The organism is Pseudoalteromonas sp. SR44-5 (genome assembly GCF_014163675.1).
In the GTDB taxonomy this organism is placed as follows: domain Bacteria; phylum Pseudomonadota; class Gammaproteobacteria; order Enterobacterales; family Alteromonadaceae; genus Pseudoalteromonas; species Pseudoalteromonas rhizosphaerae.
Map to the genome: position 1 here is coordinate 115,344 of NZ_JACJDT010000007.1, position 56,966 is coordinate 172,309.

Here is a 56,966-nt window from a genome sequence, read left to right on the forward strand (position 1 = left end):
ACAAAATTTGCTCGCTACTAGCGTAGTTAAAAATCAGCAAAGTAGCCTCAAGCTGCAATCAATAATTAAAAGGTCAGGCCGCTATAAAGCGATTATTTCAGGACAGATTTATACCGTAGGCGATCAAATAAATGACTATAAAGTGCTAACCATAAGCTCTAAGCAAGTTGTGTTAGCGAATGACAATAAGCAAATAAAATTAGATTTATATGATTATGAAATTAAAAATTAAATTACCTAGTCAGCTGACTATTTTATTGCTGTTACCTATCTACCTTGGTGGTTGCCATAGTTTTGCTCCAGGTAAAGAAATAAAGCCCCATATTGAGCAAGAGCTCACAGCTCAGCCTGAGCAGCAAACTACAGTAGCTCCGTTGACAGTGCCCGATGAAGTTACGCAAAGCTTATTATCGTCATTTGATAGCGAGCAAAGCCTTAATACAGAGTTGGCAGTTAAGCGTTTTGAAGTGGCTGCAAATGAAGTAGAAGTGCGCGCTTTCTTTGCTGGTTTAACTGACGATACGCCATATAGCGTTGCTATACACCCAGAGGTAGCTGGCACCATTAGTCTCACATTAAAAAATGTTACCTTTGATGAGGTAATAAATGTAATTAAACGTATGTACCCGCTTGATATTGTTCACGAAGGACGAGTTGTACAGGTGCTACCTGCAAAAATGCGCACTGAAACAATACCTGTTAACTATTTAATGATGAAACGTAGTGGTCAGTCTACGGTAAGTGTTGTTGCTGGTGGTGTGAGCCAAATGGCTGATAATAATAATTCTAATCAAAGCAATAGTTCGAATAACTATAACAATAATAATCAACAAGATAGTGAGTTTGGTAATAATCAAAATATTGAACTTAACGGTTCGCGTATTCAAACCACTAACAGTAATGACTTTTGGAAAGATCTAGAGCTGGCTTTAAAATCCTTGATTGGCACCGGTGATGGGCGCTATGTTATCGCCAGCCCACAAGCCAGCTTAGTAACGGTTAATGCATTACCGAGTGAAATAATGCAGCTAAAGGACTTTTTGCGGCAAACCCAAGAAAACTTACAGCGACAAGTGATTTTAGAAGCCAAAATAGTCGAAGTCACGCTTAAAGATGAATACCAGCAAGGTGTTAATTGGAACGAAATTGCGGGTTCAATTGGCAGTACAAGTCTGTCGTTCGCGACCACTGCAGCAGGGCAAATTAGTAATAGTATTACGGCCGCTCTAGGTGGTGTATCAAACTTAGTTATTAATAACGCAGACTTTACTGGGGTGATTAGCTTATTAGAAACTCAGGGCGATGTACAGATGCTTTCAAACCCCCGAGTGACTGCGACTAATAACCAAAAAGCGGTCATTAAAGTAGGTCAAGATGAGTATTTTGTTACGAATGTTTCAAGTACCACTGTAACAGGGAATGCCACCACAACAACCCCAGAAATTGACCTAACTCCTTTCTTTTCAGGGATTGCCCTCGATGTAACCCCACAAATAGACAAATACGGCTCAGTGATCTTACATGTTCACCCCTCCGTCACTCAAACTGAAGAGCAACAAAAGGTCATTACCCTTAATAATGATGAGTTTATTTTACCGTTAGCACAAAGCAACATTAGGGAATCAGACACGGTAATTCGTGCGCAAAGCGGTGAAATTGTTGTGATTGGTGGCTTAATGCAAACGATAACCACCGATGAAGAGTCTAAAACACCGGTATTAGGTGATATCCCCTTATTTGGTAATTTATTTAAAAGTATTAGTAAACGCCAAGAAAAGAAAGAGCTCGTTATATTGCTAAAGCCAACAGTTGTAATGCCAGATACGTGGAAAAAACAGCAAACACGCAGCCGCCAACTACTTAATACTTGGTATGAGAACTAGCTATGTATTTGAGCTTTTTTAATTTAAGTGAAATGCCTTTCACCTTAACCCCTAACACCGAGTTTTTCTGTGCGCTTGCACCGCATAATGAAGCAATGCAGGTGCTTATTACTGCACTTGAAATGGGAGAGGGGTTTATTAAGGTAGCAGGAGAGGTCGGCACGGGTAAAACTTTATTGTGCCGTAAATTACTTAATCAAATTGAGCATGATTACACCGTTGCTTATCTACCTAACTCATATTTAAGCCCAGATGAGCTACGCTGGGCACTCGCTGTAGAGCTAGGTATGGACGTTGATAAACAATTAGATCAGCAAGCACTAAGTCAGTTGATCAATCATCATTTATTAGCGTTACAAAAAGAAGGCAAAAAAGTTGTTTTACTGATAGATGAGGCGCAAAGCCTAAGCTGGGATGCTCTTGAAGCGTTACGACTATTTACCAATATTGAAACTGAAAGCGAAAAACTGATTCAAGTGGTGCTGTTTGGGCAGCCCGAATTAGACGAAAAACTAGCGCATACACGGGTTCGCCAATTACGCCAGCGTATTAGCTTTTCTTACCAGCTAAGACCAATGACTAGCGGCGAAGTAATTTACTATATTAATCATCGATTACAGGTCGCAGGTTTTAAAGGTGCACCGCTATTTACCAAGCAATTAGGCTTAAAAATAGCGCAAGCAAGTCGTGGTATTCCTCGGTTAGTAAATATCTTATGTCATAAAACCTTGCTGCAAGCTTACGGTGAAGGGCTCACCGCAGTAAGTAGCCGGCACATAAAGCTTGCGGTAAAAGACACCGAAGATTGCACCGTGAATAATTACATCAATGGTTGGAATATTGCAGTGGTGAGTCTATCGGCTATTGCCATTATGATAATTTGGGCGTGGAGGCAATGGCTATGAGTGTCATTAATTCTATGCTTAAAAATATTGAGCAGCGACAGCCAACAACTTCGTTAAATGAGCAAGGTACAGTTGTAGTAGACCCTGTTTATGATTCGCATGGTGTTATTAAAAAGCTACTAATAATCGCCATTGCCTTGTTAGTGGTTGTATTGAGCTATATTTATTTACCTACAGCAAGTGATGATGCTGCTCAATTACCAGAACGAATGGATCTAGTTACCAAAGCTCAAAGCTCAAAAGAGGCTGAGCAAAATAACACGCCAGTGTTAATTAATGCTCCTGTGGTGAGTAACTCTGATGTAATTAAACCAGTTGCTAAAGTAGAACCCATTATTGAAGAAGTCGCAGCGGTAAAAACGGACACCAAAGAGCCGTTTGTAGCTGAAAAACCCATGGTTGCAGCTATCACGGTTGAGCCAAATACAGTGCCTAGTGCCAATAAACAAAGTAGTTTTCAGGTTAAAAAAGTGACTCAGCAACGAACAGAGCAACAGCAAATAGCTGAGCTACTGCGCCAAGCTAAGCAAGCCCTCGAATTTGGTTTATATCAGGAAGGCATAGATGATTTAAGCCAAATTCTTAATCGAGATAAAGGGAATATAGCTGCAAGAAGTTTACTCGCAGCAACTTATTTTCAGCAGCAAGATATTTTATCCGCGCAAAGTATTTTAGAACATGGCATTGCGTTTGACTCGCAAGTACTCGAGTGGCGAGTGCAGCTTAGTAAAATTTATATTACGCGCAAGCAATATTCAGTGGTACAACAATTATTAAGCGATGATTTTGATAGCCAAGGTGATGCGCAATATTGGGCGCTTAAAGGCACTGCTGCGCAGCAGTTAGGTGATCATACTCGTGCATTGGTTTGCTTTGAGCAATTAACACAGTTACAGCCTCAGCAAGGTAAATGGTGGTTAGCTATGGCGACTTCTAAAGATGCACAAGGTGATTACCTCTCGGCGAAACGTTATTACCTAGCTGCAATCGAAGTGGGTAACTTAAACCCTGCAGTGTTAAAACATGCAAAGCAACGTTTGCAGACCTTAGGAGGTGTGTCATGAGACCCAGTCTACGTCTAAGGTTAGGTGATTTATTAGTTGAAGAAAACATGATCACTGAAGCGCAATTGAGTGAAGCGTTAAACGTGCAGGCTGCAACCGGGCGTAAGCTAGGTGCAACGTTAATTGCTCTTGAGTTTATTAGTGAGCCACAATTACTAAGGTTTTTAGCTCAGCAATTAAAAGTTCCCTTTTTAGATATTTCGCAACGCAAAATCTCACCTGAAGTATCCAAGTTGCTTTCTGAAGTAATGGCGCGCCGCTATAGAGCGCTCGTTATAGAAGATAATGGTGACTCAGTACTTGTGGGGATGAGTGATCCGGCCGATTTAAGAGGGCTTGATCAACTCGCACCAATTTTAGCGCCAAAGCGAATTGATTTAGCGGTAGTGCAAGAAAGTCAGATCATGACTGCTTTTGATAACGTTTACCGGCGGACAGAAGAAATTACCAGCTTTGCCGAGCAGTTACATGAAGAGTACGAAGATGTAGAAGAGTTTGATTTAAATTCGTTAGGTGATGAATCCTCTGATGCTACCGTAGTGAAGCTATTACAATCGATTTTTGAAGATGCTGTACAAGTCAGAGCATCAGACATCCATATTGAACCAGATGAAGGTATGTTACGGATTCGTCAACGCGTCGACGGAGTGTTGCAGGAGCATGTACTCAATCAAGTTAAAATAGCCTCAGCATTAGTGCTGCGGCTTAAGTTAATGTCTGGTTTAGATATATCAGAAAAACGCTTACCGCAAGATGGCCGTTTTAATATTAAAGTGCATACACATAGCATTGATGTGCGTTTGTCTACTATGCCGGTGCAATATGGTGAGTCGGTTGTAATGCGGCTATTAGATCAATCTGCAGGGCTATTATCATTAGATGAAACGGGTATGCCAGCAGCGTTGCTAAAGCGGTTTCGCTCAATCTTAAAGCGTCCTCATGGCATGATTTTGGTAACAGGGCCTACAGGTTCAGGTAAAACAACCACTTTATATGGGGCGTTAAGTGAGCTAAATCAGCCAGAAAATAAAATAATAACTGTAGAAGATCCGGTGGAGTATCGTATTGGCCGGATAAACCAAGTGCAAATTAAAAATAAAATAGGGCTTAGTTTTGCCAGCATATTAAGAACAGCATTACGGCAAGACCCCGACATCTTAATGGTGGGGGAAATGCGTGATAAAGAAACGGTTGATATAGGCCTGCGGGGCGCGTTAACAGGGCACTTAGTGCTTTCAACTTTGCATACTAATGACGCTATAACCAGTGCTATGCGGCTAATTGATATGGGAGCACCAGCCTATTTAGTTGCCAGCTCACTAAGAGCCATCATTGCCCAGCGCTTAGTTAGGCGAGTCTGTGATAACTGCAAACAACGATACTACCCTGATGTGCAAGAAGCGAGTTGGTTAAAGTACCTAAATGTTGATGTAGACAATACCGCATTTTTTCATGGCAAAGGCTGTACTGCGTGTAACCACTCAGGTTACAAAGGGAGAGTCGGTATTTTTGAGTTACTCGAAATGGATGAAGCTATGATGGAGTGTCTTCGTCAAAATGACACTCAAGGCTTTGCTCGGGCTGCCAAGAACAACCCTTACTTTGCGCCGTTATCTACCATGGCGTTAGGGTATGCCAAGCAGGGGATAACCACTTTAGATGAAGTATTTAAAGTCGCTGAATATATCCCTGAATTGATAGGAGGTGATGATGCACCTTTATAACTATCAAGCTAAAGACCAAAAAGGCATTTTAATTAAGGGGCAACTTGAAGCTGCCAGCCAGGCAGGTGTTGCCGACAGCTTGTTAAAACGCCAATTTACGCCGATCTCGATTACCCAAATCGATAAAGAAAGCGACATTAACCTTCCGCTTGCGCAACTATTCAAAGAAAAAATAGGCCTGGCAGACATGATTATGTTTTCGCGGCAAATGTACTCGTTGCTCAAAGCTGGCATCCCGATTATTCGTGCCATGGTGGGGTTAGCTGATACCACACAAAATAAAGAGTTTAAGCTGGTTTTAACAGACATAATCAAACAACTAGAGCAAGGTCGGGATCTTTCCAGTGCCATGACCATGCACAATAAAGTTTTTAGCAGATTAACTATCGCAATGGTATTGGTTGGCGAAGGCTCAGGGCGGTTAGAAGATGCTTTTCACCAACTCGCTAGTTATTTTGAGAAAGAACAAGAAACGCGCAAACGCATAAAGGCCGCAATGCGCTATCCCACTTTTGTTATTGCTGCATTATTAGTTGCAATGGTGATTTTAAATATATTTGTGATCCCGGTGTTTGCCACCATGTTCGCGAAATTTGATGCAGAACTACCATTAATGACCCAAATTTTGGTGGCAACAAGTTACTTCTTCGTTAATTACTGGTGGCTTTTATTACTCATTCTTATTGGCAGTGTGATCGCTTGGCGGCGCTATTTGGCAACCGAGCAGGGGTTATATAACTGGGATCACTACAAATTAAAGATCCCGATTGTTGGAAATATTATTCATCGTTCATTACTTGCACGGTATAGCCAAAGTTTAGCCATGGTATTGCGCTCTGGTGTACCTATGACTACAGGATTGTCTTTAACGGCAAAAGCGGTAGATAACACCTATATGGAACGTGCAATTTTAAATATTCGTCAAGATATAGAAAAAGGTGACAGCCTGTTAAGGGCCTCAAGGAGTAGCGAGCTTTTTTCCCAGTTAGTGCTACAAATGGTGGCTGTTGGTGAAGAAACGGGCCGAGTAGATGAACTTTTGCAAGAAGCTGCCGATTATTATGAGCGAGAAGTTGATTACGATTTACGCAGTTTAACCGCCAAGATAGAGCCTATTTTGACAGTGATAGTTGCCGTTATGGTGCTAATTCTCGCGCTCGGTATTTTTATGCCGATGTGGAACATGATGTCTGCAATTAAAGGGGGTTAACAATGCCCAGTAAACCAGGCCATATAGCAGGTTTTTCTCTTTTGGAGCTTGTGCTTGTGGTTATTTTATTGGCGATTGTAATGAGTGTTGCTGTACCGCAGTTTTTAGATATTAAGGAGCGAGCCCATCGTTCAAATATTGATGCCGTTGCTGGTGGTTTTGCCAGTGCTGTTGGTTTAATTAGGGGGCAATGGGAGCTGGACGCGAGACCATCTGGAAATGGGGTTTCGCAGTTTGTTACGCATATAAATTATGGAGGTGTAGTTGTTGGTGTTGATGGCAGTTTAGGCACGCCAACAAGTGATGATACAGAGCAAGAGAACACGCAGGCATTAGCGATGAGTTGTACCAAATGCCAACAGGTGCTGAATGTAGTTTTACAAGACGCGCCAAGCAATACCCTAAGTAGTGACGCGTCAGTAGTTAAAGATTCAATGTTTTTAGTGAGGTATAACGCAGATAAGCTGCAATGTATTTACTATTTAACTCATTCTTTAGATGCGAAAAATATTCCAATAGATGGTGAACCACACGTTGGCACCAGTGGATTTTCGTATTTTCCTGTAACAGGCAAAGTACAGATTTTTAAATCTTAAGTAATAACAAAGAGGCTTACTTATGAAAACGCAATCAATGAACAGTAACATAGTGAATAAACAAGCAGGTTTTACTTTAGTAGAACTGATAATCGTAATCGTCATTTTAGGTATTTTGGCCGTTGTTGCAGCTCCTCGCTTTTTGAATCTGCAGGGAGATGCTAATGCATCAACACTTGAGGGCGTTCAAGGCTCTATTCGCAGTGGGATGAATATAGTCAATGGTAAAGCGATAATCGCAAACGTGCAAAATTATGCATATGACGACGCCAATGTAACCCCAGAAGTGGAAGGCGTAGCACTTCATTATGGCTACCCTGTTGGTACCATTGAAGCATTTGAGAAATTCTTAGATATTGATTTTGCAGATGTGACTGCTGTTGCTTCAAATGTAAATGGTGCTGATTTCAATCTGGTCGATGGTGATAGTGAAACCACAATAGTTACTATCTTCCCTAATAGTTATGTTGTAACCGATAATTGCCGTGTTGAGTACACACCAGCTACAGATAAAGACACTCCACCTGTCGTAAATATAGTGCTGACAGATTGTTAATTCACTAGCAATGAAATATACGTGTAAGCAACGATTGCGTGGCTTTACTTTGGTTGAATTGATTATCACGTTAGTTATTTTGGGCATCCTGTCGGTAACGGCAGGGCCCAAGTTTCTAGGGAGTTCAACGGAAGATGCTTATGCATATCGCGATCGGGTATTAGCAGTGCTAAGAACAGCGCAGTTGCGAGCAATGCAAGATACTGGGCTTACGAGTTGCCATAAATTGTACATAACCGCGACCTTAATTGCAGGGCCGACACCGGATACCTGCACAGGTGGTGCTGATGTAAATAACCCAGAAGATTCAGTCGTAGCGATTAAAACGCAGCGCAGTGATTTTGTTTTTACTGCATTGGACGATCAAGGTTCGCAATTTACGCAGATCAATTTTGATCCTTTAGGTCGAAGCGATCAAAGCTGTAATGGCACTTGTCGCATAGATATATCTCTTGCCGGAGTATGTATCAGTGGTGAAGGGCTTATATATGCGTGCCCATAATTATGGGTTTACCTTAATTGAATTGATTATCAGCATTGTCATTTTTGCCATTGCACTGACGATTATTACGGGGTTAATTGCACCTCAAGCACGACAAAGCGCTGACCCTATCATACAGCTGCGGGCAAATGAGCTAGGGCAATCATTAATGAACGAAATTTTGGCCAAATCATTTGATGAGCACAGCGAGCGTGCTCCGCCATTTAGGCGTTGCTCAGAAAGTTCGTTAGCCGCCGCAGATTGCACGAGTTCAGCTGATTTAGGTGCTGATACCATAGAAACACGCACCACTTATGATGATGTTGACGATTATATTGCACTGAGTAATCAGCCTATAACAAATAGTTTGGGTCAAGTGCTTACCCAATACCAAGGCTTTAATGTGGTTGTTACCGTGGTATATGACAGTGACTTTAATAGCGCGACAGCAAACGATGGTGTACTTGCAAAGCGTGTCACGGTAATTATAAGTAGCCCTAATGGCGAAGAGTATGGTTTTAGCGCATACAAAGGTAACTATTGATGAGCAAATACCTAAAACAGTCTGCATTTACTTTAATAGAGCTTCTGCTTGTTATGGTTATTTTGGGGATATTGGCTGTTACTTCTTTTGCTTTTATTAACTCTGGGTTTAATATTTATAGTCAAGGGGTGGAGCGCCAAGAGGCTGTAGCACAAGCACGCTTTATGTTGACACGTTTAGCAAAAGAGCTACGCCATGCGATGCCAAACTCTTTACGTTTAAGCTGTGAAAATAACTGTGGTTTGAGCCAATGCCTTGAGTTTACGCCTTTTCAATCAGCTACCCATTACACTGGCTACTTACCTAACACTGCTCCCTTTATTGTTACGGCAGTAGATTTTGAATTAAATGACTTAACTCAACCAAGTCTTGGCGATTGGGCCAGTATTTATCCATTAGATCCAGCAGAAGTCTACGACGTAAGTAATAATAAACGTCTGCAATTAACTAATTTCGTATCATCTTCATACAGTGAGTTAGATCAATGGCAATTTGATCAAGCATTTGCACAAGAGTCACCAGCAAAACGAATTTACTTACTGGCGACGCCTGTTAGTTTTTGTGTAGAAGGGACACAGCTTTATCGTTATCAAGATTATGGCTTCAATAGCTCCCAGCTGGATGCAGTTGAGCTACAGGCTACAACAGGCGTTAAACGTGATCTATTAGCGCTCCATATAGAAAATAACCTAGCAAATAATGCATTTTTTAGAATTGGGGATATTGCATTAACTCGTAATGCAGTGCTGAACATTCACGCGATTATGGCGTTTAATGATAATGAAGCTATGATGTTTAATCATGAGGTGCATATACCCAATGTACCTTAGCCCACGAATAAAAAGAACGGTTATAAATAAAGCTTATCAAGGTGGTAACCTACTGATTGTCACTTTGGTGATCATTGTTGTGATGCTAGTACTTGGCTTGGCTTTAGTCAGGATTTTATCGGCATCTTCGCAGCAAAATGTGATCGAGTATTATGGCTCTCGCGCTTATTTAGCTGCACAAAGTGGGTTAGAAAGCGGGCTAACTGAAATATTTCCACTTAATAGTCCAGCACTAAACTGTGCAGCAGTAACTACCTCCCCTGTTTTTCAAACTCAGTATTTAGAGAACTGCACAGTAACGATAACTTGTCAGCAATACTTGAATGTACCTGATAGCAGTAATAGCGCAGGCTCGGTGAATGTTTTTTATTTACAAAGCCGTGCCACATGCTCGCCAAGTAGTTGTGCTATCGGCGAAGCATGTCGTAAAGACTACTGGCAAACTCAGCGTACACTCTCTGTCGAAGCGAAGACTTTGCCATGATATATAAGTTATTCATCTTCATAATCATAATGATCTTTAGTGCTAACAGCATTGCTGTAGTTCCTAAAATTGAAGGGCGCTTTATTGAGTTGCAAGACACTTATGTCTCACCGATTTGGACCAAGATAAACTTTCAACAAGAGTACGAAACACCTCCCGCGGTGTTTATGCTATCAACTAATCAAGGGGGTAACCCTGCGATTGTACGAATTCGTAATGTAACAACAACCGGATTTGAAGCTCTACCTTTGGAACCTACCGGGGAAGACGGTGAGCATATTACTATGGGAGCACATTACTTAGCGGTCGAGTACGGTGTTCATGAATTTCCAGATGGCACAATAATGGAGGTTGGCAGTACAGATATCCAATTAGAGATTCAATATGGTCCTAAGTCTAACTACGTTTTGCCTAAAAGTTATCAGGCAATAAATTTTGCTCAACCTTTTGCTGTTAGGCCGAACTTTTTTCACTCTCTACAAACCATTAATAGTTTGGAAAGCAATCCACCTACAGATGCATTACGACCATTTTTAACGATTGCCGTAGAAACTAACTCGCTAACAACTTCGGGGGTTAATATTGCGCTAGAAGCCTCAGAGACACGAAGTGGCTTAATAAATAGTGAAAAAGTGGCTTATTTAGTTGTTGAGCCTGGCAACAATCGTACCTTTGTTGATGATAATCAGGTAGAAGTTTTATGGGAGAGCTTTTTTACTGGTTACAATGTCGATGGTTGGAGTGACGGTTGTAACTATTTTTATTTCTCAAATAATTTTGCTACTGCTCCATTGGTTGTTGCAAGTAAAAATAGCCGAGTGGGCGAAGATGGTGGTTGGCTACGAAGTTGCAATTTGACTCGTACGCGTTTGGGAATAGTTGTTGATGAAGACCGTGATGGAGACAATGAGCGTAGGCACCCAGACGAAGAAGCCTCTATCTTAGCTATGACCAGTACGTTTGTGTCAAATGGCGATGTTCTAAGTTGTGACACATTATTCCCCGGTGCGATTGCAACCTATAACAATGGCCAAATTCAGTTAGTCCAAGGAGTGACAGTCACCGATAACAACGCGAATATGCTTACGACCACAAACTATATTTCAACGGCATTAACTAATATCCCTCTTTGTAATGGTCAGCCTTGCGCTGCAAAAGGTGAAAATGCGTTAACTGCAGGACAAGCTTCACAAGTACCAACAGTGGCCAATGATGGCTCATCGGGTAGTGCAATTCCTACAACACTCGGTGGTGACTATTTTTTTGATGAGTTACAAATGACCATGATTGCGCCTGAGTATAGAGTAACCGCACCCACACGTATTTTTTTACAAAACTCTACTACGTTACTGTCGACGTCATTTTTAACTGTGGCGAATACTAAAATTACAATAGAAAATGGGGCGTATTTAGCGATTTATGTAGATGGTGCGGTGTCGATTGGTGCCGCAGTCGATTTTTCAGCTTTTTTAGTGGCAACAGGTGAAGTACGCATTGCACAAGAAGCTCATTATACTGGCATGATCACCTCAGGCACGGAGATAATTGCTGAAGAAAGTTCATCATTTACTGGTACTGCAGTACCAAATAACATTCCTGGTTTTTGTGGTATTAATACGCCGGTTTTATTGGATCATTACCGATTATCAATGAGTGATAATAAAGGCCTTACCTGCGAAGCCAAAGAACTAACGCTAACTGCTTGTGCTAATGATGCATGCGATATAATTTATGATGAAGTATCCACTTTAGATTTATCACCAAATAATAGTACTCAACAAAGTTGGGTGACGGGTGAGGTGATAACTTTTACTGGCATTACAGATTTACAGTTCGCTAAGCGTACTACAGGGCAAGTGCAATTTGGTTATAATGTTGCAGACCCATCAGCGCCGCTACGTTGTTATATTGGTGGTACAAATGTGGGCTTAGGTGGTTGTAAGGTTACTTTTTCAGACGCGGGGTTTATTTTTAGCGATGAGACTAATAACACCACATCAATTTTAAACCAATTATCAGGTAAACCGTCAAACACCGGGTTCAATGCATCACAATTAGCAATCCAAGCTGTGAAAACGAATACCACAACCGGAGTGTGCGAAGCTGCTTTTCCTGCTGGTGGAGAGGTGGCTATAGATTTAGCCTATAGCTGCAGTGCAGGCTCTACGTGCATCGATAATCTTGCTCTAACAAATAACAGCACAACCCATAGCATTGGTCAAAGTTATCAAACAGTGCCTTTAAAGTTTGATAGTGATTCAAAAGCACCGATTGTGATTAATTATCCCGATGCTGGCAAACTGAGTTTGAATGCAAAATTAAACTTAGTGCTCGATCCCGTGACTAATTTATCGGTGAATTTAACGGGTAGCTCAAATGAATTTGTGGTTAAGCCCTTTGGTTTAGCAATGAACTTTGCTGATACCAGTGCGCAAGCTAATGATGCCAGCGGCAGTTTATTTAAACTAACCGGCGAGTCATTTTCGCTAAAAATGAATGCGGTGCAATGGCTTGATAACCAAGACACCAATAATGATGGCTACCCAGATAATTACAGTGCTATTTCAAGTAATCCAGTCGCTAAGCACTTTATTGGTGAGCAACCGGATGTGCAACCCAGCGTTTATTTGCCAACAGCGGGTGTGCTGGGTACGTTACAAGAAGAAAATTTAGTTGCGTTTGCAGATAGCGGTAACTTAAGTGAATCAATATCAAGTTATAGCTACGACCAAGTTGGTATTATTGATTTAGTTGCGGGGCTCAAAGATGCCGACTATTTGGGGGCCGGTGATGTGCGCGGAGCGATTACTCGTGTTGGTCGTTTTGCGCCTTCGCAATATGCGGTAAAAAATATTCAAGCCAATGCACAGTGCACCCGTTATGGCAGCAATAGCACTTATTTGAGTGAACCGTTTACGTTAGGGTTTACTGTTCAGGCGCTTAATCAAAATAACCAAGTAATGAAAAACTATATAGGCGGGTTTGTTAATTCAACGGTAAGCATTAATGCAGAGAACAGTGAAGTAGGAAATTATGTCTCGGGTAGTAGTTTAACTCCTAGATTGCAAAACTTAGAGGCTAGCCAGTGGGGCAGTACCGCAGCCCTAGCAGGACTTTTTACTATAAGTGATAGCGATACTATTTTAGCTCGACGCGGCTTTAATGATCCCGATGGCCCATTTGAAAGTGTAAATTTGATGGCAACTGTGACGGGAATTGAAGGGGCTGTATTAACAGCTGCCGACGATAATCCTAATTTAGCAACCGACTGCGCAGCAAACAGCAGCTGTAATAGTGTTGTGCTTAACGATACGCCTATTAGTTTTCGCTTTGGCCGCTTAGTGCTGGGTGATAATGCAGGGTCTGATTTAGATAATTTACTTGTGCCTATGCAGGCGCAGTATTTTAATGGCAGCGAGTTTGTACTTGATACTAATAATAATTGCACTGTCTTTGCACACCCACAAATAACACAAATCACTCCTAGCACGCCTGAGCTCAGTTATATTTATGGCAGTGGAAGAAGTGGTCAACTCGAACAAGGCATTTACCCAGCGAGTAATGGTATCTATGCTGAGCCTAAAGGCGCAGGTATTTTTACACTTGAGTACGATACAGAAAATTGGCTTGAGTGGGATTGGCAAGGAGACGCAAGTCAGTTAAATCCGCAAGGAATTTTACAATTTGGCCGTTTTAGAGGAAATGATCGTGTTATTTACTGGCGTGAAGTACGGTAATAACTGTATGTCAAACCAGCTTAAAATTCAGAGCTTAATGTTTCACAAAGTTGGTTCCTATAAAGCGCTTTATGGGCTGGTTAAAAGCTAATTTATATTAGGTTACTTTTACAGGGGGCTGATCTTAACAAGGGAACAGCCATCATTTGCAACTAATGCCTAGCTTAAATCACTTTTAATTCCAACTGAAGCTCGCATCTTGAGGCTAATTAGGTATAAACTCAGATAATTTTTGAACAAAGCTTGTGTTTTGCCTTGCAAGTACATAGCATAAGAGTTTAATTATAAAAAATAAATAATGACCAAATAATTGCCGCTTTTTGGGAATGGAATATATGCGAATTGCTCCTTTATCTCTGTTAATTTCAGCTAGCTTGTTTGCATCAAGTGCATTTGCACAAGATACAGCCACAGTTACTGGAATTGAATCTGAGATCAGTATTAAACAAGCTGAATACGATAACGCTACACAGATACTTGAAAAACATTTAAAAGAAGAAAGTCAGTTACAAAGTCAACTTGATTTATTACGCACTCGTTCGACTGAGCTGGACAAAGAAAAAAATCAAGCACTTGATGCCATGAATGAAATGTATCGTCGTTTAATTGATGATCCCACTATTGATATAAGTGCTGCACAGGCGCGATATCAGCAAGCTGTGGTTGATCATAAGCAAAATAAAGACGATATCGCGATGCAGTTGGCGGCAATTGCATCCCACCGCAAAGACATTGAACAAATTCGCGTAGCAAAACATACCCAGTTAAATACACTCGAAAGCTTAAAAGAACAATTAACAACAGCCCGAGTTGAGCGCTTACGTAATGAGTTTACCCGTGAAGGGACGCTAGAAGTTAATCACACTATCAACTGTAAACGTACAGAAACATTGGCAGCCTGTGAGCAACGAGGCCAGCAAATGGGCTTACAAAAAGCAACCAAGCGTTTTGTAGATCAAATATTTGCTAACTTAACTGAAGAGCGCCTAGTTGAACCAAAGCGCAATATGGCTGGTGCGCAAGTACAGGTTTTAAGTAGCCATGTAGTTAATAGTGCTTTTAGCGGCCAAGGCAATTATAACGTTAACTTAAGCGTCACTATGCGCGGTGATGTGAATAGCAGTCGCTTATGTAATTTATTGAGTGTTGATAATCGCTATTGTTCAGAGTACGGCACGCCGCTAACGGCAACTTATCAAACTCGGTATGACACTACTTTTACTGATAGTCAGTTAACATTCAGTGATGGTCAGGATAATGCCAACGTTTCGGTGTCACGCTTGAGCGAGCAACCGATACGCGATTATTCAGTCAAACCAATGTCAACGGTTGATACACAGGTCGTTGATAGTAATAAAATGATTGAATTCACACTGCGTTCAAACGTATACGATGACGAAGTGTTTATTGATGGCGTAAGTTTTGGTTCAACACGTTTAGCAACGACTTTACCAAGTGGTATTCATGATGTTGAAGTTCGCAAGCAGGGTTATAAACCTTATCGCGTGCGTGTTGATTTACGAAAGCCGCAGACGATTCATGCTAAGTTGGTAAAAAAGCCTGAGTCGATTGCTGCACCGACATACACCAGTGAGCAACGTAATACGACATCAGTAACCAGTACAGCTATAGGCAATGCCGCAGCTGCTGACGTGGTAGTCATTCCCGCAGGTAAGTTTGAAATGGGTGATATCAATGGTAATGGACTTGCAAATGAGCGTCCAGTTGTTGAAAAAACCATTGCAAACTCATTTGCGATGCAAAATAAAGAAGTGACAGTCGGTGCTTATCAAAAGTTCGTCAGCAACACTAATTATAAAACTGAAGCTGAGCGTAATCGTGGTTGCGCCTATTATTTAAATGGCGAACCAGTCTGGGAAGCAAATTTAAACTGGCGTAATCCAGGTTTTGAGCAAGGCAGTGATTTTCCAGCCGTGTGCTTAACCTACAACGATGCGAAAGCATACGCTGATTGGTTGTCTGGTCAAACAGGTCAACAATACCGGTTACCTAATGAGGTTGAGTGGGAGTATGCAGCACGCGCTGGTACTAAAACTGAATACCCGTGGGGTAATGAAATAGGTAAAAATTTAGCCAATTGTGGATGGTGTGGTAGTGAGTGGTCAAATAAAAGTGCATCGCCAACTGGCTCCTTTGCACCTAATGCGTTTGGTCTCTACGACACGGTAGGAAATGTATGGGAATGGACTCATAAGTCAGCTGAACAAGCGGATGTTACTGTCCGAGGTGGTGCGTGGAATTTTGCACCTAGTTTAGCTCGTGCTTCAACTCGTTTGATTTTAGCGCCAGACTTTCGTGCAAACTATATTGGTTTTCGTCTAGTACGCGAACGATAAAATTAATTTAAAAAGGAAGCGTTGCTTCCTTTTTTACCCAATTAACAAAGGTAGCTGCACTTTTTATTGCCGAACTGATTCAGCATGGTAAAGTTGCATAAGCTAATATAAGAACGTTTTTCAAAGGTCATCCAGCCTCATGTTTAAAAAGCTCCGTGGTATTTTTTCAAACGATCTATCGATCGACTTGGGTACAGCCAACACCCTCATTTATGTTAAAGACGAAGGCATTGTCCTTAATGAACCATCTGTAGTTGCGATCCGCCAAGAACGCGCTGGTGGTCCTAAAAGTGTTGCCTCAGTAGGGACTGAAGCAAAGCAAATGCTAGGTCGAACGCCTGGTAATATCAAAGCCATTCGACCAATGAAAGACGGTGTAATTGCTGATTTTTATGTAACTGAAAAGATGTTGCAACACTTTATCAAGCAAGTGCATAACAATAACTTTTTACGTCCAAGTCCGCGTGTGCTTATTTGCGTACCGTGCGGTGCTACGCAAGTAGAAAAACGCGCAATTCGTGAATCGGCTATGGGCGCAGGTGCGCGTGAAGTTTATTTAATTGAAGAGCCAATGGCTGCGGCAATCGGTGCAGGTTTACCGGTATCAGAAGCAACAGGTTCAATGGTTGTAGATATCGGTGGTGGTACCACTGAAGTTGCAATTATTTCACTAAACGGCGTGGTGTACTCATCATCTGTACGTATTGGTGGGGATAAGTTTGATGAAGCAATTATCAACTATGTACGTCGTAATTTTGGTAGTTTAATTGGTGAAGCAACGGCTGAAAACATTAAACATCAAATTGGTTCAGCGTTTAAAACAGATGAGCCAATTGAGATTGAAGTACGTGGTCGTAACCTTGCCGAAGGTGTTCCGCGTTCATTTACGCTTAATTCGCATGAAATATTAGAAGCCTTGCAAGAGCCATTAATGGGGATTGTTAGTGCGGTAATGGTTGCCCTTGAGCAATCACCACCAGAGCTGGCGTCAGATATATCAGCCAAAGGCATGGTATTAACAGGTGGTGGTGCATTACTTAAAGATTTAGACCGTTTATTAATGGAAGAGACCGGCATTCCTGTTGTGGTTGCTGATGATCCATTAACGTGCGTTGCGCGTGGCGGCGGTAAGGCACTTGAGATGATTGATATGCATGGTGGTGATGTATTTAGTTACGACTAATGAAGTTAATGTTCGGGCGTGCCATTTCTTTGCAGCTGCGACTTTTTGTCGCAGTGCTTTTGAGTATCGTGTTGATCGTAGGCGATCGTTATACGCAAGGTGGCACCACAGTACGCACTAGTTTAAACACCTTAGTTAGTCCGTTATTGTATTTAGCCAATTTACCTTATGAAGTATTTAGCCTCGGGGCTAAAAGCTTACACACGCGCGATCAATTATTAACTGAAAACGAAGCCCTCAAGAAAAAACAATTACTGCAAAGCGAACAGCTTCAGCAATATCAATTCTTAAACAAAGAAAATCAAAAGCTACGCGCGTTACTTGGTTCTTCTGCTAAGCAGTCAAATCGTAAAATTATTGCTCAAGTTCTCTCTGTTCATTCAAATCCTTATAGCCATCAAGTGGTGATCAATCGTGGCACGATAGATGGCATCAGTGAAGGCCAAGCGGTTATTGATGAGATGGGGGTCGTCGGACAACTTACCAAAGTAGGCTCAACGACGTCTCGGGTGTTACTGATGACCGACACAACCCATGCCACACCAGTACGTATTTTACGTAATGATGTGCGTACCGTGGTTGAAGGGATTGGTAAAATTAATTTAGTTAAACTCTCCCATGTACCCCATAGTTTAGATGTAAGGATTGGCGATGTGTTAGTGACATCAGGACTTGGAGGCACTTTTCCTGAGGGCTACCCGGTTGCGGTGGTAACTGAAATTAATCGCGATGAGGGCCGCCCGTTTGCTCAAGTATACGCCGAGCCGATAGCTCAGTTAGATCGTATTCGCTTATTAGTGATCTTATGGCGTAATCAGCAGGAAACTATCAGCAATGAATAGTCGTTACTTTTTATTGATCGCCGTGAGCATCTTCCTTGCGTTGATCATGGCTTTGATGCCATTGCCTTTTTCGTTTGAGCCTTTTCGCCCTGACTGGGTGCTATTAGTATTAATGTACTGGTCGTTAGCTGTTCCACATCGATTAAATATTGGTACGGCTTGGGTAGTTGGCTTGCTGATTGATTTAGCCACAGGGTCACCGCTGGGAATTAATTCACTCACTTACTCAATTTGTATTTTTGTAACCGCAAGTAACTTTCAAAAAATTCGTAATTTTTCAATTTGGCAGCAAGCGATACTCGTGGGCTTATTTTTAACCCTATATCACTTAATGCAATTTTGGCTTAATCACTTTTTAATGGACGTTTATTTCAACCCGCAGTATTTATGGCCAGTCGTGACTGGCATGTTAAGTTGGCCTTGGATTTTCTTATTGCTACGTAAATATCGCCGTCATTTCAGGATCAGATAATGCAAACCGCCATTTATCTAGCGTCAGCTTCTCCCCGGCGCAAAGAATTGCTCACTCAACTTGGTATCGAATTTTCACAATTTAGTGTCGATGCTGATGAAAGCCAGCTAGCAGACGAAACACCCCTTGAACTTGTTGAGCGTTTAGCGCGTCTAAAAGCCCAAACTGGTGTTGCTATGGGATACACAGATCGCCCAGTACTCGGCAGTGATACCGTGGTGGTTATAGATAATCAGTCACTTGGTAAACCCCGCGATAAAGCTGACTTTATGGCAACCCTAAAACGTTTATCTGGGCGCAGTCATCAAGTGTTAACGGCAATTGCATTTGCCACTGAACACAAGGTCATGAGTTGTGTAGTAACCACGCAAGTGAGTTTTAAAACACTCTCAGAACAAGAATTAGCAGCATATTGGCAAACTGGTGAACCACAAGACAAAGCCGGTGGCTATGGCATACAAGGACTCGGTGGGCGCTTTGTTACTAATATTTCCGGTAGCTATTTTGCGGTAGTAGGCTTACCTTTATATGAATGCGAAAAATTATTAAGCGAATTCCTAAGTAGGTAACATGAGTATAGAATTACTGATCAACGTCACCCCGAGTGAAAGCCGTGTTGCCCTGATTGAAAACGGTGTATTACAAGAAATTCAACTAGAACGTATTGGCAATTTAGGTATCGTCGGTAATATTTATTTAGGTAAAATAAGCCGAGTGTTACCGGGTATGCAAGCTGCGTTTGTTGATATTGGTTTAGATAAAGCGGCTTTTTTACACGCGTCTGATATTGTAAATAGCGCCTCTATTGTTGAAGGTGTTGACGAGCAACCAATCAAAAAAGTACAAGATATTCGCGAGTTAGTGCGCCAAGGTCAATACATTATGGTGCAAGTGGTAAAAGATCCACTGGGTACTAAAGGCGCACGTTTAACAACTGACATCACCATCCCTTCTCGTTATTTAGTGTTTATGCCAGATGCCACCCATGTTGGTGTGAGTCAGCGTATAGAAACCGAAGAAGAACGCGCGCGATTGAAAAGCATTGTAGGTGAGTATGGCGATGAAGACGGCAGCTTTATAGTTCGTACTGCAGCTGAAGGTGCCAGCGAAGCTGAGTTGCGTCACGATGCCGAGTTTTTAAAAAAACTATGGAAAAAAATCGTCACTAAACGTAAAAAAACCAGCAAAGAAAGTATTTTGCATGAAGATTTAACCTTAGCATTTCGAACTCTACGAGATTACGTAGGGGAAGACATGGAGCGTATTCGGGTTGACTCAAAGCTAACCTATGAAGAGCTAAAAAGCTTTACCGCAGAGTTTGTACCAATTCTTTCCGATGCTTTAGAGTATTATCCAGGCGAGCGACCAATTTTTGATTTGTTTGATGTTGAAAGTGAAATACAAAAAGCCTTACATCGTAAAGTGACGTTAAAGTCAGGTGGCTATTTAATTATCGACCAAACCGAAGCGATGACCACGGTCGATGTTAATACCGGTGCCTTTGTTGGCCACCGAAATCTCGAAGAAACTATTTTTAACACCAACGTAGAAGCTACTTCTGCGATTGCCCGTCAGCTTAGGTTGCGTAACTTGGGCGGTATTATCATTATCGACTTTATTGACATGGTTAGCGAAGAGCATAAGCGCAGGGTATTGCATTCACTTGAGTCTGCACTGGGTAAAGATCGCGTTAAATCAAATATTAATGGTTTATCGGCATTAGGCTTAGTGGAAATGACCCGCAAACGTACTCGAGAAAGTCTTGAACATATTTTATGTGATGTATGTCCGGCCTGCTCTGGGCGCGGTTCACAAAAAACCGTTGAAACCGTATGCTATGAAATACTGCGTGAAATTGTCCGAGTAAACCGTGCTTACGCGGCTGATAAATTTATGGTTTATGCAGCTCCTGCGGTAAGTGAGGCATTACTTAACGATGAGTATCATAATCTTGCAGAACTAGAGTTATTTATTGGTAAGCAAGTGAGCATTCAAACCGAAAGCCTCTACAGTCAAGAGCAGTTTGATGTGGTTATGATGTAATGAAAGCAAAGACGGTCTGTTTTTTTTGTATCCGTAAGTTATGGCAAGTGTTCGCCATAACTCTGGTACTGCTTGCCGTTGTTGTTTCGGTTTTAAAATATACCCTGCCGTATGCCAATGACTATAAAGGTGACCTTGAAAGTTACCTATATGATAAGTTTGCGGTTAATTTATCAATTGGGGCTATTTCTGCCAGCTGGCATGGCCAAGGTCCTTCTATTGTCTTGGAAGATATCACCTTTGAAGATAATAAAAGCTCACCCATCGCACTGACTATCGCTAAAGCTAGCCTTGAATTAAACGTCTGGGAAACCATCAAAACACGACAGTTAAAATCTAACTACTTTGTGATCAACGGTTTCCATGCTGATGTTGATATGCCGACTATGTTGCAGTCGAACAGCAGTGAGGTATCGTTTGAACAAAAAGAGCTGATTGAAGGCTTATTCTTAGGTAAAACCGGTCATTTTGCGGTTGAAAATAGTAGTCTTAATTTTATCTTGGCAGATGGTAAAGAGCGTCGGGTGATGCTTGAAGACATCGTTTGGCAAAATCAATACGAACAACACTTAGCTAGTGGTACTTTAGCATTGCCCGGGATTTCAGTGGGTACATTTGATGCTCGCTTGGCATTAACTGGATCGACGCTAGAAACCATGCTGGGTGATATTTATGTGCAAGCAAATAATGTTGATGTGTCGAAATGGCTGGCTCAGTATATTAATGCTAGTAAAGAGCAGCTCAATTCTGACATTAACTTAGAATCATGGTTGAGTATTGAAAAAGGCCTGATCAAAGATGTCACAGTTAAATGGTTGCCAAGCTTTATTAATTGGCAGCAAGATACAAAAAGTCATCAATTTAGTTTAAGTGAAGGGGGTTTTCGCCTTTACCCTTGGCAGCAAGGTTGGCGGTTAAAAAGTTCAGGGGTGCGGCTCTCAAACGATCAACAGCATTGGCCCGACTTTCAATTTGAAGCGCAGCTGGATAACAAGCAACAACAAATTTGGTTGCAAGAACTCGATTTTGACTTGGTTACAAGGTTAGCCCAGTTAAGTGATTTTGCTGAATTAGAGCCGCTGTTAAGTCGTCAACCCAGTGGTCAAGTTAAGCGCGCTTATGTGCAGTTTACATCAACACAGCAATGGCAATTATGGTTTGAAGCCCAGCAATTGGGCTGGTTTGCAGAGCAAGGTGTGCCAGGTGTGCAGGGCTTACTTGTCGATGGTTTGTTAAATCAAGAACGTGGTCGCATTAATCTGTTTGGCGAAAATAGCGAGTTACTTACCGCTGATACTTTTAGCCAGCCAATCAAATATAACCAACTGAATATGCAAATTGATTTAGCCAATAGTGAGCAAGGTTGGCAGATCAGCAGTGATAATATGTGGTTGGACAATTCAGAGGTAACAGTTGCAGCTGAGATGAAGCTTAGCTTAGGCGAACAGCCTCGGCTTGATTTATATGCAGAAGCATTTGCACCAGATGCCAGTGTTGCCAGCCATTATTTCCCACGCCCTGTGATGACTAAAAATTTAGTTGATTACTTAACTGGGGCTATTAAAGGTGGTGAACTTACGCAAACACAAGTGCTGTTTTCTGGGCCATTAACGGGCTTTCCGTTTGCTGATAATTCAGGACAGTTTGAAGTATTAGCGCAGATAGATAACGCCAATTATCAATTTGCCCCTGATTGGCCTGCAGTAACTCAAGCGAGTGCAAAATTATATTTTGAAAATCAGCGTATGGATATTTACTCTGAGCATGGGCGGCTTGTTAACTTAGCGGTCGGTGATGCCGTGCATGTCAGTATTACAGATCTAATGAACGCAGATGTACTGAGCGTAAAAATTAATAAACGTGCTGAGATGGAAAAATTACTGCCGTTTTTTAAAGCAACGCCAATTGCTGACCCACTAGCAAATGTATTTGAGGTGATCCAAGGTAACGGCGCTGCCAGCGCTGATATTGAGCTACTTGTTGATTTAAATGAGTTAGATGTAACAGCTAAAGGCATGGTTAATTTAAAAGATCTGCCAGTGTATTTAGCACAACCTGGGCTTCAGCTTGAAGGTGTGACAGGTAAGCTCTATTTTAATGATGATCAGATCACTTTAGAAAATGCTAACGCAAGTTGGTTAGGAATGCCGCTGAAAGTTAACTTTAATGGTAAAAATATTGGCCCAAACTATCGTGCTGACGTTGATATAAAAGCACAGTTAAATGCTGATACGTTAATTTCTCATGGTCAAGACTTACTAAAAGGTTACTTGCATGGTGAAAGTGAAGTGGCTATTAATCTTGCTCTAAACTTTTTAACGGACGGCTTTGATTATCGCGCTAATGTCAGCTCACAACTCGAAGGGCTCAGTAGTGACCTGCCCGCACCTTACACTAAAAGTGCCGATCAAGTATGGCCACTAACGGCTGTTATTCAAGGTGACAATATTTCTAATTTGATCACCGCTAATATCAATAATAACTTATATTTTAATGGCATCTTAGCGAATAACGTTGGCAAACTAACCAATGCACAGTTTATTTTAGGCGAGCATGATCTGGGTTTAAACCAGCAAGACTTAAGTGTTGCAATTGATTTAGAGCAAACAGATCTATTACCTTGGCTTGGCTTGATCCAGCAGATCATCACCATCAGTCAAATAGAATCAGCTGAGCAGAGCGTACTACCACCATTAAAAGAAGTGGTGGGTAACATTCAGCAATTAACCATTGGTGATATTGCATTTAATGATTTTGAAATGCGTTTAGCGCCGACCCCAAGTGACATGAGCTTACGGCTAAACGCCAAAGAATTACGCTCGCAAGTACTTATTCCGCTAGATAAATCAAGTCGGCCGATTCATATTGCCAGTGATTATTTACGTGTTAACTTTACCCCAACAACAGACGAATTACCGCCATCTGAAACACCTCAAGATTACACTTGGTTGAGTGACATACCGGCCATTGAATTTGAGTGTGCTGATTGTAAAGTGGCAAGCTATCAATTAGATAAAGTCAGCGCATCGCTTTATGGCGATGGTCATAAGCTCACCATATCTGAGCTGGTGGTTGATAAAGGCGAGCATGTGTTACGTGCTAAAGGGCATTGGCAAGATGGCATAAGTCAATTTAGCGGTAATATGCAAAGTGATGACATCGGTGAACTATTTGATGAATTTGATATAACCACCACAGTTAAAGATTCACCCGCAGATATTAAATTTACGCTTGCGTGGCAAGATGCGCCTTATTTATTTGATATTGCCAGCCTCAACGGTAATTTAGATTGGCGTTTAGGCGAAGGGCATTTAGCTGAGGTAAGCGATGGCGGCGCACGGGTATTTTCGTTGCTGAGCCTGGATTCATTAGTGCGTAAGTTAAAACTCGATTTTAGAGATGTATTTTCGAAAGGTTTTTTTTATAACAGTCTGCAAGGTACCATGCAGGTAGATAAAGGCATCGCTTACACGCAAGATACGAAAATGGATGGAGTACCTGCCGATCTGACGGTTAAAGGCCATACTAACCTCAATACCATGGAAATTGATTACGATTTAGCGGTTGCACCACAAGTGACCTCAAGTATTCCGGTGATTGTCGCGTGGATGGTCAATCCTGTAACTGGGCTTGCAGCATTGGCGATAGATAAAGTACTCCACTCTGCGCGCGTTATTTCTGAGATTAATTTTAAAGTGACTGGCAGCATGACTGATCCTGTAGTGAAAGAAGTAGATCGTAAAAGTCGTGAAGTGACTCTTCCGCAAGCTGCACAAAACCAACCTCAAGCCGCCGCCTCCAGTGAGTTAATACTCAAAGATGCCGCTGTTACAGTCACCCAATAAGGCCTTAAACGATGCAAGCTATGATAGTCGCTCTACAAATGTGCTCCGGGCTGTGTGCTGATGGCAACATGAATCAACTTAGACAACAGTTAACCACGCTTCCTGCAATACGCCCGTTACTGGTGTGTTTACCTGAAAGCTTCTTGGTGTTTGCTAATAGCGGCCATGAAACACTTGTTGTAGCAAAGCAAAGTGATGTTTATCAACAACAATTAAGTGAGTTATGTCGCCAACATGATATTTGGCTAGCTGCCGGTACTGTGCCTATTGCCACAGAGCATGACAAATATTTTGCAGCGTCTTTGCTGTTTAATGAGCAAGGTGAAGTGCTGGCCCAGTATAATAAAATGCATTTATTTGACGTTGATGTTGCTGATGGGACTGGTGCGTATCGCGAGTCTAACTTCACCGAAGCGGGCAGTGACATTGTGGTGGTAGATTCACCGTTTGGTAAAATAGGTCTTACAGTATGTTATGATCTACGCTTTAGTGGCTTATTTAGTGCTTTGCAACGAGCCGGGGCAGAGGTTATTTTAGTGCCTAGCGCATTTACTACCATAACAGGTGCAGCTCATTGGCAACCGTTATTAACGGCCAGAGCGATAGAGACGCAAAGTTATGTGATTGCTGCTGCGCAAGTAGGGCAACACGAAAATGGTCGCGCGACATACGGCCACAGTATTATTATTTCTCCTTGGGGCGACGTCCTCAGCGAGCTTGCAAATGGCATTGGGTTTATTGGTTGTCAGCCAGATCTAAACCGCTTACACGCCATTCGTCGAGATATGCCAGTGCAATCTCACCAACGATTTAGAGAGCATTTATTATGAACACGGTTGAACAGCATTTATTACACGACAGCCAGCTAAATCGAGAAGAACTCGAAAAAACGCTTGGTTTTATTCATCAGCATAAAGTTGATTACGCGGATCTTTACTTTCAATCTAGCCACCATGAATCATGGGTGCTTGAAGATGGCTTAGTAAAAGAAGGCTCGTACAACGTTGAACGCGGCGTCGGCGTACGCGCAGTTAGTGGCGAAAAAACCGGTTTTTCGTACTCAGATGCAATTAATTTAGAAGCACTTAACAAAGCCGCAACCGCTGCGCGCAGTATTGCCGAAGCAGGTGAAAGTAAAGCCATTCAGGTATTTAGTGATGTAGCAGCAAAACAGCAGTTTGCACCACTGCAGCCGATTCAAAGCATGAGTGATACCGACAAAGTAAATTTATTACGTGAGCTTGAAAATTATATTCGTGAGCTTGCTCCTGACGCAGAGCAAGTTATTAGCTCTATGTCTGCGGTGTATGAAGAAGTATTGATTGCGGCCAGCGATGGTACATTTGCCACCGATATCCGCCCATTGATCCGTTTAAATTGTTCGGTATTACTTGAAAAAGACGGCCGCCGTGAACGCGGTGGCGCAGGTGGTGGCGCACGTTTAGACTATGGTTACTTTAAAGAACTGGTGGATGGTAAACCCCGTTGGATGGAATACGCAGAAGAAGCCGTACGCCAAGCAAAAGTAAACCTTGAAGCTATTGACGCTCCAGCGGGCACGATGGAAGTGGTACTTGGCGCAGGTTGGCCAGGAGTATTACTGCATGAAGCCGTAGGTCATGGCCTAGAAGGCGACTTTAACCGTAAAGGAGCCTCGGCATTTAGCGGTAAAGTGGGCCAAAAAGTCGCATCAGAGCTGTGTACTGTAGTTGATGACGGCACCATTGCCGATCGCCGAGGTTCACTTAATGTGGATGACGAAGGTACTCCTGCAGCGTACAACGTACTTATCGAAAACGGTATTTTAAAAGGCTACATGCAAGATAAAATGAATGCGCGTTTGATGGGCGTTAACCCAACTGGTAATGCGCGCCGTGAGTCATACGCGCATTTACCTATGCCACGTATGACCAATACTTATATGTTAGGCGGCGAGCACAGCCAAGCCGATATTATTAGCACAGTTAAAAAAGGTATCTTCGCCCCAAACTTTGGTGGCGGCCAAGTAGATATCACTTCAGGCAAGTTTGTATTTAGTGCCTCAGAAGCCTACTTAATTGAAAACGGAAAAATTACTCGGCCAATCAAAGGCGCCACATTAATTGGTAACGGCCCTGAAGTTATGCAACAAATCTCTATGGTAGGTAATGATTTAGCGCTTGATAAAGGCGTCGGTGTTTGTGGTAAAGACGGTCAAAGTGTACCAGTAGGCGTTGGCCAGCCAAGCCTGAAAATTGATCAGTTAACGGTAGGTGGTACTGCTTAACTTTATAACTGCCAAACGCTATAAATAAAACCTTGGAAGTGCAAACTCTCAAGGTTTTATTTTGTCGGCTGTTTATTATTAAATTTGCTGCTGAAAAAAATCCATAAATGCGGCAACTTGTCGTGGCTGAAATTGCCTTGATGGGTAAAGAAACTGTAAGCCAATTTGTTGTTTATCTTTATTACTAAAACCGAGAATATAATCATCAAGTAGCGTCACTAAATTACCCTTAGTCAGATCATCATTAATATCTACCATTGATTTTAGAGCAATACCTGCACCGTTAATTGCCCACTGTCTGATCACTGCACCATCACTGCTACTCATAGCTACAGGTACGCGAATTACCTCGTCTTTAAAATGCCAATCATGCATCGATTGACCAAGTCGCTCCATTACTAAGCAGCGATGGTTTAATAAATCGCTTGGTTGTAAAGGTTGGCCATGTATTTTTAAATATTCAGCTGAAGCACATAACACACGTTTATTGGCTTTGATCATTCGGCTAATCAAATTACTATCGGGTAAGTTTCCAAAGCGAATAGCAATATCAATGCCTTCTTCCACTAAATTGACTAAGCCATCGGTTAAATGCAGGTGTGGTTTTACTTGTGGATTCAGTGCTACAAATTTAGCTATTGCAGGGGCAACAAACTGTTTACCAAAGTCAGAGGGTGCGGTTATTTTGAGGCTACCCGAGAGAGTGCTTTTACTAAGCTGAATACTTTGCTCTGCGGCATCAATTTCAGCAATCACTCTTAAACAGCCTTGAAAAAAGTGCTCTCCAGCCTCGGTTAATTTAATACTTCGAGTATTACGTATTAAGAGTCGGGTTTGATAGTGATTTTCAAGCTGGTTGATACGTGCCGTCATACTCGCAGGCGATAAACCGATTTTTCGCCCTGCTGCAGCAAGCCCACCAGAGCGAACCACATGAACAAAAAGCTGCATATCATCAATCTTTGCCATCATTCTTTACTCTTTATAGTTCAGTATTAATGAATAGTGTTTTTGATATTAACTCAATTATCAAATTTAAGTAAATAGTTAAACTGGTTGTACTTATTATCAACAGAGAAAGTTTATGCGTTTAGATCATGTATTAATTTCTAGTTGTGATTACCAAGCGATGCGACAGTTCTTTATTAATTCAGTTGGGCTAAGTGAAGGGTATCGTCCGCCTTTTCCTTTCGAGGGAGCGTGGTTATACGGCAGCGATAACGTTGCTTTGATTCATCTGGTTAATGCCGCGGGTAATAAAGCGCAACAGGGTTACCTATCAGCATTAAACAGCAAAATCCAAGGCCGAGGAGTGGTAGATCACATTGCCATTCGTAGCATAGGTTATCAAGGATTGAAAAGTCGCTTAGCGCAAACAGGTATAAGTTATTTCGAGCGAACCGTGCCAGAGCTATTAGAGCAGCAAGTATTTATACCTGGACCAGAAGAGATAAAGGTCGAAATGCTATTTAGCAGTGATGAAATTTAAATTAAATCCAGATAAACATTATTTATAAGAGAGTTAGTTATGTCTATAGAATCCTTATTTGAAGCTAAAACACTCGGTGGCATGGTCACGCAAAATAGAATTGTGATGGCACCTATGACCCGTTCGCGAACTGCGCAACCGGGCGATATTCCTACTGAACTGATGGCCACTTATTATGCCCAGCGTGCTACTGCAGGGCTGATTATTTCTGAAGCAACACAAATTTCTGCTCAGGGCAAAGGTTACTCATTTACGCCAGGTATTTACACGCAAGAACAAATCGAAGGTTGGAAGCAAGTAACACAAGCTGTGCACAAAGAAGGCGGTAAAATATTTTTACAACTTTGGCACGTTGGTAGAATGTCGCACTCTTCATTTCATCATGATGGAACGCCAGTTGCCCCATCTGCACTTGCTCCAGATGCACAAGTTTGGGTGGTAGGCGATGATGGAGAAGGACGGATGCTTGACTGCCCAACCCCTCGAGCACTAAGTGTTAAAGAAATTAAAGAAATAGTAAATGATTATAAGCAAGCGGCAATTAACGCGATTGAGGCTGGTTTCGATGGCGTTGAAATACATGGAGGTAACGGGTATTTAATTGATCAGTTTTTAAGACGTTCAGCGAATAAACGCACAGATGAATATGGCGGTAGCCAAGAAAACCGTATTCGTTTTGCCTGTGAAATTATTGGCGCAATTAGTAATGCCATTGGAGCTCATAAAGTGGGTATTAGATTAGCGCCTTTTATCACTCAGCGTGGTATGGGTGATAGTGAAGCAATTGACACTATTTTATTAGCAGCAAAGCAATTTGAGCAAATTGGTATTGCGTATATTCATCTTGCCGAAGCGGACTGGGACGATGCACCCAGTGTAACACCAGAGTTTAGAGCCGCACTTCGTCAGTATTTTAGTGGCGCGATTATTGTTGCCGGTAATTATACCGAGCATTCAGGTGCGCAGCTTATTGAACAAGGTCTTGCCGATTACATTGCATTCGGTCGTCGTTTTATTGCCAACCCAGACTTACCGTATCGTATTCAAGAGCAACTGCCACTAAACACGATTACCGATGGGAGTACATTGTTTGGCGGTACAGCCAAAGGTTATACCGATTACCCAGCGTATCAAAAGTAACTTTTTTTAACTGAAAATATAAGGGCTAAAAATGGTTAATTTTTCAAACTCAGTAGTTACTTTACTGATCAGCGGGCTGTTTAGTAGTGCCAGTTTTGCGGCTGAATTTAGTTTATCGAGCCCTGATTTACAGCCAGGGCAGGCAATAAAGAGTGAGCAATATTGGAATAGCTTTGGTTGTCAGGGGAGTAATGTTAGGCCACAACTTAAATGGCAAAATGCGCCTAAGAAAGCCAAAAGCTTTGCCGTGACAGTGTATGACAATGACGCACCAACTGGCAGTGGTTTTTGGCACTGGGTAGTACATGATATTCCTCTTACTAGTAACTCACTATCTTCAACGACTTTGCCCAAAGGAGCCATTGAAGGTAATACAGATATGGGGAAGCCCGGATACCTTGGGCCATGTCCACCAGAAGGGCGCAAGCATAGCTACACCTATAAAGTGTATGCATTGGATGTAGAAAAATTAGCTGTTCCACAAGGGGCAACAAGTGCACTTACAGGGTTTTTCTTACATCAGCACTCTTTGCAAACAGCCGAGATCACAGTAACGGCAGGACCGCGTTAATTAGCTTAGGAGATAAAAAATGAAGGCTTTACCTTTACTCACTGTTTTAATAGCACTGTGTAGCAGTAGGCTGTTAAGTGCGGCCCCATTATCTGATAAATCAGGCTATTGGCCTGATGATGCACAATTAGTGATTTCTATTTCAATGCAATTTGAGGCAACAGCACAAGATAGCTCTGATGCAGGGCCGTTTCCTCAAATAGAGCAGGGTTATCACGATACGATTTCGCCTACTTGGTATCAGTATGGGATGAATGAAGGGATCCCACGATTACTTGATCTATGGGATAAACATAATATTAAAGTTACTTCTCATATGGTGGGTAGGGCTGTGGAATTAAATCCAGCACTTGCTAAAGAAGTGGTTTCACGAGGGCATGAAGCATCGGGTCACGGCCAAACATGGACACCACAATATTCTATGAGTGTTGAACAAGAGCGCGCTTCATATATTAAAAGTGCAGATATTATCGAAAAAGTGACAGGCATGCGGCCGGTTGGCTTTAATGCATTTTGGATGAGACACTCAAAAAATACACTTACGCTTTTGCAAGAGCTGGGGTTTATTTATCATATTGATGATCTATCGCGTGATGAGCCTTCTTTTACACCAGTAAATAATAAGCCTTTTGTGGTTGTACCTTATACTTTTCGTAATAACGACATTGTGCGCTATTCAGGAAGCACTGCAATGACGGCCCAAGCCTACTTACAAGAGTTAAAAGATGAGTTTGACGTGTTATACGCTGAAGGAAAACACAGAAGACGAATGATGTCGATTAGTGCTCATGACCGTATTGCAGGAACGCCTGCACGAGTAAAAGCGCTTGATGATTTTATCCAGTATGCAAAACAGCATACTGGTGTTAAGTTCATGCGAAAAGATAACATAGCCCGTTGGATAATGAAGCAAAATAATGTACCAACTAATCCGACTCAAACGGTTAGATAAAGAAAATATCTATGAGGCAGCTTTTTAATATTATAAGTGTGCCTCATGTTATTTTTAGTGATGAAGGGATTAAGTTTTGTCGTAAATTTTAAACTTCAACGGAATTAGAATAGCTTGTTACATTTTTATCATTCACTTTAAACGAGTATCTCTTAAAATAGGTACTTGAATAGTCTATGACACTTCAGGAAATAGCATGTTTAGCCGTTGTATGTTTATTTTATTTCTACTATCTATATCAGGATGCTCTTCTTTGTCTCAGGATGAATGTATACAGGCCAATTGGACAAATTTAGGCTTTAGTCATGGTGAGCAAGGGTATACATTTGAACATGGCAGAGAAATCATATCTGCTTGTAGTGAATTTGGCATCACTGCAAAATTAGATGATTATCAAGCTGGTTACAAACAGGGGCTCGCAGCCTTTTGTGAGCCTGAAAATGGCTTTACCCTAGGTTTGCGAGGCGATGCGTATAACGGGATTTGTAATGACACACAGTTTAGAAAAGCATGGCAAGAAGGTAACGAGCGTTATCAATTTGAAGCAAGGAAAGCCGAGATAGATGATCGACTTAATAATATTAATTGGCGGCTGCAATCTATTAGTAATGAATTAGCGAGTGATAAATCGTCAAGTAGCCAAAGTAAAGAGTTACGCCGAGAGCGAGAACAGTTAGAGAGAGAGCGTCGTGATTTAAGAAAAGAAAAAGCACTTCTGCCATTACTCAACAAGCTTCCATCATGGCATTTTGAGTATGAGTTATAACGTGTTCTTTTAAGGTGATTAATATGAAAGTAATGTCAATTTTAATAACATTTCTGATCCTCAGTGGGTGTGCGTCAAAAGAAATGCCAGAGGGTTATGGAGATGAATTATTTGCAGAGCATGAGTGCTTAGGTGGTGAAGTTGAAACAGACTATAGCTACACAATTTTTAGTTCTGACGAAGATGAAAGTAATAAGAGCACGGTTCAATCAACTTGTCAGCCAGTAAAAACTGAAACTGAGTTTGAGCGAGATATTAGATCGGGAGGCTAGCGTTAAAAGCTTAACTCACTTCAGTTTTAATCAAGTGAGTTAAACTATGTCCATATAGTGGCATATTCTTATTATATGTGAGAGTTACTGCTTTGTTGTTTTGCAGCTTCACTGTACCAAAGCTCCATAAAAAAGGCAGTTAGCTTATGCTCTATTCCCAGCGCCTTGTCAGTGGGACAGAATAAAGTGAAGCTGGCTTTAAACTCGCCTAATTCGGTGGTGCTAAAGTGTATTTCAGGCTCAGGGCCAGAAATTTTTGCATCTAATTTTCTTTCGATAATCGAATTATAACGACCAGCCACATCTTGAAACTCTTCACAATATTGCTTCGCTTTCGTGGTTAGAGTTTCGTAAATTGGATACGGATTAAAACTTTCTTTACGCACAATACTAAAGTGATGAGTGGTAAAACGTTTTACAAAGTTTAAGTTTTTAATCGGGTTAGTGATCAGCTTATTATTCGGAATATAAATGGTTTTGCGAGAAAACTGATAGGTGTGCATGTCAATTTCATGCATGGTGGTTTTGATCCAATCGGTTTCAGCAATTTCACCATAGTATTCACCAACCTGTACCCAGTCACCAACCCGAAACGGGCGCGTGGTAACTAAATAGAAAAAGCCAATTATACATTGAATAAACTCTCTGGTCGCAAATACAATAGCCACTGCAAATGCCGCGATCGACAGCGCAAAGTTCTGGATTTCAGTAGACCATACAAATAGCAGTAATAGCACCGTTGCTAGGTTAATAGAGTGCTTAATATTGTGCGAAATATAGCGAATATCTTTTTCTTTTTTTTCTGCTTTATGGCGCGCAAATCTGTCAACCAGCGCCTTAAGAGTAAACGCAATAGTGATCATTGCTAGTGAAATAAGTACCGGATGGAGCAGTAAATCTTTGTTCATAAATTCCTAATTGATGGAGCGTTAATAAAAAATAACACGTGACCATACTAACTAAATTTTGCAGATTTAACCACGGTAGAACAGTAATAAAGGGGCAAAACCGTTATATGTTTTATCAACTAACTAGCATCCAAAGACCCGCTGTTATCATAAATAGATTCTCGGTTAATGAGATAAAACCTAGCGGTACATTGCTGTTGCCACCGACGCACGCGCACTTGAGTTCACGTTTATCTATATATACAGCTTTAAATACTGATACCGCACCAATACCACCAATAAATAACGAGAACGGCGCCACCGCTAAGGCCGGAAGTTTGGCCACCATCCCGATGGCAACATAGGCTTCAATAAAAGGATAAACATAAGCATAAGGCACAACGCGCTTGGCAAGTAAGTCATAGGTAATAAATGAGTTTGAAAAGCTATATAAATCTTGTAGCTTTTGAATTGCTAACACCGCCATCGACAGTGCAATAAACAGCATTAAGTTTTGCATAGACAATAAAGCGTCGCCATTGGCATAGCTAAACCCGCAGCTGAGTAATAGTGTGACTGCAAAAATAGCTAACACTGGCGTGTAAGTTGTGCCTTGTTGACCCGCTTTGGTCAGATTGAAAAAATCGCGCAAATCATCGTACCCACCTATACGTTTATCATCAATAAAGGTTTGTGGCGTGGTTTTTACATTATGCTGCTGTTTGAATTCGTCAGTTTGCTCACGGCTGGTTAAGTGACGATCATCAACATCGTAACCATGTCGCTCTAATAAATCTTTTGATTTTAAACCGAAGGGGCAAATATGCTCATCGGTCACCATGCGATATAAAATTGCAGATTTAGACACAGTGCCTCCTTGTAAAAATGCCTTGAGTACTGCGTAAAAGTTGCTTAATTACACAGTAAACAAGGGCAAATTGTTGCTATAACTGAATAGTTACAAGGTTTATGCCAGCACTGTTTATTGCTTAGTTATGGTTAAAACAGCATCCATCACCGGATCGACACCTGCAAAGTAATCTTTTGCAGAAAGTGTAATTGGCATATCGGGCGCTAACCAAATACGATGATCTTCAGCTCTGCTTTGCTGGTGGAACTGGCTCGAAATAAGTCCTGTTTGTTTACTGTATGGTAGGTTAAACCAGCCTGCTTCACCAGCCACGTTAGGGCGGGTGCCTGATGGTTCACCTACAAAAATCGCTGGCACTATATTGGCAATCTTAACTGCTACATCATGGCCTGCCGAAAACGTATTGCGGCCAATTAATATAAATAACTTTCCTTGTGGCTTTAATACTTTAAAAAATGCGGCAGTTGCCACCATAGGTGGGTTGAGCGAGCCATTACCACCACTGTTATGGCGAAGGTCTAGCACCATATGCTCAATGTCATCGTGTTTGATTTGTGCTTGTAGCTGCATAGCAAATTCAGCAAGTGTGAGATCTTTGCTATTTCGCACATCATTGAATTGTACATACAGTAATTTATTCGTTTTGATTTGTTCGCTCCAAAACGGCGTGTTGTTTTTTGCTAAGTATCTAAGCGTAGGGTGTTCAGTAAGTTTTGGTAACTTAGGAAAACCTGCAAATTGCATTGACTTGAGCGCTGGTGTAACTGTGGTGATAGCCCCTTTTGGTGAGCTGAGCGTGAGTGTTACCTCGTTACCTTTGCTAATGCCAAGCCCGTTTAGTACATCAAGCAAACTTAAATAATATGGGCCCAACCACAGGGTTTGCATTTCATTATCACGAGCATTAACACGTTTAGTTAACTCAAGGGCTTGATCGGCTGGTGTATCGGCAAATGCTGCAACTTTATAGCCAATATATTGCTGGTAATCACTACTTGCTTTGGTGATGTATAAGCCATCACTAAATTGATAAAACTGAAATGGCAATTGCTGAAAGTTGCCTTTTTCACCCCATGCTGGGATCAATAAATTATGACCATTGCCAAGTAGTGCAATTAGCTCCATAAACTGAAAAATAATTTGCTGATCAATCATAATAGGAATCGCTTTATCAATGCTTGCTACTTTTTCAGCAAATTGTTGAGGGCTTATGTTTTGATACATTGCCACGTGTAAACGTTTAATCTCTGCAGCTAAAAACGCTAAATCGGTGCGCCATTTTTGATCTCGATTGAGTTCAGTCTCCAAATTATTACCTGCAAGTGATTTATAACTGGTTGATTGCGCAAAGCGTTCAAAGTGAGGGTTAGTACCAGATTTAAATAAGCTGGTGCCAGCAAGTGTTGGGCGGTCATCCCATCTTGCTGCCAGTGCTTTTTTGAGCCAATACTCGGCTTGCTGTTGGTTATTAAGCTCTGCGTATGCCTCTGCAATTTTCACCATTAAATCGTTAGGATTACTAGCCCCATTAGGAATGCCTTTTAAGCTAGTCCCAATTGCAAGTGCGCGTTGCAAAGCATTGCTGGCATTTTGATAATCGGCCAATTGAAAATAACTGAGACCAAGTAAATACCAAGTATCGCCATCATTTTGATATTCATTAATGAGCTGTTTTGTGAGTTTATTCACCAGAGCCCAGTTTTGTTGTTTAGCAAATTCTATTGCTGCTGTTTTCGATTGAAAGTAAGCGATTGGGTCTGTTGCACCAACGCGATTTGGTTGCACTTTTAAGGCTTGATTCGTTACCTCTAAAGAATGATTCGTTGCTAACGCAGAACCCGAAAAGTTTATTAATAGGCACAATATTAGTAGTAAAAAATAGGACTTGTACATCTGGAGTCTCAAAGCTGTTTTTTGTTTAAATTAGCGTTTGGGCTGTAAAAAAGCGTCCTAAAACAGGATTTAGGACGTTTTTTGTCTGTTTTATGAGCTGTTTTTTAGTGTTTGCTTCTTAAATTGACTCGGCGTTAATCCCGTTTCTTTTTTAAACACCGCATTAAAAGTCGATTTAGAATTAAAGCCAGCTTGAAATGCCAGTTCTATCAGGCTGAGTTTTTGAGGTGAGTCTTGCTCTATTTCGCGTTTAACATCATTCACTCTATGCTGGTTGATGTACTCACAAAAGTTGTTCCCCGTTGTGCTGTTAATAGCCCAAGATATTTCTTTACTACCGAGCCCTGTTTGATCTGCTAAGTCGTTTAGTGACAGCCTAGGTTGTCGATAAAGCGATTCATTAATAATCAAGTTATCAATGGTTGAGAAAATTTGCTGTGCAAGTTGCTCATCAGACGAATCAGCTTCTTCAGCTTCTTCAGGTAATGTGACAGGCTCGAATTGAAAGCTATTCTTGATGGTGTGGAACAACAAAAAGCTAAACATAAGCAGTAACAGTATTTCGTTTAATAAGTACCAGTACATCTTTAAATCGAGCGGCGTGATTGGTTGCACATTCATGCGCAGCAAATCGAATACGACAATAATGGCAAAAATAAATAATGCTTTGAACAACCACTTTAACTTAAGGCTCTCAGCATCTGAGCGCGCATGCATAAGTTGTTTGTGGTAGCCCTTTAAAGTGCCATAAGCAAAGTAGAAGTAGCCAAGTTGACTGAGCGAACCGAGTAAAATGATCGCCTGCGTGTAGTGGGTAGAGGCCAAGGAAATAGCCGCAGGAATTAAGTGAACCGCGTAGTGTGATGTTATAAAGGGCTGCTTACCTGTAATCGACAAGGTAAAAAAGTAAATCATAGGCCCATACAGTAATGTAAATGCCGGTGTGATTAAGTAATCAGAAAGGCCTAACCCTTCTAACAGGTTAAAGGCGCATACACAGCCTTGAAATACAAATAGCAGCACCAAGGAACGACTTTGTTTTTGGCTATTAATTAATAATGCACCAAATAACATTTGGAACAGAAAGATACTCTGTACAAGGTGTACAGGGAATAAAGAGATTGATTGCAAAGTAGTTTACGTTCTTATTCTTTTAACTGAGTTTAACAACTCACCATCACCTTGTAATCATAGGCATAAAAAAACCTTGTGGCAGCACCACAAGGTTTTAATCTTTGCCCGAAGCCCGAAGCTTATCTCATAGTAGTGGGTTACTGTTACATGTAAAGTCTGGAAGTTTTCTGTAAAGCCTTTAATAATAAAGCATCTGTGTGTTTTCCAGAAAAACGGGAAATATTCGATGTTTTTTCAGAAAAATCTTATCCAACGGTAGTATTTTCCAGATTTTTATCACCTCATAAGCCGATGTAAATGAAGTCCTACATACTATATTACTGACCAGATTATATTCTGCAGTTAAGTAAAAAATCTTCATATATTATCTAGAGTAGATCATATAAAAATAACAACTAAGTTCCGTATCTCTATTCCATTTGTATGTTTTCCAGCTGATTTCCGCACCATGCGATAATTTCTATAGAAATTGGCAAGAACAGTTTTCTAAAATAAAGCCGTTAAAATAAATTTTCACCGAAGTTAGTTTCCTTAAATACAAAAATATAGTGTTCTTTTATATTTATAAACACTCAATCAAAATCGTTTTTGGTGTACGACTCAATAAAATTTAAAAAACTACTTGCTTTAGCTAAGTTTGATAGCTAATATCACCTCAACAACCTAATTCGTAGGTTTAAAACGAAAGGAGAGAAACATGAAAACTATCGAGGTGTTATGTAATGAATTAACCACTGGTGCAACAAACGCGCTATTCGAAAAGAATGAAAGTAACGTTGAAGGTGCGTTGCACTTACTAACAGGTAGCTCTGTTAATCTAAATGGTGAAATTATTGAGCAACAGCTTAGTGAAATAATAATAAAGGAAGGAAAGGATATTCAGCGTTTCCTATTAAAAGAAGGGGATGTGGTGCTTCTTGCTAAAGGTAACTCAATAAAGGCCGGTTACGTTACTAAAGCCATTGCCGAACTTAATGTAATTGCTTCTGCTAACTTTATTTTACTTAGACCAAATAACAATGAGTTACTTGGGGAAGTGCTTGTAGCTTACTTTAACTCATCTGTTGGTCAAAGCCAGTTAGATACGATCAGCACAGGTGCAATAATTACAAATATAAGCTTATCAAGTATCAAAAAGTTAGTGATTGAGCTGCCAGGGTTGAATAAACAAAATGAAATTGCAGAACTATTTCATGCTAGCAACCAGGCTTATCAATCAACACTCAATTTGGCAGAACAACAGAAGAAAGTTTCAACGGCTTATATTACTCAATTAATTAAAGGAGCTAAGTAATGGAGCATTTAACAAAACAATTAAGGAGCCTAATTGATAATAGCCGTAGCTCAATGGAGGTGCCACACATATTAGAATTAGTTACTTATGTTGCTTTTATTGCGAAGGAAAACTCTGAGTTATTCGAAGTAATCGTGAATAGCGGTCATGCTAAACAGTTAGATATGCTAATAGAAGCTGGAAAAGCGTTAGAGGAAAATTATCCAACTGAGATATGCTCAGCGCCAGACCAACATCGAATTGACGTGAAGATAATCAACCTTGTCGTCTCTTTCATCGCAGCCATTTCAAACTTTGACACGCTTGCTAAGGCTTTAAGAGAAATGAATGCACAAGTACTTGGAAGGTTTTCAGCAGATTTAGCCAACCTTAATATGGAAAGGATATTTTCTGCGCTAGTTGGTGATTGTAGTGGTAAGTCCTTGTATGACGGAGCATGTGGTTTAGCAAGAGTAGCATCTAGCTTAAATTCAGAGACTCTTTGCTTAGAAGAAAAAAATCGTAGTACTTATATCTCTGCTTACCGATTGCTAGCGCTTGAAAATAAACATTTCAAGTTGGCAAATACAGACTCACTTTTAGAGTCAAATTTTGGATTAGACAAACAATTTGATTTAGTTGTTATGGAGCCGCCAATGGCTCAGAAATTTGGTGCAGATGAACGGCGCATGTTAGTAGGCGCTCCTTTTATCGAAGTACTTAAAGATAAGCCAATATCGGCAGCTGCTGGTGATAGCTTATGGATACAACAAGCCTTAAGTAAATTAAATGAAACGGGTAAAGGTTACATTTTAATACCCCAAGGTTTTTTATTTCGAGGCGGTTACGATGCAAAAGTAAGAGAGCATTTGCTAGAAAACGAATTACTGGAAGCTGTTATTGGCTTGCCCGCTAATGTTCTAAATGGCACAAGCATCCCCCCTGTTATTTTGGTGCTTAATAAAAACAAACCAGCAGGTTCTTCAGTGGTATTTGTGGATGCCAGTGAAATAGGTAAAAGCAACAAAAACAGAATAACTATTTCAGAAGAAGACGCAGTGTTAATAGCTGATTTAGCGGCAGGAAAGCTAGCTGACGACGATCGTTATAAAGCCGTATTTATGCCTGAAATTAGAGAGCAAAATAACGAACTCAATATTTCACGTTACATTGTTAGAAACGTTGAAGTTGAAGAGTTAGATGTTGAGCAAGAACTACAAATACTAAATAACTATCAAGTTGAGTTTGAACAATCTCAAAAAACGTTGAAATTACTACTGGCTAAATATCAATAAGATAGTCGTACTGTTCAGTTTGTATATAAGTAAACTCATATTTGATACATTACCCTACATAAAGGGAATTATAAGAAGGATTATAAAAATGGCAGATTTTAAAAAGATAGAAGAATTAGAAAAACGTTTATGGTCAGCAGCGGACTCATTACGCGCTAACACAGGCTTAACAGCTCAAGAATACTCTCGACCAATACTGGGTTTAATTTTTCTTAAGTATGCAGAGTACCGTTTTACTCTGGCAAAAAGTAAGATAGAAGAACAGTCTAGCTCTCGCCGTCGTGGCAGTGGCGATATAAAGTCAAAAATCCAAGCTGAAGGCGCAATGTATGTGCCAGACGAAGCGCTCTACTCTAACCTACTAGCACTTCCTGAAGGCTCTAATATTGGTGTACAAGTGAATGATGCCATGAAAGCGCTAGAAGCTGACAACGAAGCAATTAAGGATGCCCTACCTAAAACCTATTCTCGCTTTGAAAACGACATGCTCAAGAGTTTACTTAAAAACTTTAATGACATCGATTTCACTCTTAGCTCAGACATATTTGGCCGTATTTACGAGTATTTCCTTAATGAGTTTGCCAAAACTGAAGGCCAAGGCGGTGGTGAATTCTTCACGCCCTCAGCATTAGTAAAGTTAATCACGGAAGTGATTGAACCTTACCACGGTAAGGTATTTGACCCTGCTTGTGGTAGTGGTGGTATGTTTATCAGCTCTGCCGACTTTGTAGCAAAACATAATAAAGATGCCTCTGATGAGTTATCTGTATTTGGGCAAGAAAAAACAGGTGATACTGTTCGTTTATCTAAGTTAAACCTTGCTGTACATGGTTTGCAGGGCGATATCCGTGAAGGTAACTCTTATTATGAAGACCCGTTCGATTTAGCTAAAGGTGATGTAATAGACGGTAAACAGTATGGTCAGTTTGACTATGTGATGGCTAACCCACCGTTTAACGTTAACGAAATCCAAAAAGACCGATTAGAAGGTGATAAACACCGTTTTCCTTATGGCATGCCGCGTAATGACAACGGTAACTATCTGTGGATTCAAATGTTTTACTCAGCACTTAACCAAAAAGGCCGTGCCGGTTTTGTTATGGCAAACTCAGCCAGTGATGCCCGTGGATCAGAGCAAGAGATCCGTCAAAAGTTGATTGAAGAAGATGGCGTTGATGTCATGGTTGCTGTTTCAAGTAACTTTTTTTACACCGTAACTTTACCATGTGCCTTATGGTTTTTAGATAAAAACAAACCTGCGCATAACAAAGACAAAGTGTTATTTATCGACGCGCGCCATATTTTCCGCCAAGTAACCCGTGCTGTGCGTGATTACACCAGTGAGCAACTTAACTTTATTGCCAACATTGTACGTTTATACCGTGGCCAAGCTATTAATAATACTTACCTTGAAACTCACCCTGATGTAGGTAATGACGGTAAGTTTAATTTAGGAAACTTCTTTGCTAATGATAATGGAGAACTGACTTATCAAGATATCGCTGGCTTATGTAAAGTGGCAACTAAAGCCGAAATTATTGAGCAAGGCTATAGCTTAAATCCTGGTCGCTATGTCGGTGTTGCCGAAGGTGAGCAAGAAAGTGACGAAGATTTTACGGTTAGTTTAACAGCACTACAAGAAGAGTTAGAGGTGTTGAATGCTGAAGCGCATGAGTTGGAATCACTTATAGGTGAAAACGTAGTAAATATTTTAGGGAGGCTATAAAAATGGAACTTAAAGAATATGCTATTTCTGATATTGCTTCTCTAAAATATGGAAAAATGCTTGCTAAGACCAAATTTACTGATAAAGGTCATCCAGTCTTTAGTGGTTATAGAGTTACAGGATATACAAGTGAGTATCTTTACGAGAATCCTGAAGTAATAGTCGTTGCGCGTGGCGTAGGCGGTACTGGAGATGTGAAAATATCTCCTCCGAAGTCATGGATCACTAATTTATCGATAGTCCTCTCTGTTGATACGAAATTAGTGGATAAGTTTTATTTCAAAGAGTTACTACATGCTGAAAAATTAAAATCAAAATTAGATTCAGGGGCTTCAATATCTCAAATTACGATCAATTCGTTGGAGTCTTACAAGGTCAAGTTACCAGACTTATCGTTTCAGAAATCCGTTAGAGAAGTTTTGATAAAATACGACAACCTAATCGAAAACAACAACCGCCGAATCGCGATTTTAGAAAACATGGCGCAATCACTGTATCGCGAATGGTTTGTTAACTTCCGCTACGCAAACCACCAAGACAACCTTGATGCAGACGGCAATCCAAAACTCATCGACTCACCACTAGGCCAAATTCCAGAGGGGTGGCAGATTGTTGCACTTGAAGAACTTTGTAATAAGATAACTGATGGGTCACATAAAAGCCCCAAATCTGTTGATGTTGGAGTCCCTATGGCATCGGTTAAAGATATGCATGACTTTGGAATTAATGTATCCAAGTGTCGTCAGATATCATATGAGGATTACGAGGATCTTAAGAGACAAGATTCAGTTGTTAAAGCTAACGATATCTTAGTTGCTAAAGATGGCAGTTATTTAAAACATACCTTCGTTGTAGAAAAAGAACTTGAAATGGCGCTTTTATCTTCAATTGCAATCATACGTCCAAATGAAAAAGTGAAGCCTCACTGGCTTGCTTATTGTCTTAGAAGCCCTTTAGTTAAAGAGCGAATGAAGAACTACGTATCAGGTGCTGCGATCCCTAGGATTATTCTTAAAGATTTCAGAAAATTTAACCTGTTTATACCACCTCAAGAATTGATGGATGAGTGGAATTCTATTGTTGAAGGAATGGTGAAACAATGTTGGAACTTGGTCTCAAGAAATGAAAACCTTAAACAACAGCGAGATATGCTGTTACCTAAATTAATATCAGGTCAAATTGAATTAAAGGATTAGTTAATGAGTAAATTTATAGTTTTTGTTCATGGATTAGGTGGAGAAATAGATAAAACGTGGGGAAATTTCCCACAGTTTATTATAGATGATCCTGATATAGAACATACTGTCATAGAGTACGGATACACTTCACCACATTTGATAGCACAATTCTTAACATCAGGACCTACGATTTTAAACATTGCGAATGGCTTGCTTACAGATCTTGAAGCGCGCTGTGATCTTGCCAATGATGAGATCATTCTAGTAGGTCACAGTATGGGGGGCTTGGTTATAAAACGGCTTCTTGTGAGGCTTAGCCAATTAGAAACTAAGCACAACATCAAAAAAGTATGCTTTTTTGATGTTCCACATGGAGGCTCTGGATTAGCAAATATTGGTCAATTCATTGCTTTTCGTAATCGGCACTTAAAATCCCTTACAAACAACTCAAGTGATATAGATGCATTAGATGAAGCTTGGACTGATAAAAAATTAAGCGACCAGCTAAATATCCTAAGTATTATTGATGCAAATGAAACCGTTGTATCGTCGGTGAGTTCAAAAAGTTTATTTAGATATCACCCTATAAAAACAATAAATAGAGTAAATCATAGCTCTATAGTCAAACCAAATTCGGAAAGCGATACAGTTGTTTTACTGTTGAAGATGTTTATAAAAAGCTCGCCATCCGTTGGTAATTTCAACTTAGATGGTGCTAAACCTATTAAAGAATGGCTTAAATACGATGAACGTAAGCATGAACTCGCTTACGAAGAGGATGATGCGAGAAAAAATGCATTAAAAGGGCTGTCAGAAGCACTAAACTCCAATAGCTCTTCTATCAGACTTACAGGCCTTTCTGGTCTTGGTAAGTCTCGATTGTTGATTGAATATAAAAGTAGAAATAATTTAAAGGACAGTGACTTTATTATTTTTAGTGGTTCAGAGAATGAGTACACGGTTAAAGAATCGATAAAGACAGCTGCAGAAAATGGAGCGCTTGGGTTTGTAATCATAGACAATTGTAATGTTGAGTTACATAACTATGCAACCAATGCTATTGAGGTTAATGATTCTCCTCTTAAACTTATTACAACTTATTTTTATCACGAAGAGGAAAAAAAACTAACAAATAGCATCCGCATTAAGCTAGAAAAGTTAGAATCGGCGCAAATTTCCAACATTATAGATTCTCGCCTTCCTGAACTTGACCAATCATCGAAACAACAGCTAGAGAAATTTATTGAGGGATTCCCTCTTTTAGCGCAAATGACTATTAAAGAGCTTCAGCAAGAGGGTCGTATTACTACAAGTTTTAGTGAATCAGACCTTGTAGAAAAGTTAATAAATGGTGATGGAAGTCTTAGTGACAAAGCTAGAGAGTTACTTAAAGTCTTTTCGCTTTTCGATTATTTTAGATTTCAAAAAGGAATTAGGGAGGATGTCAATGAAGATGCGGAGTTTTTAAATAGTATCGCGGGTACAGACCAAATAACGTTTGAAAATACTATCATGATTTTTAAGGAAAAAGAGCTAATTAACTGTACAGGAAGCCTAGCTCGTATAGTCCCTAAACCATTAGCCTTGAACTTGGCAATGGAGTGGTGGAACACTAGTACATTTGATAGACAAAGTGAAATTGTTTCTAAGCTTCCGGCTAGATTACAAGAGAGTTTTTGCAATCAAATAAAGTACTTGGATTCATCAATTAATGTGCAGTCATTTGTTGAGAATTTTTGTGCTGCTAACCACCCTTTTGGCCAAGCGGAATTGTTGCTATCTAAGCAGGGTTCAAGACTTTTTCGCGCTTTGGTTGAGGTGAGCCCTACTGTTACAAATAATCAGTTATACAGAGTGATTTCGCAGCTAACTGATGAAGAAATACAAAAAATAGCTGGAGAAGTTAGACGAAACCTTGTTTGGGCATTGGAAATGCTGGCGTTTCATAAATCTTGTTTTGAAAAAGCATCTTGGTGCTTATTTAAACTGGCTCAATTTGAAAATGAAAGCTTTAGTAATAATGCTCTAGGACAGTTTTCGCAGCTATTTCGTTGGCAATTATCGGGAACAGAGGCTGACTTTAGTGAAAGACTTGCTATTTTAGAGAGAGCTTTAACATTAAATATTGAAAGCGCAGACGTAGTGATTATTGAAGCGGTTAAAACTGCAATTAATACACATGGTGGTACAAGAACCATTGGCGCAGAGTTTCAAGGTACTAAAGCTGAGCTTACAGAGTGGAGTCCGAAAAAGTATCAAGAAATTTATGACTACTGGCAGTCTTTATTAAATATATTACTTGAGATTATTAAACGTGACCGTTTAGTTGCAGAAGTTAAGGAAGCTTTTGGTAATCAAATTAGAGGGTTAATGAGGTATGAAATACCAGAACAACTGAACTCTTTGATAAAAGAAATAATAATGCTTACTGGAAAATATTGGCCTGCTGCTTCTCAATCAATAGTCCATGCTTTGCAGTATGATTCTGAAGGAATGGGACAAGAGCAGAGAGACCTTTTGAGGTCTTGGGAAAAACTATTGTCTCCTACGGAGGATAGTATAGAAGAAAAGCTAAAATTAATTGTACTCAACCCATCGAGAGAACATGTTATAGACAATGATGGTCATTATATTGATATAGCTGCTGAAAACGCAAAAAAATTATCCTTAGAGCTAAAAAACAGTCATTCTGAACTCGTCAAATATTTTGAATTATTAATGACTTTTCCTGAGCAAAAACAAAGCTGGGTTTTTGCAAAGTATCTGGTGTTAGAGTCAGATTCTTATGGTTTGTTATTGAATGAACTGTTTGACTATTTTCGTACAAACATGAATGTAAGCACGCAGTTTTTTGCCGGTTTTTTAAGTGGGCTTTACGTTAAAAATTCAAATGAATGGCTTCAAGTAATAGGGTTAATAGAGGCTGATGAACATTTAATCCAATATTACCCTAGCTCTCTTTGTACAGGAAAAATCGAAAGTTCTCACTTAAATACATTGATAGGATTAATTAAAAACAATCAGTTACCTAGCCATTCGGCATCAATACTTGCGCATGGAAGTGTTACAGAGCATCTAAAAGAGCATGAAATAGCCCAATTTTGTATGACACTAAGTGAAATTGATCCAACAGGTGCTTGGGTCGCACTTGATAATATCAATATGTATACACACGGTCGTAGTGATATTGATTTTAAAAAATTAACCCCAGCTCTAATTCATTTAGTACTCAACGTGTCTTTTAAACAAGAAGACAAGACTCGCCATTTTGATAGTTTCTATTGGTTAAATTCAGTTAAAAAACTATTAAAGTCTGAAAATGAAGAGTTTGCATTACAACTATGTTTGCATCTAGTTGAGCAAGTTGGCAATCATGATATCGACTATTCTGATTTATGGGATTACTTAGGTGAAGGTTTTTATAAAGCCTTTAAATTACATGGTAATTATATTTGGCCTAAGATAGCGGACAAGTTTATTGATGGTAGCGCGATAAAACAGTACCGTTTAGTCGATTTACTAGGCAGTGGTAAATCTTATAAAAAAAGAGATAAGAGTATTTTTGATATCTTGGAGCCTGAGGTTATTATTGATTGGTGCCAAAATGAATCTGCACTTATTGTCGTAGGGCGTGCAATTTCAATGTTTACCTCAAATAATGATAAGCGTGTTATAAATCCATTGATTGTTCAATTGTTATCTGAATACTCTGATAACAAGGCCTTCCTTAGTGAGATATCAGCTAATTTTTTAAGTAGATCATGGGTCGGCTCATTAGTTCCTTACCTTAAAGCCGATAAAGAGGTAATTCAACCCTTGATGTACCATGAAAGCATTAAGGTAAAAAACTGGGCATCTGATTTTGTAGAGCATATTGACCATCAAATTGAATATGAAACAAAAAAAGAATTAGAAAGGAAAATAAGGGAGTTTTAATGACATACACGGAAGATGCTTTAGTAGAGCAACCTGCGATTCAATTATTCTCAGATTTAGGCTGGGAAACCGCAATTTGTTGGGATGAAGTTTTTGGTTCATTAGATAATGAATCTCTGACTAATAACCCTATGTTTTTTGGCAGGGAAACCCGCAATGATGTTGTGCTATTCGCAAGGTTACGAACTGCGTTACTAAAGCTAAATCCGGATATTAATAAACTTATTATTCAAGAAGCTATTGACGAAATAGCGCGCGATAGAAGTGCGATGACCGCAATATCTGCTAATGAAGAAGTCTATGAGCTATTAACCAGTGGCTATGTTTATACAACAAATGCTGAAGATGAAGATGATTGCGTTGTTCAATATATAGATTGGTCGGATGCTACTAACAATGACTTCTTGCTTTGTAGCCAGATGAGCATAACGGGTGAAATTGAAACCCGTCGTCCAGATTTGATCGGCTTTATTAATGGCTTACCAAGTGTTTTTATTGAACTAAAAGCAAGTCATAAAAACTTACTTAGCGCTTATAAAAACAATTTAGCTGATTACAAAAATACTATTCCAAAATTGTTTACCTATAACCAGATTATTATTCTTTCTAATGGTGTGCAATCAAAGGTTGGCTCTATATCTAGCCAGTGGGAGCACTTTGCTGAATGGAAGAAAGTAGAGAATGAAAAAGAAGAGCGCCGAGTTAGTTTAGAAGTTGTTATACGTGGGGTGTGTGAGCAAAACCGACTCTTAGATATTATTGAAAACTACACTTTGTATATTAAGACAAAGCAAACGATTAAAATCATTGCTAAGTATCATCAATACTTAGGTGTTAATCAGGCATTGTGTGGTCTTAATAACGTGAAAGAGCGTGATGGTCAGCTGGGTGTTTTTTGGCATACCCAAGGTAGCGGTAAAAGCTTTTCAATGGTTTTCTTCTGTAAAAAGGCATTTCGTAAATATACCGGTAATTGGACGTTTGTATTAGTCACCGACAGAACTGATTTAGACGACCAAATATATAAAACTTTTAACTCTGCAGGCATTGTTACCGAAAACTGCCAAGCAGATTCAGGTGTTCAATTAAAAGCGTTGCTTGGTGAGGATCACCGCTTTGTATTTACTTTAATCCAAAAGTTTAAAGGTGACGAAAAAGGAAACTATCCGGTTTTATCTGAACGTGACGATATTATTGTTATCACTGATGAGGCCCACAGAAGTCAATACGACTCTTTAGCAATGAATATGCGTAATGCTATGCCTAATGCTTCGTTTATGGCATTTACAGGCACTCCGTTGCTTGCAGGAGAGGCTAAAACACAAGAAGTGTTTGGTGATTACATTAGTATCTATAACTTTGCTGATGCCGTTGATGATGGCGCAACACTTCCTTTATATTACGAAAACCGTGTACCTGAAGTTTCAGTGTCGAGCGATACTATTGGAGATGATATTGCTGACATACTTGATCAAGCAGACCTTACTGAAGAACAAGAAGCGCGTTTAGAGTCTGAATTCTCTAAGGCTTATCACATCATTACTAGAGAAGATCGGCTAGAGACTATTGCTGCTGATTTGGTTGAGCACTATATCAATCGTGACCCTTTCAGTAATGGGATGCTAGGCAAAGCAATGGTGGTATCTATTGATAAAGCCACTACTATTAAGATGTATGACAAAGTTCAACTAGCGTGGAAAACAAAGCTCAGTAGCTTAAAAGCAAAAGCCAAACATACTTCGGGAAGCCGCTTAAACAAACTGCAATTTCAAATTCAGCATATGGAAAGTGCTGATATGGCGGTTGTTGTGTCGGGTGGGCAAAATGATGACGAGCGACTTGCTAAAAAAGGGCTTGATTATAAACCACACAGAGAGCGTTTCTTAAAAGAAAAAATAGACGAAAAGTTTAAAGACCCTGGAGATAATTTAAGAATCGTATTTGTATGCGCGATGTGGTTAACAGGCTTTGATGCCCCATCTGTTTCAACTCTTTACTTAGATAAGCCGCTTAAAAGCCATACTTTGATGCAAACCATTGCACGTGCTAATCGTGTGTATGAGGGAAAGGCTGCGGGACAGATTGTAGACTACATTAATATATTTAATGCCCTACAACAGGCATTAGGGCTATATGGGGGTGGCGTTACTGAAGGCGGCGCACCTTATAAAGTTGATAGCCCTGCAAAAGATAAATCTGAACTAGTCGCTGCATTAGGTATAGCTATCAATGAGCTTCTTGTCTTCTTAGGTAGTGTTGATATTGACTTAACCCAAATTGTATCGGCCTCTGCTGATGGTTTTGCCAAATTATCATTGTTAGATAACGCTAGCGAAATACTGCTTGAACCGAAAAATAAAGAAGAATTTACGTCTTTTATAAGGCAAATTAACCGTATTTTTAAGGCCATTATGCCTGACGATAGCGCTAATCAATATGTACCTTATCGTATCGCTATTAATATAATTTATTCTCAAATGCGTTTGAAATCTGGTTTATCAATTGATGATGAAGATGTATTGGATGTTGTGCGTAACCAAGTTAATGACTTATTAGATGAATCAATTTCCACTATCAGAATACAAAGCAACCTGCCAGATCCTATAAACATTGCAAATATAGACTTTGATGCTTTAGCTACAATGGCTTCATCGATTGAGAAACCAAAACAATCAGATGCTGAGAAACTTAAAAACCTAATTGAGCGGAAATTGCAGCCAATGGTGCTTAAAAACAAAACGCGCCAAGATTTACAGCAAAAGTTTTTAGATTTAATTGAAGAATATAATTTAGGTGCATATACCGCAGAAGAATTTTTTAATCGCCTGAAAGGGTTTATTAATGAGTTAGAGCATGAAGAAAAGCGTACCGTTCGTGAAGGCTTAGCTGAAGAAGAGCTAGCAGTGTACGACTTGATGATTCAAGACGCACCACTAACAGAGCAAGAACGTAATCAAGTTAAAGAAATAGCTAAAGAATTAACAGGAAAAATGCAGGAAATACTGGTTATTGATTGGCGTAAGAAGCAGCGAACTAAAGCTAGAGTTAAAAATATGATTGAGGAGGTATTAGATAACTTACCTGAATCATACGATGACAATTTATGGCCAAAAACCTGTAGCGAGGTTTATATGCATATTTTTGAAAAATACCCTGGTCAAGGCCAAAGTGTTTATTCTCATTAAGATAGGGATCTATTAAATATACGTCAGCCGTATATTTACTTTTATTCATTTAAGCTTAGCGAAATAGCTTCTTGTTTAAAACGCCCAAAAATATTAACGATTTGTTCGTAAGAGCGGGTTAAAAAGTGTGGTTCACTTTGCTCTGTAAGATATGAGCTAACAATTACCCCATCATGAGTTTCTGGGTCGGTTATGTGAATTTCAGGTTTTAGATGTTTAGTTTTTTTGTCACCGAAAGTAACTGCATCTGAAGTAATTACTGTTACATCATTTTCAATAGGTTGTTTCATCTTATCAAACTTAACAACATCCGCCTCAAAAGGGACGTCTTGCTTAACGCGATAAGCGTATTCTAAGAGCTTCGGTTGTGCAGGCATATACATAATAGCATTTTGATTTTTAGAGGGAGTAATTCTAAGAATTCGACCTAAAATCTGTCTGAAATGCATTTCTGTTTTTATATTTGTTAAATGGCAGCATACTTGAAGTCTTGGAATGTTTGTACCTTCGCTGATCATGCCTACCGAAACAATCCATTTGGAGGAGCTGTGTCTGAATCGTTGAATAATTTCAGTGGGTTCACTTTCCCGATAAGTAACAACAGCACATTCATCGTTAAGGTGTGTTTTGAGTATGTTTGCGATGTTTTTTGCATGTGCAACTGAGCTGGCAACAATTAAACCGGCAGCGCTAGGAGAGGATAAACGAATATTGTTTAATTTTTTTTGTGCCGATGAAAGTATGTATTTAATAACCGCTTCATTTTCTATGACGCTTTGGTAGGGCACCGCAGATTCAGATAATAAGCTTTTGAAGCTATTAAATGTTTTAGTTTCCTCATCTTCAACAATGGAAATGCTGTTATTATCAACCGCGACAATTTGAGGTATTCTGCAAACACCGTCTTTAATCGCCTCAGTAAGGCCGTAGATATAATCACAAGAAATTTTATTGCTAGGATATAAGTAGTTTGAAAGAACAATTGGCGCAGTGTCAGACCGCCAAGGCGTTCCTGTTAGCGCCAATGTATAAGTAGCTTTGTCTTTAATGTTTCGTATTATTTGTTCACCCCAAGCGTTGGCATTTTCGATGTTTGAGCCTGCACAATGATGAACTTCATCAAAAATAACAAACACACGAAAGCGAGTAAATAATTGCCAAAAGGTTTTATCTAAGTGTTGCAAGCTTTGATAAGTAAGTGAGCGCCCTTTAGCGCCCAAAAGCCCGTCAAAACGCTCTTTGGTTATTAATTGTAGGCTGTCACAAAAATCATTTGCGACGATAGATGCTGGAGCAAAACATATGACCAAATCAATATGTTTGTTTACTAACATCTGGTTTGCTAACTCAGAGGCCATAACGGTTTTACCCGCTCCTGGAGTAGCCAAAGCTAAAAAATGTTTTTGTCCATTTAGATACTTATTGAATGCCAGATTTATACATTTAGATTGCCAAACTCTTAACTTCATGTGTTTTGCTGTTTCTCTTGGTTAATTAAGCTTTCTATGGCTTTAATTTTTCCTAAAATTTTAGTGTTATCATCTCTAGCTTGGTTGTACTTATATTGAATTTCAGTGACTAATTCTGGAAATTCATCATAGAGTTCCTTATAAGCCTCCGTTTCTCCGAGGTTTAACAGTAGCTCGGCTTTATAATGATTTAACTTAGTCGTTAAAGATTGTTTAATGTCATTACAAAGAGTTATTTGCTGAGGATTATCAACGATGCACTCTATTAGCTTTTGAACATCAAATAGCTCTGTTTTAACAAAGCGAGTGCCTTTTTTATTACTAGATGATTTCTTCCTTAACCACCCTTTATTAACAAGCTTTAGAAGTTCAGCGTATAACTTCCGACGAATTATTACAGGGTCTAAAAAAGCATCTTTACTGATAGCGATATAAGCAGATCTGACATCACTTGTTGTAAAGTTATTAAAGTTGGGAGCTTTAATTATTTGAACTACCAAATTGTCTATTTTCAAAAGAAATTCCAAACTAAGTTAACCAAAAAATCGACTGCTCCGAAGGCGGAGCAATTCTAGGCCTTTTATTTGTGACAATCAAGCTCCGCTAACGGAGCAGGTTGGATCATGAATATTATCGGTAAGAACGTGAAAACAATACGGGAGAAGCTTGGTTGGACCCAAGAACAGCTTGTAGCTAAGTGTAACCTTATTGATTGGCAAATTAGCCGAAGTACTCTAGCTAAAGTTGAGGCTAATGTCAGAAGAGTGACCGATATTGAAGTTCTGAAATTGTCGACTGCATTGAATGTCCCTATCAATCATTTATTTGATACTAAGCGTGTTTTTGATCAGCAAAGTTAATTATGAAATTGAATTCAGTTATTGCTTTATTTTGAGTAAAGCAGTCAATAAATTTTAATATTTATTGCCTTTCGAAATGAAAACCGTATCGAGGAAGTAATATCTAGGAGGCTTTAAATAGTTGTATTCGTAAGTAATATGATATTACCTATGAACGTATTACTGCATGGCTATTTATCATATTCTAAATATTAGATCTGTCGAGACCTGCATGTAAAAGTGTGCGTCGTATTACCTAAGAAGAGCATTTTCTTTATTAATGCTGGAAAGCGGCGAAGATCTTATTATAGTTAAAGATGCAATAGGCATACGAGCTTAGCTATAGCAATCTTGCGTCAAAATGAGTTAATAAGAAAAATAAGTAATGATTTGTGAGAATGGATTGTTAGTGTAAGTAACACATGTTTTAGCGATTAAAATTGCAGGCTATAGATTGCTGGATATTAGTTAAAAAATAAATTCATCAATAGCTTTTTTGTATTCAATAGAAAGCTAGTCATTGTGGCGCTAAATCACTCCATATTGTCACTAAATGAGCTGATAGACATTTCTGAAAGTATTAGTTTGTGATCTTTACTTTATGCAGTAAAACCATAGTTAAGGGAATTAATTGTTTTTTTTATTAACTCCCGACCTTTAATTGATTTTAAAAAAGATCGTGGTGGTTTATTACTAAACTGTAAATTTGGAGTATCTAGCCATAGATTAAAGCGATGTTCATTTTCAAAATAATCAATACAAATAGATGCTAGATATGCAATCTCAATTGCATTTTGACTCAGTGTGGCATTTAAAATTTTAGGCTTATTCAGCATCTTTATATTCGTACCAATAGCCTCTGAAATCTTTTGTATGTCCCAAGCTAGTTTACATCTAAATTGCTCAATACTGTTCGTATCTATGCCTAAGTGAATAACTTCGATTATATCTAAATGATTAGAATTAAGCATAATTCTACCGTTACTGATTAGGCTAATTAAATCATTATTAGTCTTTTGGCTTTTTTTCATAATAAGATTACCCGCTCTAGTTACATTTGACAGTATTATTAGGGGAGCACTGTTAACTACTCAATTAATTTTCAGCGAGAGTGGAAACCCATAAATAATATAATTTACTGCTTAGCTGCGAATAGTTTAACAATTAAACTTGCTTAAAAAGTGTATTGCTAGCTCTTAGTAACTTAGCTTACTTAAAAGGTTTGAGTTACTTTATTTTTATGGTTTTATTTTTTTCGATGTTTCTAATTTGCAGTTCTAGTTCCTCTACGCGCTGGTGCATATTTCGTAAAGCATAGGATAGTTGGTGATGCTCTGCTGCCATCGATTTTACCTGTTGTTTTAGTTCACTTGCTTTATCACGATACCTAATTTTTATTTTTTTTTCTTTATTCATTTTTGCTTGGCAAATAGCTAAATCAGACAATGTTACTTCATTAAATGTTTTCCCTTTAAGAACAGCTATTTCAGATTGTATTTTTGACACAAAATCAGGGTAGTAATAGCAACTTCCGTTTCCAATATCAGCCTCTTCTTCTACAGCACGAACAGATAGTTTTCGGCTCTCGGAAATTCTTCTAGTTGCCCCTTTTAGAATCCTCTGTAGAGCAGCTTCTAATCTCAAGAGTGTGTTCTCTGATTTATTCATAAATCGATTACCTGCACAGGATGTTCATACTTTACAAATTTTATTTTAAATTCGTCCATGACTTTTTCTGCGGCCCGTATTTGAGTGATACAATGTGCAAATTCGTTACGATTGATATCGAGGCTTTTGTGCAAGTAGGCACCTAAAACCTCATGCTTCTTTTGCCACCATAGGGCTTTATCTAAGTCAATTACACTGCCTCCAGTGCGGCAATCTACACAAAAAGCTGGATTAATAAGTCCATCCATGTCGCAATTATGTCCATTTTTACAGTAGCTATGAAGTGTTCCGTGGAGTGTGAGCCTTTCCTCCTTTACAAGCCTATATAAATTATCCCAATTACTATATATAACGGGCTTGTCGTTGCGCATAGCTACAATGGCCTTGCCATAGGTGCCGCCTAGTTGCTCCTCTCCATTAAACCAGCGATCTAAGTGTGCAGTAGTTTGTTCAATTTTAGCTTCGTTGAGTAAGTTTATTAGTTCAGTGTCTACACTAATATCTTTTATACGGCTTTCTATAGCGCCATTTACATACCATTCTGACATTCTTAATGAAAGATGTTTGAATTGCTGTTTAATGGATATAGGATGGCCGAGATTGTTACGAACGGCAAAACAAGCAAATGTTCTTCTGAATTGATGGGTAAGGAGAGGCCATGGCTTACCAAGCTCAACTTTGTCGTTAATTGAACCACCATCTCTAGGGTTTAATTGGCGGCATTCACGTAAATCAGCCTCACTCACAATTGCTCCAACTTTCTCAGAATATTTTTTTAATTTGTCATTCCATTTACTTCGAGTAATTAATATTGGCATATTTTTTCTTTGAATTTGACTAAGCCACAAATTACTCGAAATTTCTATTAACTTATCGACTTGACCGGGGTCACTACTGTGTGTCGCGACTTTGACTAACTGCTCTCGAGCACAAGCACTTAATTCAATAGCTAAAGATATTGCCTTCTCAGTAATAGGACTTGTTAGCCACTCATCATGTTTAGCCCCCGCAGCTAGTTTATGTGTTGCTGCACTGACTGAGTGAAAAATTTGCCCATTAATAGTGCGAGTGAAGAAGCTATCTTCATGAAGCTCAAATAATTCACTTACTCGCATACCGCTAAATGCTCCTGCGCATATAAAACAAGCCGTTTGAAGTTTTGTACGCCATCTAACAAGCCAATTTCCATCTGCTTTGTGTTTAGGAAGTAATTTAGTCCCTGCTAAGTGTTGGGCGATTATTTCAGTTTGTGATTTGGGAGTAGCTTTATTTATTTCTTCAACATAACTTTTTTTATTTAATTCTCCATTTTTATCATATAGCCAAGTCCATCGACCTGTAGCTAATTTATAGTCGACTCTTGAGCGGCCAATATCATAATTTGACTGTAGGTTTCGCTCTAATTCAGCTAACTTTTTTCTATGTGGCCAAGCCAGTTCAACATCTTTAATTGCTTCACCATATATTTTTTCAGTTAATGTTTGAGGGATTGCTAATGTCTGTTTTGACTCAAGTTTATCCCTGCAAGAGAGCTTTTTGGCTAGTTGTTTATAACTTTTATTTGGTAATTCTAATTGAAAAGGAAGCCAGTAATTTAGCCCTGATATAGCTTGTAAAGCAGTAAAGGAAAGCTCTAGTGTACGTCTACTAAAGTTTTGGGCTTTTAGTGTTTCTTCAAGTTTATGCCACTTTTGATAATTGTTGAGCTCCGTTATATTCCTCCCACTAATTTGTATAAGGCTCACTAAAACCTTTTTTAAACCAGTGTTAAACCTGGAAGCTAGAGTTGATAGCTTACATTTACGGCCTAAAATATTACCTTGAATGTATATCCAGCCATAAACAATAAGCTTAGATTGGAGAAGTAACTCAGGAGTATCAATTAGGTAGGTGAAATCAAACACTCTTTGGCTTTGGTCACTACCTTTATCTGTAGCGTATGGGGAACAGTCCCACTTATTATCTCCAAATCTTGCTCTGACTATGTCATATTTATCAATACAGGTTGGAGTATGGTTTAATTCGTCCCAATTATTTTTTTGCACTAATTCAATAACATCAATAGTACTTTTATTGAGTAGTGAAGTTTCATGCGGCAAGTGAAGTAATGGTTTCATACAGAGCCCTTATTCATAATTACACTATCAATATCTAACCAAAGAGGGTGCCTTCCTTCGCTTGCTAGTCGTCGATGAGCTTCACGTACAACTTTGGGCTGCAAGCTTTTCAGGCGTAAGTTTATTTTTTCTATTGTTACAGCAAAATTCTCTTGATGATGGGTTTTATCAATGTGGAGGTATATAGATTCTTCAAGGCATTCTCTGAAACTCAATATACACCAAATATCCATAGCTGATTCGACAAGTACTTGATGGTCACAGCTCCAGCATTTCAATAAGTCAGCGCAAGCTAATTGTTCTCGATCGGAAATCAGTCGGTGTTGCCGTGCTCTTGCTGTGAATTTCTCGGCTTTATGGCCATCTGAATCCTTACAATAGCTTCCGTGAGCACTGCGGGTTGGGGGGGAAGCTCTTCTTACGTATGCATCGTAAGTTAATACATCAACCTTTTGGGCTTTGATTACTTTGGCTTTAGCTGCTTCTACGCTTTGCCTATCACGAACAGTTTGTTCTAATGTAAGAATAGTATCTCTATTCATTTTGTCGTTTTCGTGCGGATTACCAGTCGAATATGAACTTTTAATAGTATTAGGGGTATTATCTAGAAGTATTGCAGCTTCTACAGGGCCTTTACGAGCTAATGTTAAATGGCTGCCAGTAGCTCGGAACCTCCGTGGGACAGGCCATAGTTTCTCACCTTGTTCATCTTGCAGTGGGAAAAATTTGTTTAACCACTTCGCTTTAAAGTCATTTAGTATACACCCACTCATATTTTGTATTTTTTTCTTTCGACAGCTATATGCAGGTAGCAGTAGGCCATCAGGGCTAGGATCTAATAGTTTCGATGCTGTTAATAGCTGATTAAAAAACTGAGTCGCATACTTAGGGATCTCAAATTGGTTATTATCTCCTAGCTCAACAGTAATAGTTTTGAAAGCTCTTCTTTTAAACGCAGGCATTTGATACCAATTCTCAGATAGTGAATGACTACTTATTTTTGGTCTTTTAAGATTGTATAAAGTTGTGCTATTGCTCCAAGTATAATAACTAAGAAGAAATGTTGCAGTGCAAAATAACTTTGTTGTGCCACCACAAACTTCATATTCTTCACCTTTCCAATAAAAAGACATCGTACTTGAGTTAGAAGCCGCTTGCATGCGTATTCTCATGACTTTGATCACCGATTCTCATCAGCTTTGATCACCTGATTTATCATTTTGTAGAGCCGTTTTTAAATTAGCTTAACTGATCATCATCAGTCAATTTATTTAACTGTTTTC

General features: G+C 39.7%; 46 protein-coding genes (1 of these 46 only partly in view). 35 read left to right on the plus strand and 11 right to left on the minus strand.

The genetic code is table 11. The features are described from left to right. The 22 genes from H5154_RS05950 to tldD all read left to right on the plus strand — a co-directional run. A protein-coding gene (locus H5154_RS05950) for an agglutinin biogenesis protein MshK (protein WP_182717712.1) crosses the window boundary here: on the plus strand, window positions 1-232 show its 3' portion. The gene continues 89 nt to the left of window position 1, outside the view; the window shows 232 of its 321 coding nt (coding positions 90-321); its start codon lies beyond the left edge, outside the window; the stop codon is at window positions 230-232. Then, a complete protein-coding gene (mshL, locus tag H5154_RS05955) occupies window positions 216-1,883 on the plus strand; it encodes a pilus (MSHA type) biogenesis protein MshL (protein ID WP_182717713.1) in 1,668 nt (555 codons plus the stop codon). Before H5154_RS05950 ends, mshL begins: the two co-directional genes overlap by 17 nt. Before the next feature lie 2 nt (window positions 1,884-1,885). Continuing rightward, window positions 1,886-2,788, plus strand: coding sequence for an ExeA family protein (locus tag H5154_RS05960; RefSeq protein ID WP_182717714.1), 903 nt, complete (start codon window positions 1,886-1,888; stop codon window positions 2,786-2,788). Beyond that, window positions 2,785-3,852, plus strand: a complete 1,068-nt coding sequence (locus H5154_RS05965; protein WP_182717715.1) for a lipopolysaccharide assembly protein LapB — start codon at window positions 2,785-2,787, stop codon at window positions 3,850-3,852. The genes H5154_RS05960 and H5154_RS05965 overlap by 4 nt, the downstream gene beginning before the upstream one ends. Continuing rightward, complete coding sequence (locus H5154_RS05970; protein ID WP_182717716.1) at window positions 3,849-5,576, plus strand: GspE/PulE family protein; 1,728 nt, start codon at window positions 3,849-3,851, stop codon at window positions 5,574-5,576. Before H5154_RS05965 ends, H5154_RS05970 begins: the two co-directional genes overlap by 4 nt. Then, window positions 5,563-6,786: a type II secretion system F family protein gene (locus tag H5154_RS05975; protein ID WP_182717749.1), complete on the plus strand. Its 1,224-nt coding sequence runs from the start codon at window positions 5,563-5,565 to the stop codon at window positions 6,784-6,786. Before H5154_RS05970 ends, H5154_RS05975 begins: the two co-directional genes overlap by 14 nt. 2 nt (window positions 6,787-6,788) lie before the next feature. Next, a complete protein-coding gene (locus tag H5154_RS05980; RefSeq protein WP_182717717.1) occupies window positions 6,789-7,382 on the plus strand; it encodes an agglutinin biogenesis protein MshB in 594 nt (197 codons plus the stop codon). A 22-nt stretch (window positions 7,383-7,404) separates the two neighbouring features. Next, window positions 7,405-7,938, plus strand: coding sequence for a prepilin-type N-terminal cleavage/methylation domain-containing protein (locus H5154_RS05985; RefSeq protein WP_182717718.1), 534 nt, complete (start codon window positions 7,405-7,407; stop codon window positions 7,936-7,938). Between the two features lie 10 nt (window positions 7,939-7,948). Beyond that, window positions 7,949-8,440, plus strand: coding sequence for a type II secretion system protein (locus H5154_RS05990; RefSeq protein WP_182717719.1), 492 nt, complete (start codon window positions 7,949-7,951; stop codon window positions 8,438-8,440). Next, window positions 8,427-8,963 (plus strand): prepilin-type N-terminal cleavage/methylation domain-containing protein, encoded by a 537-nt coding sequence (locus H5154_RS05995; protein WP_182717720.1) that lies wholly within the window; start codon window positions 8,427-8,429, stop codon window positions 8,961-8,963. The genes H5154_RS05990 and H5154_RS05995 overlap by 14 nt, the downstream gene beginning before the upstream one ends. Further along, window positions 8,963-9,793, plus strand: coding sequence for a type II secretion system protein J (locus tag H5154_RS06000; protein WP_182717721.1), 831 nt, complete (start codon window positions 8,963-8,965; stop codon window positions 9,791-9,793). The genes H5154_RS05995 and H5154_RS06000 overlap by 1 nt, the downstream gene beginning before the upstream one ends. Continuing rightward, on the plus strand, window positions 9,783-10,277 hold the full coding sequence (locus H5154_RS06005; protein ID WP_182717722.1) for a pilus assembly PilX N-terminal domain-containing protein: 495 nt from the start codon (window positions 9,783-9,785) through the stop codon (window positions 10,275-10,277). Before H5154_RS06000 ends, H5154_RS06005 begins: the two co-directional genes overlap by 11 nt. Beyond that, window positions 10,274-14,014, plus strand: coding sequence for an H-type lectin domain-containing protein (locus H5154_RS06010; RefSeq protein ID WP_182717723.1), 3,741 nt, complete (start codon window positions 10,274-10,276; stop codon window positions 14,012-14,014). The genes H5154_RS06005 and H5154_RS06010 overlap by 4 nt, the downstream gene beginning before the upstream one ends. A 335-nt stretch (window positions 14,015-14,349) precedes the next feature. Next, the gene (locus H5154_RS06015; protein ID WP_182717724.1) at window positions 14,350-16,371 is read left to right on the plus strand and encodes a formylglycine-generating enzyme family protein; all 2,022 of its coding nucleotides are present in this window, start codon (window positions 14,350-14,352) and stop codon (window positions 16,369-16,371) included. A 139-nt stretch (window positions 16,372-16,510) separates the two neighbouring features. After that, window positions 16,511-17,554 carry a rod shape-determining protein gene (locus tag H5154_RS06020; protein WP_145238587.1) on the plus strand — a complete coding sequence of 348 codons (1,044 nt, stop codon included), beginning with the start codon at window positions 16,511-16,513 and terminating at the stop codon, window positions 17,552-17,554. Then, a complete protein-coding gene (gene mreC, locus H5154_RS06025) occupies window positions 17,554-18,396 on the plus strand; it encodes a rod shape-determining protein MreC (protein ID WP_182717725.1) in 843 nt (280 codons plus the stop codon). Before H5154_RS06020 ends, mreC begins: the two co-directional genes overlap by 1 nt. Continuing rightward, the gene (mreD, locus tag H5154_RS06030) at window positions 18,389-18,868 is read left to right on the plus strand and encodes a rod shape-determining protein MreD (RefSeq protein ID WP_149982649.1); all 480 of its coding nucleotides are present in this window, start codon (window positions 18,389-18,391) and stop codon (window positions 18,866-18,868) included. The genes mreC and mreD overlap by 8 nt, the downstream gene beginning before the upstream one ends. Next, window positions 18,868-19,437: a nucleoside triphosphate pyrophosphatase gene (locus H5154_RS06035; protein WP_149982650.1), complete on the plus strand. Its 570-nt coding sequence runs from the start codon at window positions 18,868-18,870 to the stop codon at window positions 19,435-19,437. Before mreD ends, H5154_RS06035 begins: the two co-directional genes overlap by 1 nt. Before the next feature lies 1 nt (window position 19,438). Next, window positions 19,439-20,911, plus strand: coding sequence for a ribonuclease G (gene rng, locus H5154_RS06040; RefSeq protein ID WP_149982651.1), 1,473 nt, complete (start codon window positions 19,439-19,441; stop codon window positions 20,909-20,911). Further along, window positions 20,911-24,756: a YhdP family protein gene (locus H5154_RS06045; protein ID WP_182717726.1), complete on the plus strand. Its 3,846-nt coding sequence runs from the start codon at window positions 20,911-20,913 to the stop codon at window positions 24,754-24,756. Before rng ends, H5154_RS06045 begins: the two co-directional genes overlap by 1 nt. 20 nt (window positions 24,757-24,776) lie before the next feature. After that, window positions 24,777-25,586 carry a carbon-nitrogen hydrolase family protein gene (locus H5154_RS06050; protein ID WP_149982687.1) on the plus strand — a complete coding sequence of 270 codons (810 nt, stop codon included), beginning with the start codon at window positions 24,777-24,779 and terminating at the stop codon, window positions 25,584-25,586. Further along, window positions 25,583-27,022 carry a metalloprotease TldD gene (tldD, locus tag H5154_RS06055; protein WP_182717727.1) on the plus strand — a complete coding sequence of 480 codons (1,440 nt, stop codon included), beginning with the start codon at window positions 25,583-25,585 and terminating at the stop codon, window positions 27,020-27,022. The genes H5154_RS06050 and tldD overlap by 4 nt, the downstream gene beginning before the upstream one ends. A 78-nt stretch (window positions 27,023-27,100) precedes the next feature. Here the strand turns inward: tldD and H5154_RS06060 are convergent, their stop codons facing one another. Beyond that, window positions 27,101-27,994 carry a LysR family transcriptional regulator gene (locus H5154_RS06060; protein WP_259398458.1) on the minus strand — a complete coding sequence of 298 codons (894 nt, stop codon included), beginning with the start codon at window positions 27,992-27,994 and terminating at the stop codon, window positions 27,101-27,103. A 112-nt stretch (window positions 27,995-28,106) separates the two neighbouring features. Between H5154_RS06060 and H5154_RS06065 the strand changes: the two genes are divergently transcribed. The 6 genes from H5154_RS06065 (at window position 28,107) to H5154_RS06090 (ending at window position 32,212) form a co-directional block, all read left to right on the plus strand. Next, entirely contained in the window at window positions 28,107-28,511 is a 405-nt protein-coding gene (locus H5154_RS06065) for a lactoylglutathione lyase (RefSeq protein ID WP_182717728.1), read from the plus strand. 39 nt (window positions 28,512-28,550) lie between these two features. Continuing rightward, window positions 28,551-29,651 (plus strand): alkene reductase, encoded by a 1,101-nt coding sequence (locus H5154_RS06070; protein ID WP_145238611.1) that lies wholly within the window; start codon window positions 28,551-28,553, stop codon window positions 29,649-29,651. 31 nt (window positions 29,652-29,682) lie between these two features. Continuing rightward, complete coding sequence (locus H5154_RS06075; RefSeq protein WP_010390480.1) at window positions 29,683-30,222, plus strand: YbhB/YbcL family Raf kinase inhibitor-like protein; 540 nt, start codon at window positions 29,683-29,685, stop codon at window positions 30,220-30,222. Between the two features lie 19 nt (window positions 30,223-30,241). Further along, window positions 30,242-31,174: a polysaccharide deacetylase family protein gene (locus H5154_RS06080; protein WP_182717729.1), complete on the plus strand. Its 933-nt coding sequence runs from the start codon at window positions 30,242-30,244 to the stop codon at window positions 31,172-31,174. A 196-nt stretch (window positions 31,175-31,370) separates the two neighbouring features. Then, window positions 31,371-31,940, plus strand: a complete 570-nt coding sequence (locus H5154_RS06085) for a DUF2799 domain-containing protein (RefSeq protein WP_182717730.1) — start codon at window positions 31,371-31,373, stop codon at window positions 31,938-31,940. 23 nt (window positions 31,941-31,963) lie between these two features. Then, complete coding sequence (locus tag H5154_RS06090; protein ID WP_259398459.1) at window positions 31,964-32,212, plus strand: hypothetical protein; 249 nt, start codon at window positions 31,964-31,966, stop codon at window positions 32,210-32,212. A 71-nt stretch (window positions 32,213-32,283) separates the two neighbouring features. On the opposite strand, the gene H5154_RS06095 is transcribed toward H5154_RS06090, so the two are convergent. The 4 genes from H5154_RS06095 to H5154_RS06110 form a co-directional block, all read right to left on the minus strand. Continuing rightward, on the minus strand, window positions 32,284-33,120 hold the full coding sequence (locus H5154_RS06095) for a mechanosensitive ion channel family protein (RefSeq protein ID WP_145238627.1): 837 nt from the start codon (window positions 33,118-33,120) through the stop codon (window positions 32,284-32,286). A gap of 115 nt (window positions 33,121-33,235) precedes the next feature. Next, window positions 33,236-33,967 (minus strand): glutaredoxin family protein, encoded by a 732-nt coding sequence (locus tag H5154_RS06100; RefSeq protein ID WP_182717731.1) that lies wholly within the window; start codon window positions 33,965-33,967, stop codon window positions 33,236-33,238. Between the two features lie 114 nt (window positions 33,968-34,081). Further along, window positions 34,082-35,755: a hypothetical protein gene (locus tag H5154_RS06105; RefSeq protein WP_182717732.1), complete on the minus strand. Its 1,674-nt coding sequence runs from the start codon at window positions 35,753-35,755 to the stop codon at window positions 34,082-34,084. A gap of 198 nt (window positions 35,756-35,953) precedes the next feature. Next, entirely contained in the window at window positions 35,954-36,994 is a 1,041-nt protein-coding gene (locus tag H5154_RS06110) for an AraC family transcriptional regulator (protein WP_182717733.1), read from the minus strand. A 700-nt stretch (window positions 36,995-37,694) separates the two neighbouring features. Between H5154_RS06110 and H5154_RS06115 the strand changes: the two genes are divergently transcribed. From H5154_RS06115 to H5154_RS06140, 6 genes are all read left to right on the plus strand, one after another. Beyond that, window positions 37,695-38,291, plus strand: a complete 597-nt coding sequence (locus H5154_RS06115) for a restriction endonuclease subunit S (protein ID WP_182717734.1) — start codon at window positions 37,695-37,697, stop codon at window positions 38,289-38,291. Further along, window positions 38,291-39,565 carry an N-6 DNA methylase gene (locus H5154_RS06120; protein WP_182717735.1) on the plus strand — a complete coding sequence of 425 codons (1,275 nt, stop codon included), beginning with the start codon at window positions 38,291-38,293 and terminating at the stop codon, window positions 39,563-39,565. Before H5154_RS06115 ends, H5154_RS06120 begins: the two co-directional genes overlap by 1 nt. Window positions 39,566-39,653: 88 nt before the next feature. Then, window positions 39,654-41,291 (plus strand): class I SAM-dependent DNA methyltransferase, encoded by a 1,638-nt coding sequence (locus H5154_RS06125; RefSeq protein ID WP_182717736.1) that lies wholly within the window; start codon window positions 39,654-39,656, stop codon window positions 41,289-41,291. 2 nt (window positions 41,292-41,293) lie between these two features. Continuing rightward, window positions 41,294-42,487, plus strand: coding sequence for a restriction endonuclease subunit S (locus tag H5154_RS06130; protein ID WP_182717737.1), 1,194 nt, complete (start codon window positions 41,294-41,296; stop codon window positions 42,485-42,487). A gap of 3 nt (window positions 42,488-42,490) precedes the next feature. Beyond that, window positions 42,491-46,405, plus strand: a complete 3,915-nt coding sequence (locus H5154_RS06135; protein ID WP_182717738.1) for a triacylglycerol lipase — start codon at window positions 42,491-42,493, stop codon at window positions 46,403-46,405. Next, window positions 46,405-49,590, plus strand: coding sequence for a type I restriction endonuclease subunit R (locus H5154_RS06140; RefSeq protein ID WP_182717739.1), 3,186 nt, complete (start codon window positions 46,405-46,407; stop codon window positions 49,588-49,590). Before H5154_RS06135 ends, H5154_RS06140 begins: the two co-directional genes overlap by 1 nt. Window positions 49,591-49,631: 41 nt before the next feature. Here the strand turns inward: H5154_RS06140 and H5154_RS06145 are convergent, their stop codons facing one another. Continuing rightward, the gene (locus tag H5154_RS06145) at window positions 49,632-51,059 is read right to left on the minus strand and encodes a DEAD/DEAH box helicase (RefSeq protein WP_182717740.1); all 1,428 of its coding nucleotides are present in this window, start codon (window positions 51,057-51,059) and stop codon (window positions 49,632-49,634) included. Next, window positions 51,056-51,574 carry a hypothetical protein gene (locus tag H5154_RS06150; protein ID WP_182717741.1) on the minus strand — a complete coding sequence of 173 codons (519 nt, stop codon included), beginning with the start codon at window positions 51,572-51,574 and terminating at the stop codon, window positions 51,056-51,058. Before H5154_RS06150 ends, H5154_RS06145 begins: the two co-directional genes overlap by 4 nt. Window positions 51,575-51,703: 129 nt before the next feature. Here H5154_RS06150 and H5154_RS06155 point away from each other — a divergent pair, with 129 nt between their 5' ends. Then, window positions 51,704-51,919 carry a helix-turn-helix transcriptional regulator gene (locus tag H5154_RS06155; protein ID WP_310736603.1) on the plus strand — a complete coding sequence of 72 codons (216 nt, stop codon included), beginning with the start codon at window positions 51,704-51,706 and terminating at the stop codon, window positions 51,917-51,919. Window positions 51,920-52,497: 578 nt separating this feature from the next. Here the strand turns inward: H5154_RS06155 and H5154_RS06160 are convergent. The 4 genes from H5154_RS06160 to H5154_RS06175 all read right to left on the minus strand — a co-directional run bounded on the left by H5154_RS06160 (window position 52,498) and on the right by H5154_RS06175 (window position 56,843). Beyond that, window positions 52,498-52,929 carry an antitoxin Xre/MbcA/ParS toxin-binding domain-containing protein gene (locus H5154_RS06160; RefSeq protein WP_182717743.1) on the minus strand — a complete coding sequence of 144 codons (432 nt, stop codon included), beginning with the start codon at window positions 52,927-52,929 and terminating at the stop codon, window positions 52,498-52,500. Between the two features lie 196 nt (window positions 52,930-53,125). Next, window positions 53,126-53,566, minus strand: a complete 441-nt coding sequence (locus H5154_RS06165; protein ID WP_182717744.1) for a hypothetical protein — start codon at window positions 53,564-53,566, stop codon at window positions 53,126-53,128. Further along, window positions 53,563-55,683: a hypothetical protein gene (locus H5154_RS06170; protein ID WP_182717745.1), complete on the minus strand. Its 2,121-nt coding sequence runs from the start codon at window positions 55,681-55,683 to the stop codon at window positions 53,563-53,565. The genes H5154_RS06165 and H5154_RS06170 overlap by 4 nt, the downstream gene beginning before the upstream one ends. Then, on the minus strand, window positions 55,680-56,843 hold the full coding sequence (locus H5154_RS06175) for a hypothetical protein (protein WP_259398460.1): 1,164 nt from the start codon (window positions 56,841-56,843) through the stop codon (window positions 55,680-55,682). The genes H5154_RS06170 and H5154_RS06175 overlap by 4 nt, the downstream gene beginning before the upstream one ends. Between the last annotated feature and the right edge of the window lie 123 nt (window positions 56,844-56,966).

What these genes read in the sequence shown, in the direction of transcription:
- mshL (WP_182717713.1), top strand. Translation starts at nt 216, where the DNA reads ATGAAATTAAAAATTAAATTACCTAGTCAGCTGACTATTTTATTGCTG.
- H5154_RS05960 (WP_182717714.1), top strand. Translation starts at nt 1,886, where the DNA reads ATGTATTTGAGCTTTTTTAATTTAAGTGAAATGCCTTTCACCTTAACC.
- H5154_RS05965 (WP_182717715.1), top strand. Translation starts at nt 2,785, where the DNA reads ATGAGTGTCATTAATTCTATGCTTAAAAATATTGAGCAGCGACAGCCA.
- H5154_RS05970 (WP_182717716.1), top strand. Translation starts at nt 3,849, where the DNA reads ATGAGACCCAGTCTACGTCTAAGGTTAGGTGATTTATTAGTTGAAGAA.
- H5154_RS05975 (WP_182717749.1), top strand. Translation starts at nt 5,563, where the DNA reads ATGCACCTTTATAACTATCAAGCTAAAGACCAAAAAGGCATTTTAATT.
- H5154_RS05980 (WP_182717717.1), top strand. Translation starts at nt 6,789, where the DNA reads ATGCCCAGTAAACCAGGCCATATAGCAGGTTTTTCTCTTTTGGAGCTT.
- H5154_RS05985 (WP_182717718.1), top strand. Translation starts at nt 7,405, where the DNA reads ATGAAAACGCAATCAATGAACAGTAACATAGTGAATAAACAAGCAGGT.
- H5154_RS05990 (WP_182717719.1), top strand. Translation starts at nt 7,949, where the DNA reads ATGAAATATACGTGTAAGCAACGATTGCGTGGCTTTACTTTGGTTGAA.
- H5154_RS05995 (WP_182717720.1), top strand. Translation starts at nt 8,427, where the DNA reads ATGCGTGCCCATAATTATGGGTTTACCTTAATTGAATTGATTATCAGC.
- H5154_RS06000 (WP_182717721.1), top strand. Translation starts at nt 8,963, where the DNA reads ATGAGCAAATACCTAAAACAGTCTGCATTTACTTTAATAGAGCTTCTG.
- H5154_RS06005 (WP_182717722.1), top strand. Translation starts at nt 9,783, where the DNA reads ATGTACCTTAGCCCACGAATAAAAAGAACGGTTATAAATAAAGCTTAT.
- H5154_RS06010 (WP_182717723.1), top strand. Translation starts at nt 10,274, where the DNA reads ATGATATATAAGTTATTCATCTTCATAATCATAATGATCTTTAGTGCT.
- H5154_RS06015 (WP_182717724.1), top strand. Translation starts at nt 14,350, where the DNA reads ATGCGAATTGCTCCTTTATCTCTGTTAATTTCAGCTAGCTTGTTTGCA.
- H5154_RS06020 (WP_145238587.1), top strand. Translation starts at nt 16,511, where the DNA reads ATGTTTAAAAAGCTCCGTGGTATTTTTTCAAACGATCTATCGATCGAC.
- mreC (WP_182717725.1), top strand. Translation starts at nt 17,554, where the DNA reads ATGAAGTTAATGTTCGGGCGTGCCATTTCTTTGCAGCTGCGACTTTTT.
- mreD (WP_149982649.1), top strand. Translation starts at nt 18,389, where the DNA reads ATGAATAGTCGTTACTTTTTATTGATCGCCGTGAGCATCTTCCTTGCG.
- H5154_RS06035 (WP_149982650.1), top strand. Translation starts at nt 18,868, where the DNA reads ATGCAAACCGCCATTTATCTAGCGTCAGCTTCTCCCCGGCGCAAAGAA.
- rng (WP_149982651.1), top strand. Translation starts at nt 19,439, where the DNA reads ATGAGTATAGAATTACTGATCAACGTCACCCCGAGTGAAAGCCGTGTT.
- H5154_RS06045 (WP_182717726.1), top strand. Translation starts at nt 20,911, where the DNA reads ATGAAAGCAAAGACGGTCTGTTTTTTTTGTATCCGTAAGTTATGGCAA.
- H5154_RS06050 (WP_149982687.1), top strand. Translation starts at nt 24,777, where the DNA reads ATGATAGTCGCTCTACAAATGTGCTCCGGGCTGTGTGCTGATGGCAAC.
- tldD (WP_182717727.1), top strand. Translation starts at nt 25,583, where the DNA reads ATGAACACGGTTGAACAGCATTTATTACACGACAGCCAGCTAAATCGA.
- H5154_RS06060 (WP_259398458.1), bottom strand. Translation starts at nt 27,994, where the DNA reads ATGATGGCAAAGATTGATGATATGCAGCTTTTTGTTCATGTGGTTCGC.
- H5154_RS06065 (WP_182717728.1), top strand. Translation starts at nt 28,107, where the DNA reads ATGCGTTTAGATCATGTATTAATTTCTAGTTGTGATTACCAAGCGATG.
- H5154_RS06070 (WP_145238611.1), top strand. Translation starts at nt 28,551, where the DNA reads ATGTCTATAGAATCCTTATTTGAAGCTAAAACACTCGGTGGCATGGTC.
- H5154_RS06075 (WP_010390480.1), top strand. Translation starts at nt 29,683, where the DNA reads ATGGTTAATTTTTCAAACTCAGTAGTTACTTTACTGATCAGCGGGCTG.
- H5154_RS06080 (WP_182717729.1), top strand. Translation starts at nt 30,242, where the DNA reads ATGAAGGCTTTACCTTTACTCACTGTTTTAATAGCACTGTGTAGCAGT.
- H5154_RS06085 (WP_182717730.1), top strand. Translation starts at nt 31,371, where the DNA reads ATGTTTAGCCGTTGTATGTTTATTTTATTTCTACTATCTATATCAGGA.
- H5154_RS06090 (WP_259398459.1), top strand. Translation starts at nt 31,964, where the DNA reads ATGAAAGTAATGTCAATTTTAATAACATTTCTGATCCTCAGTGGGTGT.
- H5154_RS06095 (WP_145238627.1), bottom strand. Translation starts at nt 33,120, where the DNA reads ATGAACAAAGATTTACTGCTCCATCCGGTACTTATTTCACTAGCAATG.
- H5154_RS06115 (WP_182717734.1), top strand. Translation starts at nt 37,695, where the DNA reads ATGAAAACTATCGAGGTGTTATGTAATGAATTAACCACTGGTGCAACA.
- H5154_RS06120 (WP_182717735.1), top strand. Translation starts at nt 38,291, where the DNA reads ATGGAGCATTTAACAAAACAATTAAGGAGCCTAATTGATAATAGCCGT.
- H5154_RS06125 (WP_182717736.1), top strand. Translation starts at nt 39,654, where the DNA reads ATGGCAGATTTTAAAAAGATAGAAGAATTAGAAAAACGTTTATGGTCA.
- H5154_RS06130 (WP_182717737.1), top strand. Translation starts at nt 41,294, where the DNA reads ATGGAACTTAAAGAATATGCTATTTCTGATATTGCTTCTCTAAAATAT.
- H5154_RS06135 (WP_182717738.1), top strand. Translation starts at nt 42,491, where the DNA reads ATGAGTAAATTTATAGTTTTTGTTCATGGATTAGGTGGAGAAATAGAT.
- H5154_RS06140 (WP_182717739.1), top strand. Translation starts at nt 46,405, where the DNA reads ATGACATACACGGAAGATGCTTTAGTAGAGCAACCTGCGATTCAATTA.
- H5154_RS06145 (WP_182717740.1), bottom strand. Translation starts at nt 51,059, where the DNA reads ATGAAGTTAAGAGTTTGGCAATCTAAATGTATAAATCTGGCATTCAAT.
- H5154_RS06160 (WP_182717743.1), bottom strand. Translation starts at nt 52,929, where the DNA reads ATGAAAAAAAGCCAAAAGACTAATAATGATTTAATTAGCCTAATCAGT.
- H5154_RS06165 (WP_182717744.1), bottom strand. Translation starts at nt 53,566, where the DNA reads ATGAATAAATCAGAGAACACACTCTTGAGATTAGAAGCTGCTCTACAG.
- H5154_RS06170 (WP_182717745.1), bottom strand. Translation starts at nt 55,683, where the DNA reads ATGAAACCATTACTTCACTTGCCGCATGAAACTTCACTACTCAATAAA.
- H5154_RS06175 (WP_259398460.1), bottom strand. Translation starts at nt 56,843, where the DNA reads ATGCAAGCGGCTTCTAACTCAAGTACGATGTCTTTTTATTGGAAAGGT.